54 protein-coding genes and 1 pseudogene (2 of these 55 only partly in view) are annotated in these 56987 nt (G+C 59.0%); 37 read left to right on the top strand and 18 right to left on the bottom strand.

Annotated features, from left to right (window positions below):
* The 12 genes from ACA065_RS01470 to ACA065_RS01415 form a co-directional block, all read left to right on the top strand.
* Window positions 1–882, top strand: the 3' portion of a protein-coding gene (locus tag ACA065_RS01470; RefSeq protein WP_078731131.1) for a ThiF family adenylyltransferase. The gene continues 792 nt to the left of window position 1, outside the view; 882 of the gene's 1674 nt are visible here — the last part of the coding sequence; the start codon falls outside the window, past its left edge; the stop codon is at window positions 880–882.
* Window positions 861–1325 (top strand): Mov34/MPN/PAD-1 family protein, encoded by a 465-nt coding sequence (locus tag ACA065_RS01465; protein WP_497695280.1) that lies wholly within the window; start codon window positions 861–863, stop codon window positions 1323–1325. Before ACA065_RS01470 ends, ACA065_RS01465 begins: the two co-directional genes overlap by 22 nt.
* 517 nt (window positions 1326–1842) lie before the next feature.
* A complete protein-coding gene (locus ACA065_RS01460; protein ID WP_244653321.1) occupies window positions 1843–2292 on the top strand; it encodes a mCpol domain-containing protein in 450 nt (149 codons plus the stop codon).
* A gap of 2 nt (window positions 2293–2294) precedes the next feature.
* Window positions 2295–2906, top strand: a complete 612-nt coding sequence (locus ACA065_RS01455) for a Cap15 family cyclic dinucleotide receptor domain-containing protein (protein WP_191950399.1) — start codon at window positions 2295–2297, stop codon at window positions 2904–2906.
* 523 nt (window positions 2907–3429) lie between these two features.
* The gene (gene tnpB / locus ACA065_RS01450) at window positions 3430–3789 is read left to right on the top strand and encodes an IS66 family insertion sequence element accessory protein TnpB (protein ID WP_024647222.1); all 360 of its coding nucleotides are present in this window, start codon (window positions 3430–3432) and stop codon (window positions 3787–3789) included.
* 18 nt (window positions 3790–3807) lie between these two features.
* Window positions 3808–5319 (top strand): IS66 family transposase, encoded by a 1512-nt coding sequence (gene tnpC, locus ACA065_RS01445; RefSeq protein WP_497693019.1) that lies wholly within the window; start codon window positions 3808–3810, stop codon window positions 5317–5319.
* Window positions 5320–5462: 143 nt separating this feature from the next.
* A complete protein-coding gene (locus ACA065_RS01440; protein ID WP_497693018.1) occupies window positions 5463–5729 on the top strand; it encodes a CopG family ribbon-helix-helix protein in 267 nt (88 codons plus the stop codon).
* Window positions 5692–5982 carry a type II toxin-antitoxin system RelE/ParE family toxin gene (locus ACA065_RS01435; protein WP_497693017.1) on the top strand — a complete coding sequence of 97 codons (291 nt, stop codon included), beginning with the start codon at window positions 5692–5694 and terminating at the stop codon, window positions 5980–5982. Before ACA065_RS01440 ends, ACA065_RS01435 begins: the two co-directional genes overlap by 38 nt.
* A gap of 495 nt (window positions 5983–6477) precedes the next feature.
* Window positions 6478–6762 carry a DUF3077 domain-containing protein gene (locus ACA065_RS01430; protein ID WP_497693016.1) on the top strand — a complete coding sequence of 95 codons (285 nt, stop codon included), beginning with the start codon at window positions 6478–6480 and terminating at the stop codon, window positions 6760–6762.
* 241 nt (window positions 6763–7003) lie between these two features.
* A complete protein-coding gene (locus ACA065_RS01425; RefSeq protein WP_497693015.1) occupies window positions 7004–8344 on the top strand; it encodes a CHASE2 domain-containing protein in 1341 nt (446 codons plus the stop codon).
* Window positions 8345–8381: 37 nt separating this feature from the next.
* The gene (locus ACA065_RS01420) at window positions 8382–8747 is read left to right on the top strand and encodes a hypothetical protein (protein ID WP_497693014.1); all 366 of its coding nucleotides are present in this window, start codon (window positions 8382–8384) and stop codon (window positions 8745–8747) included.
* 16 nt (window positions 8748–8763) lie between these two features.
* On the top strand, window positions 8764–10341 hold the full coding sequence (locus tag ACA065_RS01415; RefSeq protein WP_497693013.1) for a M48 family metallopeptidase: 1578 nt from the start codon (window positions 8764–8766) through the stop codon (window positions 10339–10341).
* Window positions 10342–10344: 3 nt separating this feature from the next.
* On the opposite strand, the gene ACA065_RS01410 is transcribed toward ACA065_RS01415, so the two are convergent.
* From ACA065_RS01410 to ACA065_RS01390, 5 genes and pseudogenes are all read right to left on the bottom strand, one after another.
* Window positions 10345–11055, bottom strand: a complete 711-nt coding sequence (locus ACA065_RS01410; protein ID WP_497693012.1) for an SDR family NAD(P)-dependent oxidoreductase — start codon at window positions 11053–11055, stop codon at window positions 10345–10347.
* A gap of 31 nt (window positions 11056–11086) precedes the next feature.
* On the bottom strand, window positions 11087–11737 hold the full coding sequence (locus tag ACA065_RS01405; protein WP_497693011.1) for a DsbA family oxidoreductase: 651 nt from the start codon (window positions 11735–11737) through the stop codon (window positions 11087–11089).
* Window positions 11734–11949 carry a tautomerase family protein gene (locus tag ACA065_RS01400; RefSeq protein ID WP_497693010.1) on the bottom strand — a complete coding sequence of 72 codons (216 nt, stop codon included), beginning with the start codon at window positions 11947–11949 and terminating at the stop codon, window positions 11734–11736. The genes ACA065_RS01405 and ACA065_RS01400 overlap by 4 nt, the downstream gene beginning before the upstream one ends.
* Before the next feature lie 212 nt (window positions 11950–12161).
* Window positions 12162–13584 (bottom strand): annotated as a pseudogene (gene ltrA, locus ACA065_RS01395) (group II intron reverse transcriptase/maturase).
* Between the two features lie 492 nt (window positions 13585–14076).
* A complete protein-coding gene (locus ACA065_RS01390) occupies window positions 14077–15393 on the bottom strand; it encodes an OprD family porin (protein ID WP_497693009.1) in 1317 nt (438 codons plus the stop codon).
* Window positions 15394–15803: 410 nt separating this feature from the next.
* On the opposite strand from ACA065_RS01390, the gene ACA065_RS01385 reads away from it, so the two are divergent.
* On the top strand, window positions 15804–17891 hold the full coding sequence (locus tag ACA065_RS01385) for a TonB-dependent receptor (protein WP_497693008.1): 2088 nt from the start codon (window positions 15804–15806) through the stop codon (window positions 17889–17891).
* Window positions 17892–18011: 120 nt separating this feature from the next.
* On the opposite strand, the gene ACA065_RS01380 is transcribed toward ACA065_RS01385, so the two are convergent.
* The 3 genes from ACA065_RS01380 to ACA065_RS01370 form a co-directional block, all read right to left on the bottom strand.
* Window positions 18012–18227, bottom strand: coding sequence for a hypothetical protein (locus ACA065_RS01380; RefSeq protein WP_497693007.1), 216 nt, complete (start codon window positions 18225–18227; stop codon window positions 18012–18014).
* Window positions 18228–18461: 234 nt separating this feature from the next.
* Window positions 18462–19568 (bottom strand): agmatine deiminase, encoded by a 1107-nt coding sequence (gene aguA, locus ACA065_RS01375; protein WP_497693006.1) that lies wholly within the window; start codon window positions 19566–19568, stop codon window positions 18462–18464.
* Window positions 19569–19690: 122 nt separating this feature from the next.
* Entirely contained in the window at window positions 19691–22594 is a 2904-nt protein-coding gene (locus ACA065_RS01370; RefSeq protein ID WP_497693005.1) for an aminotransferase, read from the bottom strand.
* A 152-nt stretch (window positions 22595–22746) separates the two neighbouring features.
* Between ACA065_RS01370 and rfbB the strand changes: the two genes are divergently transcribed.
* The 4 genes from rfbB to ACA065_RS01350 are packed head-to-tail and all read left to right on the top strand — an operon-like array spanning window position 22747 to window position 27540.
* On the top strand, window positions 22747–23829 hold the full coding sequence (gene rfbB, locus ACA065_RS01365) for a dTDP-glucose 4,6-dehydratase (protein WP_497693004.1): 1083 nt from the start codon (window positions 22747–22749) through the stop codon (window positions 23827–23829).
* 38 nt (window positions 23830–23867) lie between these two features.
* Entirely contained in the window at window positions 23868–25676 is a 1809-nt protein-coding gene (locus tag ACA065_RS01360) for a sensor histidine kinase (protein ID WP_497693003.1), read from the top strand.
* Window positions 25673–27058, top strand: coding sequence for a sigma-54-dependent transcriptional regulator (locus tag ACA065_RS01355; protein ID WP_497693002.1), 1386 nt, complete (start codon window positions 25673–25675; stop codon window positions 27056–27058). The genes ACA065_RS01360 and ACA065_RS01355 overlap by 4 nt, the downstream gene beginning before the upstream one ends.
* Window positions 27059–27084: 26 nt before the next feature.
* Window positions 27085–27540, top strand: coding sequence for a YiiD C-terminal domain-containing protein (locus tag ACA065_RS01350; protein ID WP_497693001.1), 456 nt, complete (start codon window positions 27085–27087; stop codon window positions 27538–27540).
* A 140-nt stretch (window positions 27541–27680) separates the two neighbouring features.
* On the opposite strand, the gene cysQ is transcribed toward ACA065_RS01350, so the two are convergent.
* Window positions 27681–28517 (bottom strand): 3'(2'),5'-bisphosphate nucleotidase CysQ, encoded by an 837-nt coding sequence (gene cysQ, locus ACA065_RS01345; RefSeq protein WP_497693000.1) that lies wholly within the window; start codon window positions 28515–28517, stop codon window positions 27681–27683.
* On the bottom strand, window positions 28514–29080 hold the full coding sequence (gene nudE / locus ACA065_RS01340; protein ID WP_497692999.1) for an ADP compounds hydrolase NudE: 567 nt from the start codon (window positions 29078–29080) through the stop codon (window positions 28514–28516). Before nudE ends, cysQ begins: the two co-directional genes overlap by 4 nt.
* A gap of 87 nt (window positions 29081–29167) precedes the next feature.
* Here nudE and yrfG point away from each other — a divergent pair, with 87 nt between their 5' ends.
* Window positions 29168–29830 (top strand): GMP/IMP nucleotidase, encoded by a 663-nt coding sequence (gene yrfG / locus ACA065_RS01335; RefSeq protein WP_497692998.1) that lies wholly within the window; start codon window positions 29168–29170, stop codon window positions 29828–29830.
* A gap of 123 nt (window positions 29831–29953) precedes the next feature.
* Here the strand turns inward: yrfG and lysM are convergent, their stop codons facing one another.
* Window positions 29954–30394 (bottom strand): peptidoglycan-binding protein LysM, encoded by a 441-nt coding sequence (gene lysM / locus ACA065_RS01330; protein ID WP_159953677.1) that lies wholly within the window; start codon window positions 30392–30394, stop codon window positions 29954–29956.
* Window positions 30395–30524: 130 nt separating this feature from the next.
* On the opposite strand from lysM, the gene ACA065_RS01325 reads away from it, so the two are divergent.
* The 4 genes from ACA065_RS01325 (at window position 30525) to ACA065_RS01310 (ending at window position 35499) form a co-directional block, all read left to right on the top strand.
* Window positions 30525–31412 carry a LysR family transcriptional regulator gene (locus tag ACA065_RS01325; protein WP_497692997.1) on the top strand — a complete coding sequence of 296 codons (888 nt, stop codon included), beginning with the start codon at window positions 30525–30527 and terminating at the stop codon, window positions 31410–31412.
* A 97-nt stretch (window positions 31413–31509) separates the two neighbouring features.
* Window positions 31510–32349 (top strand): formate dehydrogenase accessory sulfurtransferase FdhD, encoded by an 840-nt coding sequence (gene fdhD, locus ACA065_RS01320; protein ID WP_497692996.1) that lies wholly within the window; start codon window positions 31510–31512, stop codon window positions 32347–32349.
* A complete protein-coding gene (locus ACA065_RS01315) occupies window positions 32346–34694 on the top strand; it encodes an FdhF/YdeP family oxidoreductase (protein ID WP_497692995.1) in 2349 nt (782 codons plus the stop codon). Before fdhD ends, ACA065_RS01315 begins: the two co-directional genes overlap by 4 nt.
* A 325-nt stretch (window positions 34695–35019) precedes the next feature.
* Window positions 35020–35499 (top strand): glycine zipper domain-containing protein, encoded by a 480-nt coding sequence (locus ACA065_RS01310; protein ID WP_012721700.1) that lies wholly within the window; start codon window positions 35020–35022, stop codon window positions 35497–35499.
* A 144-nt stretch (window positions 35500–35643) separates the two neighbouring features.
* On the opposite strand, the gene ACA065_RS01305 is transcribed toward ACA065_RS01310, so the two are convergent.
* Together ACA065_RS01305 and ACA065_RS01300 are read right to left on the bottom strand one after the other, a co-directional pair.
* On the bottom strand, window positions 35644–36075 hold the full coding sequence (locus ACA065_RS01305) for an acyl-CoA thioesterase (protein WP_497692994.1): 432 nt from the start codon (window positions 36073–36075) through the stop codon (window positions 35644–35646).
* Between the two features lie 23 nt (window positions 36076–36098).
* Window positions 36099–38036 carry a RecQ family ATP-dependent DNA helicase gene (locus tag ACA065_RS01300; RefSeq protein ID WP_497692993.1) on the bottom strand — a complete coding sequence of 646 codons (1938 nt, stop codon included), beginning with the start codon at window positions 38034–38036 and terminating at the stop codon, window positions 36099–36101.
* 294 nt (window positions 38037–38330) lie between these two features.
* Here ACA065_RS01300 and ACA065_RS01295 point away from each other — a divergent pair, with 294 nt between their 5' ends.
* The 7 genes from ACA065_RS01295 (at window position 38331) to ACA065_RS01265 (ending at window position 42775) form a co-directional block, all read left to right on the top strand.
* Window positions 38331–38501, top strand: a complete 171-nt coding sequence (locus ACA065_RS01295) for a YhfG family protein (protein ID WP_438870073.1) — start codon at window positions 38331–38333, stop codon at window positions 38499–38501.
* The gene (locus ACA065_RS01290) at window positions 38501–39094 is read left to right on the top strand and encodes a putative adenosine monophosphate-protein transferase Fic (RefSeq protein ID WP_497692992.1); all 594 of its coding nucleotides are present in this window, start codon (window positions 38501–38503) and stop codon (window positions 39092–39094) included. The genes ACA065_RS01295 and ACA065_RS01290 overlap by 1 nt, the downstream gene beginning before the upstream one ends.
* 281 nt (window positions 39095–39375) lie before the next feature.
* On the top strand, window positions 39376–39699 hold the full coding sequence (locus tag ACA065_RS01285; RefSeq protein WP_497692991.1) for a hypothetical protein: 324 nt from the start codon (window positions 39376–39378) through the stop codon (window positions 39697–39699).
* A gap of 302 nt (window positions 39700–40001) precedes the next feature.
* Window positions 40002–40493: a hypothetical protein gene (locus tag ACA065_RS01280; protein ID WP_497692990.1), complete on the top strand. Its 492-nt coding sequence runs from the start codon at window positions 40002–40004 to the stop codon at window positions 40491–40493.
* Window positions 40490–41125, top strand: coding sequence for a DUF1493 family protein (locus ACA065_RS01275; protein ID WP_497692989.1), 636 nt, complete (start codon window positions 40490–40492; stop codon window positions 41123–41125). Before ACA065_RS01280 ends, ACA065_RS01275 begins: the two co-directional genes overlap by 4 nt.
* Window positions 41126–41394: 269 nt before the next feature.
* Window positions 41395–41751 carry a DUF1493 family protein gene (locus ACA065_RS01270; RefSeq protein WP_106577415.1) on the top strand — a complete coding sequence of 119 codons (357 nt, stop codon included), beginning with the start codon at window positions 41395–41397 and terminating at the stop codon, window positions 41749–41751.
* A 160-nt stretch (window positions 41752–41911) separates the two neighbouring features.
* Complete coding sequence (locus ACA065_RS01265; protein ID WP_497692988.1) at window positions 41912–42775, top strand: EamA family transporter; 864 nt, start codon at window positions 41912–41914, stop codon at window positions 42773–42775.
* 57 nt (window positions 42776–42832) lie between these two features.
* Here ACA065_RS01265 and ACA065_RS01260 read toward each other — a convergent pair whose 3' ends face one another.
* Both ACA065_RS01260 and hslO read right to left on the bottom strand, forming a co-directional pair.
* On the bottom strand, window positions 42833–44374 hold the full coding sequence (locus ACA065_RS01260) for a phosphoenolpyruvate carboxykinase (RefSeq protein WP_497692987.1): 1542 nt from the start codon (window positions 44372–44374) through the stop codon (window positions 42833–42835).
* A gap of 179 nt (window positions 44375–44553) precedes the next feature.
* Complete coding sequence (gene hslO, locus ACA065_RS01255) at window positions 44554–45456, bottom strand: Hsp33 family molecular chaperone HslO (protein ID WP_497692986.1); 903 nt, start codon at window positions 45454–45456, stop codon at window positions 44554–44556.
* 125 nt (window positions 45457–45581) lie between these two features.
* On the opposite strand from hslO, the gene ACA065_RS01250 reads away from it, so the two are divergent.
* Window positions 45582–46385 (top strand): phosphatase PAP2 family protein, encoded by an 804-nt coding sequence (locus ACA065_RS01250; RefSeq protein WP_497692985.1) that lies wholly within the window; start codon window positions 45582–45584, stop codon window positions 46383–46385.
* A 136-nt stretch (window positions 46386–46521) separates the two neighbouring features.
* Here ACA065_RS01250 and ACA065_RS01245 read toward each other — a convergent pair whose 3' ends face one another.
* Entirely contained in the window at window positions 46522–46929 is a 408-nt protein-coding gene (locus ACA065_RS01245) for an RNA-binding S4 domain-containing protein (RefSeq protein WP_497692984.1), read from the bottom strand.
* A 116-nt stretch (window positions 46930–47045) separates the two neighbouring features.
* Between ACA065_RS01245 and rimA the strand changes: the two genes are divergently transcribed.
* From rimA to rimK, 3 genes are read left to right on the top strand one after another with little or no spacing between them, the layout of a single operon-like run.
* Window positions 47046–47825: a S6 modification regulatory phosphodiesterase RimA gene (gene rimA / locus ACA065_RS01240; protein ID WP_497692983.1), complete on the top strand. Its 780-nt coding sequence runs from the start codon at window positions 47046–47048 to the stop codon at window positions 47823–47825.
* Between the two features lie 13 nt (window positions 47826–47838).
* On the top strand, window positions 47839–48321 hold the full coding sequence (gene rimB, locus ACA065_RS01235) for a retropepsin-like aspartic endopeptidase RimB (RefSeq protein WP_497692982.1): 483 nt from the start codon (window positions 47839–47841) through the stop codon (window positions 48319–48321).
* Complete coding sequence (gene rimK, locus ACA065_RS01230) at window positions 48318–49223, top strand: 30S ribosomal protein S6--L-glutamate ligase (RefSeq protein ID WP_025855543.1); 906 nt, start codon at window positions 48318–48320, stop codon at window positions 49221–49223. The genes rimB and rimK overlap by 4 nt, the downstream gene beginning before the upstream one ends.
* A 140-nt stretch (window positions 49224–49363) precedes the next feature.
* On the opposite strand, the gene ACA065_RS01225 is transcribed toward rimK, so the two are convergent.
* A complete protein-coding gene (locus ACA065_RS01225; protein ID WP_497692981.1) occupies window positions 49364–50677 on the bottom strand; it encodes an ATP-binding protein in 1314 nt (437 codons plus the stop codon).
* Between the two features lie 117 nt (window positions 50678–50794).
* Window positions 50795–51535, bottom strand: coding sequence for an osmolarity response regulator transcription factor OmpR (gene ompR / locus ACA065_RS01220; RefSeq protein WP_053255745.1), 741 nt, complete (start codon window positions 51533–51535; stop codon window positions 50795–50797).
* A 357-nt stretch (window positions 51536–51892) separates the two neighbouring features.
* On the opposite strand from ompR, the gene ACA065_RS01215 reads away from it, so the two are divergent.
* From ACA065_RS01215 to tauA, 4 genes are all read left to right on the top strand, one after another.
* Window positions 51893–54217, top strand: a complete 2325-nt coding sequence (locus ACA065_RS01215) for a Tex family protein (protein ID WP_497692980.1) — start codon at window positions 51893–51895, stop codon at window positions 54215–54217.
* Window positions 54217–54600, top strand: a complete 384-nt coding sequence (locus tag ACA065_RS01210) for a PaaI family thioesterase (protein ID WP_497692979.1) — start codon at window positions 54217–54219, stop codon at window positions 54598–54600. The genes ACA065_RS01215 and ACA065_RS01210 overlap by 1 nt, the downstream gene beginning before the upstream one ends.
* A gap of 214 nt (window positions 54601–54814) precedes the next feature.
* Window positions 54815–56398 carry a glutamate--cysteine ligase gene (gene gshA / locus ACA065_RS01205; RefSeq protein ID WP_497692978.1) on the top strand — a complete coding sequence of 528 codons (1584 nt, stop codon included), beginning with the start codon at window positions 54815–54817 and terminating at the stop codon, window positions 56396–56398.
* 245 nt (window positions 56399–56643) lie between these two features.
* Window positions 56644–56987, top strand: partial view of a taurine ABC transporter substrate-binding protein gene (gene tauA, locus ACA065_RS01200; protein ID WP_497692977.1) — the start only. The gene runs 634 nt beyond the window's last position; only the first 344 of its 978 coding nucleotides appear in the window; it begins with the start codon at window positions 56644–56646; the stop codon falls past the right edge of the window.

Here is a 56987-nt window from a genome sequence, read left to right as displayed (position 1 = left end):
CGAAATATTGTAAAAACCAGCTCTCCCGAAAGATTCATGCGAACAGTAATAAAACGATACGCAAAAAACGTTGAAGTTAAACGGTTCACGCCAATACCGACAGACCCGGAATCATGGATCTCTCGTAATGTCACAGAAGATGTAATTGGCTTGGCCAGCAAGAACATTGTATTGGTTGGTTGTGGTGCGATTGGAGGTTTTCTTGCAGACTTGTTAGCCAAACAAGGAGCCGGCTTTCTGGGCGGCCGTCTATTATTGGTAGATAATGACTATCTTTCCGTGGGAAATATTGGCAGACATTATTTGGGTTTTGGCCAAATCGGAGAAGTCAAATCTCACTCACTAAAACGAGATCTAATTAAAAAGTACCCAGCAATAAATCTAGCTTCTTCTAGTACACGGGTGAAAGACCTCGTTATTCTAAAGCAGGCTGACTTGATTATTGATGCGACAGGCAGTCCAGGTTTTTCGCAGTTTCTAAGCGAATCAAAAGTCTCTCATGAGCTCCCACCCATAATTTTTTCCTGGGTTGTAGGCACAGGATGCGGCGCTCAAGCCTACCTTATGGACGATGAAGCTCAAGCATGTTTGCATTGTTTGGATTTTGCACAGCCAGGGGCATCGCTCTCGGTAATGCGCGCTGGTTATGAGTTAAAATTCAAACATCTGGGATCTTGCGGAGAGTGGCTTGTCCCATTTTCTGTACCGGCTGCAACTCATGCAGCGGCTCTAGCTGCTGACTTAGCTTTGGCCTGGGCACGAGGCAAGCCGAACCCTACATTCAGAAGTATAACCATTGATCATGAGCAGGGTAAACTCGTCAAACCCAATTCCCCAAAAAGAAGAGCACATTGCCCAATATGCAGCCGAAATCATTCATAGCGGTAGAGTGGGGAAATCTTGTTCTTATCCCCAACCGACTTATCATCGAGATGGAAAAACATAAACAACTAAAATCTCATGACACCGAAGCCGGCGGCATAATCATCGGAAAGCGAAGATCTCACAACCTAGAGGCCGTAAGTCTTACTGCACCTCAATGTTCTGATTCCAGGTCTCGATTTAGATTTGATCGTCGGGAAGGCGGCCATGAAGCAGTCCTCGAAGAGCAATGGGTGCTTAGCAAAGGTGAAGACAATTATTTAGGCGAATGGCACACTCATCCTGAAGACCACCCCATACCTTCCGGGACCGATTTACGCACCTGGAAAACAATGATCCGAGAACACGGCATTACACTGCTGCTTATAATAATTGGTCGAAAATCAAACTACTACGCGCTAGCTTCTAAATTTGGAATTTGTCAGCTGACAGAAATTCAATAGCCTGTCGATACCACCTACATTTCATTTGTAAATAGCATCAAATAAATTTCCAACCTGTACGACAGGGCAACCCTCAATTGCGCAGGGGTTGAATCGCTTTTACTTTCGTAGAAACATCGACTGGTTTATTTTAGCTAATTACTGCCTATCGCGCAGGTCAGAAGTTAACGCATTGTTACTGTTAGCCACTACACGCCAACCCGCCAAATTGGAGGATCAATCAACAAAAACTACGCCATCACCAACGTTATCAGGTCTCTCACCTACCAGTGCAAGGCGGGCTCTTCACCAACTCCAAAACCAAGCTTGGGATTAATGGCGAGAAAGTTTAATATATAGTCGACATGCGCTCTGACTTGTGGGTCCAGCGTCATGAAGCCGAGCCGGTATGCACTAATTGACGTCCTCACGGCAGTGGCGCCTGTGGCAATGAGCCACTTACTGATAGTTGCGGTTCTACACCAGGCCTCAAGGGAAGCCTCAACGCTGGCCAGCCCTGCACCTGCCTGACCTATTGATGGCGGATCCGCTACCTCAGCTACAGCCAAGAGGCCCCATCATCATGCTACTATGCCATCCAGACTCAGCGCAGCGCGTGGTGAATATGAAGTTCGTTACTATTGATGGCGATGATATTGGGCAGAAAATCACATCGGCATATTTGACTAATAATGCGAAAGAACTCGTTCGAGTTAACGATCTCGTTCAAGAAAAAACACAATCTATCGCATATTTTCTAAAATCCCAAGGCTTCGAAATACTTTTCTGTGCTGCGGACGGCGTCGCAGGATCTATCTGCTCAGAGTTTGATAAAAATATAATATTTTCCCAGATCAAGAAAATTGCAGAGCAAGAAATTTCTTTTTCCGTCGGCGTTGGAACGACACTGAGAGAGGCCTACATCGCTTTACTTTCTGCTAAGAGTAGTGGCAAAGGACGATTACATGACTTCAGCGACATGGAATAAAAATGTTTAGAATAATAAACTTCAACATAATTATTAAAATTCTTGTAATTGGCACTGCGTTAATAAGCATTGCTGCCTATCTGGTCTGGAAACGATGGGATTCTGAACTGCCGCTGCTTAGTTTAGCCAAAATTGCTCCATGGGCTGCGTTTGCTGTTATTTTTTTGCTTACAAAGAATTTTTTCGCCCGCCGTATTTGGAAAGTCGCGAAGATGTTCTACAGGGATCTCTTTCCAGATTTAAACGGAATTTGGGACGGAGAAATAATTATTTCAGAAACGCAATCAATACCTGCTCGCGCGATCATTCGACAATCTTTTATACGAATGCAGATCGACATTCATACCGAAACTTCGAAATCCGTCACGCTAGAAACGACGCCGACCATTGAATTTGATCAGTGCAAAATCTACTACCACTACCGGGCGATCCCTAAAAACCCTATGTGGGACGAATACAGAGGTTTTACAACTTTCGATATTCGCACCGTTACCACAGGTTCTCACGATTCTCTCGAAATTTCAGGAGCGTATTTTACGAGTCGACAGTCCGTTGGACGAGTTAGGTTCCGCCAGATCAGTCGCGATGCCTCAGGCGACGTCTCGTATTATTAGTGAATCGCCCAAAGTTTCCTTTACAAATTTGAATGGAAATTTTTTAGCGGAAGGCGAGCCTGGATTGAATATTCACAAGCCGATTTCTACCTATCTGTACGCGGCGGGCATCGACAACGCTCGCACTCAGGAGGTTTACCATTTCGTATCCGGTACTGAGTAATTTGCCTACAAGGCGACAACGTCGCTGACATCTCGAAAATCCCGAGTTCGATTCCACTGGACGCCATAACTAGCTGATTTTTTTATAGTTACTAGTTGGGGTACGTCAAATTTTCCACCAAATTCCAGACCCGCAGAAAACCTAGCCCCGCCGATAGCTACCGTTCGTCTGGTGCCGGCACCATATAAGACGAAGCCCTCACAGCAATGTGAGGGCTTTGTTGTTTCTGGGTATCTGTAATTCCCGCACAATCCCTCGATACGCCCCCGCTCTTCCGTAAGCGCTCCATAAACCCCACATTTAAAGCGCTTGGTTGATCCCGGATGCTGTGCTCCCGATTCTCTCAGGAGCCAGCTCGCCATGATGCGACCCGATGCCAAAGTCGAAAAAGTGTATCTGTACCCCAAGCCGGTCGACTTCCGAAAATCGATCGACGGCTTGGCTGCGCTAGTCGAGCTGGATATTAAAGTCGCAGTATTCGACCCCGTGCTTTTCGTCTTCCTCAACAAGCCCCGCAACCGAGTGAAAATTTTATATTGGGAGCGCAACGGCTTCTGTCTTTGGCTCAAACGTCTCGAGTCCGAACGATTCAAAACATCCCCTGACGCCACCGACGAGGCGATAGTTCTGACCGTCCAGGAACTCAACTGGATGCTCGATGGCTTCGACCTCTGGCGCAATCGTCCTCATCAAGTTTTGACACCGCGATTCGTAGCCTGATTCGGTATAATCCAGGGCATGAATTCCATGCCCGAAGACCTCCCGGATGATCCTGAATTGCTCAAGCAGATGCTTGCGAAGATGCAATCCAGAGTGGGTGTGCTCGAAGAGCAAGTAGCGCTGCTAAGGCAACGGCTGTTCGCCCGAAAGTCTGAGCAAACGGTCGATCCAGCGACTCCGCAGATGGCGCTTTTCAACGAAGCTGAACATGAAGTTGAGCCTGCCACAGAGACTTCAGAAGAAGAGGTCGTCGCTCCGACCAAGCAGCGCGGCAAGCGCAAAAAGCTGCCGGCCGACTTGCCGCGTATCGAAGTCATCCATGAGCTTCCAGAGCATGAACTGATTTGCGTCTGCGGCTGCCGTAAACACGCCATTGGCGAAGAAGTCAGCGAGCAGCTTGAAATCGTGCCGATGCAGATCCGTGTGATCAAGCACGTTCGTAAAGTCTATGGTTGCCGCGACTGCGAAACGGCGCCAGTCACGGCGGACAAACCCGCTCAGTTGATTGAAAAAAGCATGGCCAGCCCCAGTGTTCTGGCGATGCTGCTGACCACCAAGTACGTGGACGGTTTACCGCTTCATCGCTTTGAGAAAGTGCTGGGTCGTCACGGCATCGATATCCCCCGTCAGACCTTGGCACGCTGGGTTATCCAGTGCGGCGAACATTTCCAGCCACTATTGAATTTAATGCGCGATAGCCTGCTAGCCAGCCGCGTCATCCATTGCGATGAAACGCGGGTGCAGGTGTTGAAAGAGCCTGACCGAGACCCAGCCAGCCAGTCCTGGATGTGGGTGCAAACCGGCGGCCCGCCAGATAAACCCGTAATCCTTTTTGACTACTCCACCAGCCGCGCGCAGGAGGTACCGTCACGCCTGCTCGAAGGTTATCGCGGCTATCTGATGACGGATGATTACGCCGGTTACAACTCGCTGGGCGCGCAAGCTGGGGTCGAGCGCCTAGGGTGCTGGGCGCATGCTCGTCGCAAGTTCGTGGAAGCACAAAAAGTGCAACCCAAAGGCAAGACGGGGCGTGCAGATATAGCGTTGAAACTGATCAGCAAGTTGTACGGTATCGAGATCGCTTACAAAGAGAAGAGCGACGAGGTACGAAAAAAAGCTCGTCAGGACTTGAGCTGCCACGTAATGGGGCAACTCAGAGAGTGGTTGCGCAAAACACTGCCCTATGTGACTACACAGAATGCACTTGGCAAAGCAGTTACCTACTTGGCAAACAACTGGGAAAAGCTTGAACGGTACGTCGAGGAAGGTTACTTGCCGATTGACAACAACGCCGCTGAACGAGCCATCCGCCCCTTCGTGATCGGAAGAAAGAACTGGCTGTTCAGCGACACGCCCAGAGGTGCCAAGGCAAGCGCCCAACTTTATAGCTTGGTTGAGACGGCCAAAGCCAACGGCCAAGAGCCCTATGCGTGGCTGCGCCACGTACTGGAGCACCTGCCAATGGCGACCTCTGTCGAAGATTACGAAGCCCTGTTGCCGTGGAACTGCTCGCCGGCATCGCCTAGCTAAGCCCCCCCATTTTGAAGTCGGTGGGGTTTATGGAGCGCTTACGCTCTTCCAACCGACAAACCGCTATTGACCGACCTCCGTCCGGAGCCTAACGTCTGCATACCGTGTACACAGCGTATACAGAAAATGTATGGAGCAACGTTATGGCCGCTTCTCCCGTTCTGTCTTTCCGAGTAAAGCCTGAACTTGCCAGCGAGTTGGATCAGTTGGCACACGCGACCGACCGCGACCGTCAATACCACCTGCAGCGGGCGTTGAGCCGCTATATGGCTGATGAGTCCTGGCATTTCAAAGCCGTGCAAGAAGGCATCAAGGATGCTGAGGCCGGTAACGTCACTGATCTGGATGCCGTAAAGGCCAAGTGGGTAAAGCGTGCCGAAGATCGCGTTAAGCAGCAAAGCGGAAAGTGACCTGGATGGAATTTACGAGCATTACGAAGGTTTAGTCGGGCCGGAATTGGGAGAAGCAGCCGTCTTCCATATCCTTAACAGTTTGGAGGTGCTGGAGCGCTTTCCTAATGCTGGGAAAGCGTCTCCCGTGCCCGATTGCCGGGAGCTGATTATCACCACGTATCCGTATCGAGCGACTTATAGCCTGAAAGGCGATCGAGTGATGGTGTTCCGTATTCTGCATCAGCATTCGGAGCGTCGTGAGGATTGGTGATCATAGGTATGCAGAAGCGCTCAGCTAATTGAGCAACTGATTACAAGTCAGTAGGTCCGGTTTTTTATCCACGGCACCAAGCTCCGAAGGGATAGGTTCAGACCACGTACTAAGAATGATCTGTTCACCTGCCCCCCGATTTTCATATCCGAGGTTCGGATTCATCTCTTGCTGATCGGATGGGCTACAGCCCCTATCTAGCCCCTTTCGCTAGCATCTGCGCTTTTATGCGAAATTATGGCTGGCCAATAATTATGGCGTATCCATAAAACCAATAATTGCATCAGCAGGGCATCTCCCCCTTCTGGATCGGCTGAAAACCGACACATCCATATTCCTGATTGCTCCCCTCTCCCCACCACGCTAACCTCCCAAAGTCGCTGCAAACTCAGCGACCGGGCCTGAGAACCCGATTTTGATGCAGGCGCCAAAAGCGCCACGCATTCGTTGAAACATCGAACGTGGTAGCTCTCACTCGATATGGGAGTTCTACCAATGACCGCTACAAATCCGCCCGCACTAACCACCCTCGGCGTCACCCCTTTCTCCTTTCACTCCAACCAGCCTCTATTCCGCGTTAACAGCGGCGTCACCCTGCACGAAGCCTTGCACCACGTTTCCGATTTGCTCCACGTCGCCAAGCTGCTCGCAGAAGATGCGGCGGTGACGAAGGAGACGGACCGTTATGCCTGGGCGTCGCATTATTTGCAGGAGATGGTCAAAGCGGTGATTGATGATGTGGTGAAGGTGTTGGAGTCGCCCTGTAACACCGGGCAGTAAGAGAAACGCCCCGACGTGCAAACGTCGGGGCGTTTTTTGGTGCTTCCAGGCAAACCGCGTGACGCGATATCTCAGAGGCGAACAGAAGGTGTGTGCCCGGCCGGGAGATTGCGGTTTTATTGACGACCCATGGCCATCTCCCTCAGACAAGTTATGGCACTTTGCCATTTTTGCAATTGACACCCCCTCCTCGCTCCGTTAAAACCCTGCCTCGCTTGGCCTATTTATCGAGACACGGACGTTGTCGAACCTTCCTCTTTTTAACCGTCGCCGTTATTGGCTGGCGGCGCTTATCGTGCTGCTGGCGATCCTTGATCCTTTCGGTCTGGCCAGTTCCAGCGATAAGGCGTCGGCGCAGTGGCTCAACCGCATGTTCGCCAGTCACTACCCCAATGCGGGTCAGCGGCAGGTGGCGGTGGTGGTGATCGATGACGCGTACCTGATGCGCAATGACACGTCGTGGCCGATGCCCTATGGCGAGCAGAGCAAGTTGTTCAAGCGCTTGCTGGCCTATAAGCCCAAGGCTGTATTTGTGGATTTGCTGTACAGCCACGACCACTCGTTGGGCGACCCGGCGCGGGGCAGTCAATTACTGGCGAATGTGTTTGAGCGCTTTCAGCGCCAGGGCATCCCGTTGTGGCTGGCCAATACCGGCGTGGCGCGCGGTGAGGCCGGCCAGGCCAACACGCTGGCACCATTTGTCGAAGTCAGCCGCCCGGCCCTGGTGTCCTGGGAAGGGGTTGACGACAAGTACCCGCTGGCAGTGCACACGCCGCTGGGTTTGATGGAAACACCGGCCCTGGCGCTGTTTCGCGCGTACTGTGCCACGCAGCCCTGCGAGCAGCTGCCGGCGGACGCTCAAACCGCTGCGCAGCGACAACCGATCACCGTGCAATGGGGCTTGAAGCTCGCGCCGGAGCAAGCGCAGGTCGCCGGTTTGCCCGATGCGGCGCCGCCACGGCATTTTTTTCTGGATGGCGTGGCGCAGTTCTTCCAAGCGGTGTTCTGGAAGCTCGATGACTCGGCACAGCAGCGCTACCCGTACACGCTGACGTTGACGGCCACCGACCTGGAGGTGACCAACCCGGCCGATCAGGCCCTGATCGCCGAGTTACTGCGTGATCGCCTGGTGCTGGTCGGCGCCCGTATCACCTCTACCGGGGACTTGGTGGAGTCGCCCGTCCACGGCCAGCTTCCCGGCGTTTATCTGCACGCCATGGCCTTGGACAACCTGATCAACGCGGGCATGGACTACGAGCATGAACCCGCCAACTTTCCCGGCCTGCCCTTCAATTGGCTGGACCTGCTGGCCCTCGGCCTGCTGGCGCTGATCGCAGTGTTCAAGGCATTGCACGCACGGCGGCTGGCAAACCAGCCCACTTGGAGCCGTTGGCCAACGCTGGAAACCCGGTTGTTTACTTCGCCCTACCCGTCGTGGCTGGCGGTGATGCTGGTGCTCTTCGCCGTGAGTGTGCTGCTGAGCATGAGCCACATCACCCCAGTCAACGTACTGGGCATCGTTTTACTGTCGTTGGTGCTGTTCAGCGAACGGATCGAAGCCTTCTTCGACCGGGGTCGCTGAGTGCGCCACTTTGTCGTTTGACTCAAGGAACCCAAGGATGAACAGAAGCTTCCTCGTATTGCTCGCCGCCCTCTTCGCACAGGGCGCCTGGGCGGAAACTCACAGCATCAAGGCATTTTTGGCCGACCCGGTGGCGGTGCTGGATGAGCAGGGCAAACAACAGCGTGAGCTGCTGAAAAAGGACGCGCCCACCCAGCCGCTGACGGTGCTGCAGTACAACAAGGCGCTGGACCTGGTGCAGGTTGAGCTGGCCGGTCAGAAAGTCTGGCTGGACACCATGGACCTGCGCATCGAGCCACCGCTAAACGTGGTGGAACTGCCCTGCCAGGGTCTGACCAAGAGCCAGACCAAAGACAGCCGCAACAACTCCACCATCGGTTTTGGTGCGGGCTGCAATCAATAACAAAAGGAGCGTTGCGGTGAAGGGATCTCTATTCGCAGCCGGCCTTCTGGCCAGCACCGTACTCAGTGGTTGCGCGACATTGAAGGGCGCCGACCAGGCGTTCCTGAACCTGGTGGGCCCCTCGACCCAATCGCGGGTCCAGGGCCACTACGTGGACAACACCGATGTGCGCCAGTACTACAAACTCGACCCGCAACGCCAGAGCCAACAGCGCCTGAGCTATGACGGGCGCGCCGTGCCGGCAGTAGAGGCACGCCAGCAGAACCTGGTGGATATCCCAATGCTGCAGGTGTACTTGCAGGGGATTGTCACGCGCTTGTCCAAAGGCTGGCCGGGGGAGCTGCCGACCCTGCAGGTGAAGATCACTGACAGTTACACCTTCGGGCCTTCGGCGGACCCTTATGGCAACCTGTTCGTGCCGTTGGGCATGCTGGATAACGTGGGCAGTGAAGACGAAATTGCCGCGATGCTCGGGCACGAGATGAGCCACGTCCTGCTGCATCACCACGACCGCATGGCCGCCTTCCAGCAGCAGAAAGAAATGTTCACCACGGTGGCCTCCACCGTCGCCCTGGCCACCATGGCCGCCGACACCGGTGTAGACCGCAGTTCCGGCACCATGAAGTTGTTCAGCAAAGACCCGGCCGGCACTCAGAAAACCATCGGCAACACCGTGCTGTATACCGCGTTGGCCAACACGTTTTCCGACCATGTCTGGAGCACGGCCTGGGGCCGCACCCAGGAAGACCAGGCCGACCTGCTCGGCACCGACCTGATGATCCGCGCCGGCTATGCGCCCCGTGCTGCAAGCCATAGCCTGGAGCGCCTGAATGACTTCCAGGGTAAACAGAAACCTTTGCTCACGGGCTTCCTGACCGCGCGCAAAACCGCCATGCAGGACTCGTTGCAACAGTTCAATCTGAACCAATTTACCAAGGAGCTCGACGTGCTGGTCAAGGACGGCCTGACCACAGGCATCACCGCGACCGCCCAATACTTCAACCGCTCGCATATGTCGGCGATGGATCGCGACACCGAGTTGCGCCAGTACCTGCAGCGCGAATATCGCCAGGAACGCCGCGCCCGCATCAACACCGAGCGCTGGGCAAAAATGAAGAGTACGCCGAACGTCGCCAAGGCGATGCAGGGCTACAAAGATGCGTACTTCGCCAACGACGCCCTGGAAAAAAACAAGCTGTCCGAGGCCGATGGTTTTGTGCGTAAAGCCTTGGCGTCACCGGTCAAGGACCAGCCCGGTATTCGTCGCACCGCCTACACCGTGCGCCTCGCCCAAGGTAAAAACAGCGAGGCGCTGAAAGAGTTGCAAGCGATCAAGGACTGGAGCCTGGCCGGGCCCTCCACCTACGACCTGATGATCAGCTACCACCTCAAACGCGGCGACGGGCAAGCGGCCCTGGCGATGATCGACAAGGCCGAGCGCAACCTGGGCTCGGAAGAACTGTTCATCACCGAAAAGCTGTTGGCCAACCAGCAAATGCAAAATGCGCAGCAGGTGCAAACCGTGCTGCGCAAGTGCGAGCAATACCCAACCCGCAAGGAAAACTGCAAGAAGCTCGCGCCGGTCAAAGCCTGACGTTTAGTGCCCGGCGCTTTGCCCGCCGTCTACATGGAGAATCTCGCCGGTGACAAACCCGGCGTTCTCCAGGTAGATAATCGCCTGGGCGATATCACTCGCTTCACCCATGTGCCCGACTGGGTGCAGGCTACCCAACGCTGCATGGGTTTCTTCGCCATGCATCGGCGTCTTGATAATTCCGGGGCTCACCGCGTTCACGCGAATGCCGCGTTTGGCATATTCAATCGCCAGGGATTTGGTGGCTGAGTTCAGCCCGCCTTTGGTCAGCGAAGCCAGCACCGACGGCACGCCATCAATCGCGTGGTCCACCAGGCTGGTGGTGATGTTGACGATGTGCCCGGCGCCCTGTTTGAGCATCTCGGTAATCGCCAATTGGGTGATGTAGAAGAACCCGTTGAGGTTCACGGCCAGCACGTTTGCGTAGTCTTCGTGGGTGTAGCTGGTGAAGGGTTTGGCGACGAAGATGCCGGCGTTGTTGATCAGGCTGTCGATGCGGCCAAAACGCGCCACACCTTCGCGGATCACGCGCTCGGCGGTGGCGGGGTCGGCGATGTCGCCGGCCACGGTAAGAATGTCCGGATCCGTCGACGGCTTGATCGACCGCGAAGTGGCAACCACGCGGTAACCCAGCTCACGGTAAGCCTGCACCGCAGCGGCGCCGAGGCCTTGGGATGCGCCGGTAATCACAACGACTTTTTTCGAATGGCTCATGATGAAACCTCTGTATGGAAAGTGGGATGGTTCAAGCAGCAGCGGCGGACATTTCCCGCAGCATCTGTTCGTAGTCACTGACTGATTGCGAGCCGGAAACCAACTGGCGGCCGTTGAGGACCATGGCCGGCACGGAGTTGATGCCGCGCGCGCGGTAGAACGCCTCTAGCTCGCGCACTTCATTGGCGTAGTCGGCAGAGCTCAGCACCTGGCGGGCGCCTTCAATGTCCAGCCCGGCCTCGGCGGCTAAACGGGCCAGGGTTTCGTGCTCGCTGACGTTCTGGCCATCGGTGAAATACCCGCGCAGCAGCGCTTTTTTCAGCGCGATCTGCCGCCCTTGTTGCAACGCCCAAAACAACAGCCGATGCGCATCGAAGGTGTTGTAGAAGTGGCTGCGTTTTTCCAGGTCGAAGCTGAAGCCGATGGCTTCGCCGCGCGCCATCAGCATCCTTTTGCCGCTGGCGACTTCTTCAGCACTGCGCCCGTACTTGCGCATCATGTGGGCGACGGCGTTTTCGCCCTCGGCCGGCATGTCGGGGTTGAGCTCGAAGGGTTTAAAGGTCAGCTCAACCTTGACTTCGCCCGCCAGGTTGTCGATGGCTTGTTCCAGCGCGGTGGCGCCCAGGGCGCACCAAGGGCAAACCACGTCGGAGATAAAGTCGATAGTGACGGGGGTGCTCATGACGGATTCTCCGCGAGCTGTTTGCGGTATTGAGTGGTGGTGATTCCGGCATAGCCCCAGTTGTCGGTGTCGACTTCTTCGATGACGATGTGGGTCAAATCCGGGCGTTTGTTGAGGACGCGTTCGAGGGTTTCGGTGAACTCGGCAATGACCTGGGCTTTTTGCTCAGAGGTAACGCCGTCACGGGTGATGCGCAGGCTGACAAAAGGCATGGCGGTGGCTCCAGTGGCCGGCCATCAGGGTGATGGGCTGGCAGGTGGAGCTAATTTAGGCGTGCGCCCGGAGGGGATAAAGGTGGCGCGGAGTACTTCATTAGTACTGCGATGTAACAAGTTTGAGGCCAGCAGGCGCGCATAGAGTAGGAGGCGGATTCACATCCGCCGTCCTCTCACACCACCGTACGTACGGTTCCGTATACGGCGGTTCAGGTTATGCGGTTAAGCCGGTTTATCGTGTCCAGTATTGAGACCAGCCCGAGTCTGTCCCACAGTTTCTTCGGCAACGCCTGATTCATGTGTGACGCTCCCGAGTTCCACCATGGGCCTCGACCGTTAAAGGCAGATTTACAGGCGCGATCTTCAGTGAGCCCCAAGCGTATTAGGTTACGCGCCCTCGTGGAGGGCCGTTTCCATTGGCGCCACAAGACACACCGAAGTTTATGCCGCACCCAGCCGTCCAACTTTTCGAGGGCCTTTTTGCCCTGACTCAGCTTGAAGTAGCCCGCCCAACCGCGCAAAACAGGGTTTATTCGCTCGATAGTCCTGACCATCTTGCAACCCCGCGCTCCGCGCAGAAGAACTCTGAGTCGATCACGCAAGCGGCCCAGGCTCATCGTTGCCACTCTTAGCCTCGGCTGTTGATGCCAGCTCATCCCGTAACCCAGGTAATCGCAAACCCATGGCCGTGCCACGTGGCTCTTTTCCCGATTCAGCGTCAGTTTCAGACGCTGATTCAGGAAACGCTCAACTCCGGCCAGCACTCGTTCGCCTGCACGGAGACTACGTACATAAATGTTCGCATCGTCGGCATAACGAACGAAGCGATGGCCCCGCCGCTCCAACTCCCGGTCGAGTTCGTTGAGCAGGATGTTCGACAGCAACGGCGAGAGCGGGCCGCCTTGCGGCGTCCCTTCCTGCCGTCGGCTGGCGATCCCGCCCGACATAACTCCCGCTTCAAGGTAACGGCGGATCAGTCTGAGTACGCGTTTGTCTTCGACATGACGCTCAACTTTGGCCATCAACACGTCGTGATTCACTCGATCAAAGAACTTCTCAAGATCAAGTTCCACGCACCAGCGGTAACCCGCTGCAACATGGTCACGGGCTGTTTCGATGGCTTGATGGGCGCTTCTGCCCGGACGAAAACCGTAGCTGTAGTCCGAGAACAGAGGGTCGAAGATCGGCGTGAGCTGTTGCAGCAAAGCCTGTTGGATCAGGCGATCCACGACATTGGGGATACCCAGTTGGCGTGTTCCACCCTTGGGTTTGGGGATTTCGACAGCGCGTACACCTTGCGGGTGATACTCGCCGACCAGCAACCGAGCCTTGAGGATCGGCCAATACTGTTTCACATAGCCCGCCAACTGGTCGACCGTCATGCCATCGGCACCCGGTGCGCCCTTGTTGCTGACCACGCGTTGATACGCACGCTTGAGGTTGGCGGGTGCAAGCACCCGCGCCATCAGCGTGTCCGGCTCCGCGTTCGTCCACGTCACAGACGCCGCCGATGTCTGCGCACTGCCAGCCGCAAACCCCGGATTCCGTCCGGGACTTGGGGTTACAGCCCTCTTATGGAGAGATTCCTGCTTTATCGACATTCAGCGAGACTCTGACGCCTACTGGCGGCATAACCTGTTCGGCCCTTGGTGGCGTGGTTTTTTTTTCGCCACTTACTACGGCCTCGGCTGACTTCTGCAGGCTCATCCCGTCGCCTCTCGACGCCGGTAGCACAGTGGCAAACCTACAGATCTCCCAGGGTAATTCGCGCGACCTTCCTGCTTATGCCTGTCGGATATACGTCGTAGCGTTCCGTGCAAGTATTGGGCTTTAACGATTTATGCCGTCTTACCCCGCTACGCCGCCTCTATCCGCTTCCTGTTCGTCAGGCCAGCATTTTGCCTCGGGCTTCCTTCAGATTCGCAGTCACCCGCGACACCCTTGCCTCTGGCTAACACTTCCCCTTGCCGGGTGTGTAGAGGACTTGCACCTCCAAGTCACCAGCGAGGCCACCACAGCCAAGCTGGTTGCGCTTCGCGCAACGCGCCATGCCTGGCGCACATAAAAAAACCCCGAACCAGTCGGGGTTTTTATCGCCTCGAATCAGGCGCGACGCCGAATCAATTAGAAAACGTTGATTGGGTAGTCGGCGAACAGACGGATTTCGTTACCGCCTACGTTGTACTCGCTGGCGTTGTTGGAGACGCGCAACCAGGACGCGCGAGCGCGCAGGCTCAGGTCTTTGGCTGGGCCGCTCTGAACGACGTATTTGAACTGGTTGAAGATTTCACGCTCGGTGCCACGGCCGCGGTTGGTACCGTCGTCAATGTTGGTGCCGCGCACGTAAGCGATGTTGTAGGTCAGGCCAGGCACGCCGAAGGCGCTGAAGTCCAGGCCGTAGCCTGCTTGCCAGGAGCGCTCATCTTTACCGTTGAAGTCGGACCAGTAGGAGTTGGCCAGCAAGATGGTATTGCCGCCGTCGCCAATGCCGCCAGCGTTGCGGTAGCCGCCGTACAGGTAGCCGGTGTCGCCGGTGCTGCGCTGGTGAGCGACGGTGAAGCTGTGCGGGCCAACAGCCCAAGTAGCGCCCAGGCTCCAGATTTTGTTGTCGCGGGCGTCTTCGTCTTTCTGGTTTTGCAGAGCGAAGCTCTTGTCCAGCTTGGTTTTATAGCCGTTGAAGTCAAAGGTCAGCGACTGCTTTTCTGGCAGGGCCAGCACGTAGTTGACGTTGACGTATTGCTTCTTCAGCACGTCCTGCATGTCGGAGGCGTACAGCGCGGCCGACAGGCTTTCGGTGAATTTGTAGCTACCACCGAGGTAGTTGATGCTTTTCAGGCCGCCGCTGTCGGTGCCTTCCATGCTCTTGCGGGCTTCTTTGGTGAAGTGACCTGCGTCCAGTTGCAGACCGGCGATCTCTTTGGAAACGATCGAAGTGCCGGTGTAGGTTTCGGACAACAGACGGGAGTTGTCGTACTGCAACACAGGCACGGCCGGGAACTGGTCGCCGTACTTGAGCACGGTGTTGGAAACGCGGAACTTCACGGCAGCGCCGCCTTTAGCCAAGTCGTGCGGTGCCGAGCCTGGGTTGTTCGTGCCATCAGGGTTAGTGGTGCCATTGCCCTGCTTGAAGAAGTCGATACCGCCTGCGCCGGCGCGACCTTTACCACCGTCCAGACGGATAGCGTATTGGCCGATCACGTCCACACCCACACCGACGGTGCCTTGGGTGAAGCCGGATTCGAACTTGCCGATGAAGCCTTGGCCCCATTCGGCTTTGTCTTGCTTGCCGTTTTTATAGTCACGGCTGATGTAGGCATTACGTGCTGCAATATTCAGGTGGCTGTCTTCAACAAAACCCTTGGATTGCTCCTGGTCGTTTGCCATTGCCTGCGTAGCGCTCAAAATCCCCAGAGCGATCAGACCCATCCGTTGCTTCAACATTTCTTATATTCCTTATTACTGGTTGAGTACGCGCTGTGACACCAGGCTCCGTTTTGCTTTTCTGGTGTCAACTTTCTCCAGGAAAAAGAAGGCCCGCGGACGACTGAACTGCCGCAGGCCTTTTTTTATTGGATGAGTCATGGCGGTTAGCCACAGGCGTTGGGCGCAATCCTATGCGCGCGTTGAACTATGTGTCAATTTCGTGAATCGTCTGTATTTAGGCGGAAAAAGTCTAAGCGGTGCATTCCAGGGCCTTCACGCAAGCCTGAAAAACCGTCCGAGTCGTCAATAAAACACATCATGTAACATTTTCAACATCCTACATGTTTGGGAATCCATAACGCACGTAAATGCAAAGCATTACCATTAGCGCGTTTTTTCCCTCCCAAACTTTTTGGATACATTCCCCCATGCCTGCCCCTCGCCTGACGCCCATCACCCTTGGGCTTTCTGTTCTGCTGTCTGCTGGATTTGCCTGCGCCGCCACCGTCTTACCCGCGACGTCGATCAGCACCGAAGTTGACGAAGACGACCCGCGCGTCAAAGAGACCAACACCGCCACCCGCACCGCCACTTCGGTGCGTTATGTGCCCCAGGCAATCGACTCGGTGAAAACCGAAAGCCTGCGCTCCTACGGCACCAACGACCTGGGCCAGGCATTAAGCGGGATTCCCAACGTCAGCAGCGGCGCGGACACGCGCTTCGACAGCCTGCGCATTCGTGGTTTCGACGCCAGCAACGACTTCTACCTGGACGGCATTCGCGACGACAGCCAGTACGTGCGCGACCTGCATAACATCGAGCGCATCGAGGTGCTCAAAGGCCCGGCAGCCGTGCTGTACGGGCGAGGCGGCCAAGGCGGCATCGTTAACCGCGTGAGTAAATTGCCCACTGCCGGCCATAAATCCAGCATCGAAGCCCAAGGCGGCAGCAATGACCTGCGCAGCCTGTATGCCGACCTCAGCACCGACCCCACCGACACCATCAGCCTGCGCCTGAACATGGGCAACGAAGACAGCAACAGCTTTCGCGATGGCGTCAGCGGCAACCGCCAACTGTTTGCACCGTCGATGAGCTGGCAGCTGACGCCCGACCTGAATTGGTTGGTGCAATACGAATACAGCCGCTACAACCGCACGCCAGACCGCGGCATCCCCGGGGTCAACGGGCGCCCGGCGGACGTGAGCCGCAGCGCCACCTATTTTGACAGCCGCGACTACATCGACGACAAATCCCAGTCGCTGCGCTCCAAGCTCGCCTACGAGCTCAACGACAACTGGCAACTGCGCCACACCCTGGGCGTGTTCAAGCTCGACAGCGATTTCGATAACACTTACCAGACCGGCTATGACCCCAAAACAAACAAGGTCACGCGCCAGCGCTGGCAACAAGACCTGACCACCCGCAACGTCTTCAACAACCTGGAGCTGGAAGGTGGTTTCGACACCTTCGGCCTGGAACACCGCCTGCTCACCGGCCTTGAGCTGGGCAGCCAGCGCCGCGACCCGAAGCTGTACACCGCCACCGCCGTCAACCGTGGCGGCCAGGCCGTACCGAGCCTGGACCTCAACCAACCCAACCGTCACCTGAGCCACACCGGGCGGATGAGCCTTTCCAGTTACAACCACACTGAAGTCGAAAGTCGCGCCGTGTACGTGCAGGACCAATTGCGCCTCAACGATCAATGGCAACTGTTGGCTGGCCTGCGTTATGACCACTTCGAAGTGGACACCACCAGCAAGGTGCTCAACACCCAGCAAGACGTCGTAAGCCGCAGCACCAGCCCGCGCGTCGGCCTGGTATGGACGCCACTGGAGCATCACTCGTTTTATGCCTCGTGGAGCAAAACCTTCTCCCCGGCAGGCGGCGGCCTGATCGGCATCACCCCGAACGCCGCGGGCAGCGTCAACGACCTGAGCCCCGAGCTGACCAAGCAGAAAGAAATCGGCGTAAAAAGCGACTGGCTCGATGACCGCCTGAGCACCACCCTCGCCGTGTACGAGCTTGAGCTTTATAACCGCCGCACCAGCGACCCGCTGGACCGCACCATTACCCTGCTTACCGGCGTGCAACGCTCGCGCGGTGTGGAGCTGACAGCTACCGGCAAGATCGTCGGCAATTGGTACGTGCGCGGCGGCATTGGCCTGCAGGATGCCAAGGTCGAGAAGGACAACAACGGCTTTGAAGGCAAGCGCGTCAGCGATGTGGCCAAGCGCAATGGCAGCCTGTTTATCACCTGGAAACCGGAGATGGGCTGGTACGCGGAAACCGGCTTGACGCTGGTGGGCGACCGTTATGCCGACAACCTCAACACCGTAGTGCTGCCGGGTTATGGCCGTTGGGACGCGCTGGCCGGGTTCCGCCAGAAGGAATGGGATGTACGCGCGGCGCTGAACAATATCGCCGACAAAAACTACTATGAGTCGGCGACCAGTGCGGCGCAGATCCAGCCGGGCGAGCCGCGTAGTTTGGTGGTGACAGGCACCTACAGTTTCTAAGTTTCACGCGGTCAGTGTGGGAGCTGGCTTGCCTGCGATGCGGGCACCGCGGTGTGCCAGTCATATCGCGGCGAAGCCATCGCAGGCAAGCCAGCTCCCACATTTAAATCTCAGTGTGCTTCAGCTTTGCATCAGCTCACACAACGCGCGCACTTCATCCTCACTGAACAACCCCACCGGGTAACGTTCACTCATCACACTGCGCAAGTCAGGCGGTTGCCTCACCTGTCGCGAGCCGTTTGCCTTCAACCAGAGCGCCAGCGCATGGATCGCATCACCGTTAACCCGCGTGGGGTGGAGCGGGCGCGTGTAGATCAGGTTGATATCGGCATTCATTTCAGCGCTCTCTCCTACTGCGTGAGCGGCTAACTTACTCAAGGTTTGTGACAGAACTGTGCAGTCATCACCCTGAGTGGCTGTGACAACACCGATACAAGAGCTATGCCAATCTCCCCTGTTTATAGGCATATGGACACAAAAAAGCCCGCGACCGTGCTGGGCCGCGGGCTTGCTGTGGGCGCTACGAACAGGTAGCACGCAGGTATCGCTCAGACGCTGTTACAACTGCACTCAGTTTTTGTGCGGGGCCGGCTGCTGTTGAGTCAGGCAATGGATATTGCCGCCGCCCAGTAACAGTTCCCGCCCTGGCACCATCACCACTTCGTGCTGCGGGAACAGGTTCTGCAGGATTGCCTTGGCCTGGCTGTCCAGCGGGTCGCCGAAGCTCGGTGCAATGATGCCGCCGTTGACGATCAGGAAATTAACGTAGGAACCGGCCAGACGCACGGTCGGGTTACGTTCCTGGCTGCCGTCCACCGGGTCGACACCGGCGCACTCTTCCTCGGTAGCGTACAGCGGCCCCGGGATCGGCATTTTATGCACCGTAAACGCGCGGCCCTGGGCGTCGGTGCTGCTTTGCAGCACGTCCATGGCAGCATGGCAGCGCGCAAAGTTGGGGTCTTGCGGGTCATCGGTCCAGGCCAGCAACACTTCACCTGGGCGCACGTAGCAGCAGAAGTTATCCACATGGCCGTCGGTTTCATCGTTGAACAGGCCGTCCGGCAGCCAGATGATCTTATCCACAGCCAGGTTGGCGCTGAGCACCGCTTCGATGGCCGCGCGATCCAGGTGCGGGTTGCGATTGCGGTTCAACAGGCATTCTTCGGTGGTGATCAGCGTGCCTTCGCCGTCGACATGGATCGAACCGCCTTCGAGCACAAAACCTTCGGTGCGGTAACGCGGGGCGCGCTCGATTTCGAGGATCTTGCCGCCCACCTGCGAGTCGCGGTTCCACGGCGCGTACAGCCCACCGTCAAAACCGCCCCAGGCGTTGAAATCCCAGTTCACGCCGCGCACTTCACCGCTGTTGTTGATCACGAAGGTTGGGCCGGTGTCGCGCACCCAGGCGTCGTCGTTGGACATTTCCACCACACGGATATTGGGCACGTCCAAACGCGCACGCGCGTTTTCGTACTGCCCGGCGGACACACCGACCGTCACCGGCTCAAACCGCGCAATGGCCTTGGCCACCGCCACGTGGGCGGCCTGCGCCGGCTTACCACCCAGGCGCCAGTTGTCTGGACGCTCGGGCCAGATCATCCAGGTTTGCGTTTGTGGCGCCCATTCGGCGGGCATGTAGAAGCCATCGGCGCGAGGTGTGCTGTGCAGGGTGGTCATGGCGTGCAGGACTCCGAATGGGGGTGAAGGCCGACTTTATAACGGATAAAAATCGGCTTTAAAAGCGCTAAAAGATCATGAATTACAAACATTACAGTTAATAGCCGATAACAATCGACTACTCACAGGTGCTCATCCAGCACCTTCGACAGCATGTCGACAAAGAAATCCACACTGCGTCTGGAGGTAACCATCGGCGGCTTGATCTTCAGGATGTTGAGGTAATCGCCAGTCGGCTGCATGAAAATCCCCAGCTCCCGCAGGCGATCACACAACAGCGCGGTTTCTTCTGTGGCGGGCTCCAAGGTCTGCCGGTCACGTACCAACTCCAGGCCCAAATAAAACCCGGAACCATGCACAGCGCCGACCAACGGGTGACGATCAATCAGCGCTTCCAGGCGCGCCTTGAAATGCCCGCCCACTACTTGAGCGTTTTCCCACAGTTTTTCTTCCGCCATCACATCCAGCACGGCCATGCCAATGCGGCAACTGACCGGGCTGCCGCCTGAAGACGAGAAGAAATACCCCTCGGCCTCCAGCGCCTCGGCGATTTCGCGCCGAGTAATCACCGCGCCGAGCGGCTGGCCGTTACCCATGCCTTTGGCCATGGTGATGATGTCCGGCACCACACCTTGCTCTTCAAAACCCCAGAAAAAATGCCCCATACGGCCATAACCCACCTGCACTTCATCGGCGATGCACACGCCGCCCTGGGCGCGCACCAACCCGTAAACCTGCTGCAAATAGCCCGGTGGCAGGGAGATCCCTCCGGCGTTGCCATACACCGGCTCGCAAATGAAACCCGCCAACTGGCGTTTACTCGCGGCAATTTTCGCCAAGTTGTGTTCCACACTTCGCACGTAGTCCGGCGCACTGTCCTGCCCACGAAACTCGCCGCGGTAGGTATTCGGCGCGGTGACCGGGTGCACCCACTCCGGGCGGCTGCTCAGTGCCTGCGGGTTATCGGCAATCGAGGTGGACACCGCATCCGCCGCCACCGACCACCCGTGGTAGGCCTCCAGCACGCTGAGCATGTCGCGCCCGCCGCTATAGGCCCAGGCCAGACGGATCGCCAGGTCATTGGCCTCGGTGCCGCTGTTGACCAGGAACACCCGGTCCATGCCGTCCGGCGCCAGCGCCAGCAAACGCTCGGAGAACTCGGCAATCGCCGCGTAGTGAAAGCGCGAATTGGTGTTGAGCAGCGACCATTGCCGCGCCGCCACCGCCGCCATGCGCGGGTGGCCGTGGCCCAGCACCGCGACGTTATTGAGCATGTCCAGGTAGGAACGGCCCTGCATGTCGATCAGGTGGTTGCGCCAGCCGCGCTCGATGCGCGGCGGGTCAACGTAATAGTGCTTCTGTGAGCGGGCGAAACTGGCATCGCGTCGAGCCAGCAGGGCCTCGGGGTCCATCTCGGGCTCCGCATCACAGGCCAGCCCCAGCAAGGTAGCGGGCGATGGGCAGAGCGCCTGCCATGCCTGCGCTCTGGTCGGTGTGCAGAACAGCGGCGGCTCAAGGTCGGCGCGGCACAGCTGCACGGTGAGTGGCGCATGCACCTCGCCGAGGATTTGCCCCTTCACCAGCATTGCGCCCGGCTTCAACGCCGTGGTTACACCCCATAAACGCAGGCTCAACTGGGCGTCGTGCACGCACAGCACACCGTCGGCGCCCTGGCGCAATGTGCCCCCAAAGGGCGCTTCCAACACGGTGCCGTGGGGCAAATGCAACGCCACGTGCAGGGGGAATGTGTCGGGCTCCACGGCACTGTCGGCACAGGTACGTGACAGCCGATATTGACCATACCGGCTGGCCGCCAACCCATGCACCGCCGCTGCTTCATCCAGCAGGCGCCGGTCTATGCCAGGCTGCTGCCAATTGCCGGCCTCGAAATGCGGGCTGAGCACGCCCAAGTCGATCAGCGCAAACTCACGCCCCACCAGGCCTGGCAATAAAGGCGCGAAATCCTCACTGGCAATCGGCGACAGGCTCTCACCGACGCAGCGCAGAATCGCCGCGTCCATCAACTCAAACGGCACCGAGGTCGCCACATGGAAGATTTCCCACTCGTGCTCGGCGTTTTTCAATAAGTAGCTGTTATCCGGGTCCAGCCGTTGTTGTTGCTCGCTGCTGAGCACCAACACCGCCGCGCGGGCGACGATCAGCGGCCACAGCGCTTGCAGTTCGTTGCGTTGCAACGGTGTTACCGCGTGAAAGGCCTGGATCGCCGGCAATATGGCAAAGGGGTCGCCGTCAGCATGGTGCAACAGCGCCGCGCAGGTCACCGACAGGTCGGCAATGCGCCAGGTGTGCACCAGATCGCCGAAATCAATCACCCCCTGAACCTGCCAATGCCGCTGGGCATCGCGCTGCCAAACCACATTGTCATCGGTGATGTCCATGTGCACGGCTTGCCACGGCAGGTGCTCGGCCAAAGGCCGAATGCGCGCGTCGACGTGCTTGGCCACGCGCTCGATGGCGTCGCGATGGGGCAGGTTCTCCAGGGTGGCCAGCAAGTGCGTGATCAGTTCGTGAGCGTGGCGCGCGTCCCATTGCAGCGTGCGGTCAAGGCCCGGGTGCTCAAAACGCGCGAGTGCGTGGCTGACTTGCCCGCACAGCTCACCAAAGCCTGCGATTACCTCGCGCCCCAGGTGAGGCAGCTGGGTGAGGGGATGGCCGTCGATGTAGTCCAGCACCCGCAGGTGTAACACTTGATGGTCGACGGTGACCGTCAGCAGCTCTTCCCCGTTAAGTGCGCGGATCACCTTGGGCACGCGCACGTGTGTCTGCAGGTCATTAAGGGCCGCGTGCTGGGCCTGCAACTCAACGGCTGCGTAGTCACCCCGGCAGATTTTCAGCACAAACCGGCCGCGCTCGCTGTCGACTCGGTAGTTGAGGTCCTGCTGGCTGCCCAGCGACAGCAGTGCGCCCGTCAGACCGTAATGTTGCTCGAGTAGTTGCGCAGCTTGAGCCGCACTCACCTGTGGGCAAGGCAAACTGGCACGATGTATCAACGTGGCGAGCAACATGGTGGCGACCTCTGCTTTTTCAGGCGTCTATATCGCCATTGTTCAGGGGCGTTAATCAACCCCTCACGCATCCCACGCTTGCACCGGCCCACTTCACAACTCAAGCTATGCTTCATTCGCCCAGTGTCCGTCTAAGGAAAAGGCCCCTCGACATGCGCATTCTCATCACCGGTGGTGCCGGGTTTATCGGCTCTGCCCTGATCCGCCACCTGATCCAACACACCGAGCACGAAGTGCTCAACCTGGACAAACTCACCTACGCCGGCAACTTGGAGTCGCTGACCAGCATCGCGTCCAACAGCCGCTATGAGTTCGTGCAGGCCGATATCATCGACCAGGCCACCGTCAGCGCCGTGCTCGCGCGCTTTGAGCCGCAGGCGATCATGCACCTGGCCGCCGAGTCGCATGTCGACCGCTCCATTGACGGCCCGTCGGATTTTATCCAGACCAACATCGTCGGCACCTACAGCCTGCTGGAAGCCGCCCGCGCTTATTGGCAGAAGCTCGACGAGCCGGCCAAGAGCGCATTCCGCTTCCACCACATCTCTACCGATGAGGTCTACGGCGACCTCCACGGCGTGGACGACCTGTTCACCGAAACCACACCCTACGCGCCCAGCTCGCCGTATTCGGCCAGCAAGGCAGCGTCCGACCACCTGGTGCGCGCCTGGCAGCGCACCTATGGCCTGCCAGTGCTGTTGACCAACTGCTCGAACAACTACGGGCCGTTCCACTTCCCCGAAAAACTGATCCCGCTGGTCATCCTCAACGCCCTCGCGGGCAAGCCCCTGCCGGTCTACGGTGATGGTTTGCAGGTACGCGACTGGCTGTTCGTCGAAGACCACGCCCGCGCGCTGTTGAAAGTAGTCACCGAGGGTGTGGTGGGCGAGACCTACAACATCGGCGGCCACAACGAGCAGAAGAACATCGACGTGGTGCGCGGCATTTGTGGCCTGCTGGAAGAACTGGCGCCACAACGCCCGGCCAGCGTTGCAAAATTCACCGACCTGATCACCTTCGTCAAGGACCGCCCGGGCCACGACCAGCGCTACGCGATCGATGCGAGCAAGATCGAGCGCGAACTCGGCTGGGTGCCGGAAGAAACCTTCGAAACCGGCCTGCGCAAAACCGTGCAGTGGTATCTCGATAACCTCGACTGGTGCCGCAGGGTCCAGGACGGCAGCTATCAAGGTGAACGCTTGGGCAACACCGAGCCCAAGGACCTGATCGCCTAATCAGGCATAATGCGCCTGTCCCCACAGGCGCATCCCCCATGACTCCACCCCTTCCGCGAAGACCCCGCTGGCGCAGCCTCGCCCTGTTGGCGTTGTGCCTGGCACCGCTGCTGTGGCCGCTGGAGCACCTGGCCGAGCGCTATTACCGCAGCGAACTGGCCGGGCAAAACCGCCAGACCCTCGACCTGTACGTCGCCAACCTGCTCGGCACATTGCACCGCTATGAAGTGCTGCCGCAGATTCTCGGTGACTTGCCGGCCCTGCGTACCGCGCTGGATGCGCCCCATGTCAGCACTAACCTGACCAACGCCAACCTGCTGCTCAAGGACGTCGCCGCCCAGGCCGGGGTGGAAGTGATGTACCTGATGGACACCACCGGCAAGACCCTCGCCGCGTCCAACTGGGACAAACAAGACAGCTTTGTCGGGCGCAATTTCTCCTTCCGCCCCTACTTCAGCGAAGCCATGGCCGGCCGCCTGGGGCGGTTTTTCGGCCTGGGCACCACCTCAGCCAAGCGCGGCTACTTCTTCGCGGCTGCTGTGCGTGACGGTGACAAAATCATTGGCGTGCTAGTGGTCAAGGTCGACCTGGACCACACCGAAAGCCTGTGGGGTAACACGCCGGAACAACTGCTGGTGACCGACCACAACGGCGTGGTGATCCTCACCTCGCGCCCACAATGGCGATTCCGCGCCACCCGGCCGCTGACTGCTGAAGAACGCCAGGCGATCATCGCCATCCAGCCCTACCCGACGCGCGATCCACAGCCGCTGGCACTTAGCACCACGGCCTGGCTGCGCCAATCCACGGCCATCGCCGAAACCGGCTGGAACGTAGAAATTCTCGCGCCACGCTCGCTGATCAACCGCCCGGTACGCACCGTGGTAGCCGTGGGCGGCGCCACGTTGCTGGTGCTGATGTTGCTGCTGGGCTTGATGATGCAGCGCCGTCGACATTACCTGGAGCGCATCGCCTTCGAAGCCAAGGCGCGCCGTGAACTGGAAGCGCGCGTGGTCGAGCGCACCAGTGACTTGGAAGGCCTTAACCGGCGCCTGAAACAGGAAGTATTGGAGCGCGAGCACGCCCAGCAGGAGTTGGTCCGCGCCCAGGATGACCTGGTGCAGGCCGGCAAACTGTCCGCGTTAGGCACCATGTCGGCGAGTATCAGCCACGAACTCAACCAGCCCCTTGCGGCGATTCGCAGCTACGCCGAGAACGCCGAGATTCTGCTCGACCATGAGCGCACCAACGACGCGCGCGGTAACCTCAAGTTGATCAGCGAGTTGACTGGGCGCATGGCCTCGATCATCGCGCACTTGCGCGCGTTCGCCCGACGCGACCGTCACGCCCCGGAAAGCGTGGCCCTGCAACCGGCGCTGGATGATGCGCTGGCGTTGCTGGCCAAGCGGCGCCGATCAATGGAAGTCGAGCTGATCCGTGACCTGCCGGAAGCCACCCTGTGGGTGCAAGCCGGCGAAACCCGCTTGCGCCAGGTACTCGGCAACCTGCTGGCCAACGCCCTCGACGCCCTCACCGAAAAAGGCCCGCCGCGCAAACTGTGGCTGAGTGCCCAAACCACCGAACAAGGCGTCAACCTGTACATTCGCGACAACGGCCCAGGCTTTTGCATGGAAGCCCTGGGCCGCGCCAGCGAGCCGTTCTACACCACCAAGACGCGCACCCAAGGCCTTGGGTTAGGGCTGGCGATTTGTGACACGTTGATGCGTGCCTTTGGCGGCGAACTGCTGTACGCCAACCACAAGGAAGGTGGCGCGCTGTTAACCTTGAAATTGCGTGCCGGCTCGCCGGGCGTCAGTCTGCAACCGTCCGAGGACCGCAGTGTATGAGTATCGATAACGGGATTCAGGTGGTGTTGATCGACGACGATCCACACCTGCGTCAGGCCCTGTGCCAGACCCTGGACCTGGCCGGGCTGAAGGTCCTGACCCTGGGCGAAGCCACCGGCCTCACTGCTCGCCTGTCCCGCGATTGGCCGGGCGTGGTGGTCAGCGACATCCGCATGCCCGGCATGGACGGCCTGGAGCTGCTCGCCGAACTGCACGGCCAGGACCCGGAGCTGCCGGTGTTGTTGATCACCGGCCACGGCGATGTACCGCTGGCGGTGCAAGCGATGCGCGCCGGCGCCTATGACTTCCTCGAAAAACCCTTCGCCAGCGACGCCCTGCTCGACAGCGTGCGCCGCGCCCTGGCCCTGCGCCGGCTGGTGCTGGACAACCGCAGCCTGCGCCTGGCCCTCAGCGACCGCCAGCAATTGAGCACGCGCCTGGTCGGGCACTCGCCGCAAATGCTGCGCCTGCGCGAGCAGATCGGCGCTCTGGCTGCGACCCGTGCCGACGTGCTGATCCTCGGCGAAACCGGTGCCGGCAAAGAAGTGGTGGCCCGCGCGCTGCACGACCTGTCGAGCCGGCGCAGCGGTCCGTTTGTGGCGATCAACGCCGGCGCACTGGCTGAATCGGTGGTCGAAAGCGAGCTGTTCGGCCATGAACCCGGCGCCTTTACCGGCGCGCAGAAACGCCGTATCGGCAAGTTCGAATTCGCCAACGGTGGCACGCTGTTCCTCGATGAAATCGAAAGCATGAGCCTGGATGTGCAGGTCAAGCTGCTGCGCCTGTTGCAGGAGCGCGTGGTGGAACGCCTGGGCGGCAATCAGCTGATCCCGCTGGATATCCGCATCATCGCCGCCACCAAGGAAGACCTGCGTCAGGCTGCCGACCAGGGCCGTTTCCGTGCCGACTTGTATTACCGCCTCAATGTCGCGCCGCTGCGTATTCCGCCGCTGCGCGAGCGCGGTGAAGATGCGCTGATGCTGTTCCAGCACTTTGCCGACGAAGCCAGCAGCCGCCACGGCCTGCCGCTGCACGAGCTGCAACCGGGCCAGCGTGCGTTGCTGTTGCGCCACAGCTGGCCGGGCAATGTGCGCGAACTGCAAAATGCGGCGGAGCGCTTTGCCCTTGGGCTGGAATTGGCCCTGGATGCCACGGCGGACAATCCCGCTGCCGGCGTGCTGACCTCCACCCCCGGCGGCTTGAGCGAACAAGTCGAGCAATTCGAAAAAAGCCTGATTGCCGCCGAACTGACCCGCCCCCACAGCTCGGTGCGCAGCCTCGCCGAAGCCCTGGGTATACCGCGCAAAACCCTGCACGACAAACTGCGCAAGCACGGCCTGAACTTCGCCGACAACGCCAGCCACAGCACTGACGACGAATGACCCCGCCCACCTGCCAAGAGGCCATCATGAGCCGCGACAGCCGTTACCTGGAATCCATCCTTCACCACGACATCCCCCTCACCCGGGAAATGGGCCTTAAGGTGCTCGACTGGCAAAACGGCCAATTGCAGTTGCACCTGCCCTTGCAGGCCAATATCAACCACAAGAGCACCATGTTTGGCGGCAGCCTGTATTGCGGCGCCGTGCTGGCGGGCTGGGGTTGGCTGCATCTGCAATTGCGTGAAGAAGGCATTGAAGATGGGCATATCGTGATTCAGGAAGGGCAGATCAGTTATCCGCTGCCGGTCACGCGGGATGCGACGGTGGTGTGCCAGGCGCCGGAGGAGAAAGTGTGGAAGCGTTTTGTGGCGACGTATAAGCGTTATGGCCGGGCGCGATTGACGCTGGAGACGTGGATTGTGAATGACGGCAGTGAAGAGCGAGCGGTGGCCTTTACGGGCCAGTACGTACTGCACCGCTAGAAACTAACGTCTGTGGGACAGGCTTTTGTGGCGAGGGAGCTTGCTCCCGCTCGGGTGCGTAGCGCCCGTAAGATTTTTGGGGCCGCTGCGCAGCCCAGCGGGAGCAAGCTCCCTCGCCACAAAAAAGCTCGTTCAATGGCTCAAGAACGAGCCAGGGTCAGCAATCGCTCACGCCACGCGGCCTTCGCCGGCAGTGCCAAAAAGAACGGGTTCAATAGTGATGCCCGCGCCGGGTAGCTGAAAGGCTCGCCACTCAACTCCAACACCGCGCCTCCTGCCCCTTCCAATACACCTTGGGCCGCAGCGGTGTCCCACTGCGAAGTCGGTGCCAAACGCGGGTAGCAATCGGCACTGCCCTCGGCCAACAGGCAGAATTTCAGCGAGCTGCCGATATTCGCCAGTTTCAGTTCCCCCAACCCTTCGCTCAGACCGTCGAGCAGGCGCTCCTGCTCCGGGCTGGTATGACGACGGCTGGCCACCACGGTAAAGGCCTCGCCCGCTGCCGGAGTTTGACGCACCTGAATCTGCTTGGGCGCCTCGCTCACATCCGAGCGCCACGCGCCCAGACCCGCGCCACCGAAGTAGCAGCGGCCACTGGTCGGCATCGACACCACACCAAACACCACGCGGCCTTGCTCGATCAGGGCAATATTGACGGTGAACTCTTCACTGCCGCAGATGAATTCCTTGGTGCCATCCAACGGGTCGACCAGCCACCAGCGCTGCCAGCTTGCGCGCACACTCTGGTCGATATCCGCGTCTTCCTCGGACAGCACTGGAATGCTCGGATCGAGCGCGGTAAGGCCCGCCAAAATCAGATGGTGAGCGGCCAGGTCCGCCGCCGTCACCGGCGAATCATCAGCCTTGGAGGTGACCGCCACATTGGCACGCCAATACGGCAGGATCACTTCGCCGGCCTGACGCGCCAGCTCAATCACAGGGGCGATAAACGGGTGGCCTAAAAACAGTTCGCTCATGCGGTAAACGCTCCACGCTGGGTCAACAGATCTCGTACCAAATACAGTGCGGCCAGGGCGCGGCCTTCGCTGAATTGCTCGTTTTGCGCCAATTGCGACAACTCGCGAAGGTTGACCCGCTCCACACGCATCGGTTCAGGCTCGTCCCCTTCCAGGCGCTCTTCGTACAAGTCGGTGGCCAGCACCACCTGGATCTTCTGGCTCATGTAGCCGGGCGACAACGAGAGTTCGGTGATGTGTTCCAACTGCCGCGCGCCATAGCCGGCTTCTTCCTTGAGTTCGCGGTCAGCGGCCGCCAGCACGTCTTCGCCGGGCTCGATCAGCCCCTTGGGCAGCGACAATTCATATTCATCGGTGCCGCCGCAGTACTCTTCCACCAGCAACGCATGCTCTTCATCGATCATCGCCACGATCATCACCGCGCCGTAGCCGGCACCGCGGCCCACCAGGCGCTCGTAGGTGCGTTCAACGCCATTGGAAAAGCGCAATTGCACTTCCTCCACGCGGAACAAACGGCTACTGGCGACTATTTCGCGGGCGAGTACGGTGGGTTTCTGGCGCATAAGCGGCTCCTTGGCGTGATCGGGTTACTATACCGTGGCTTTTCCGATTGTCTGTGTCGGATATCTTTACTTACATGAGAACGCCCCATGCCCTCTTTGAACTGGCACGCCATCGACACCGTCTTGCTGGACATGGACGGCACCCTGCTCGACCTGCATTTCGACAACCACTTCTGGATGGAGCACTTGCCCCAACGCTACGCCGAGTTGCACGGCGTGAGCCGGGCCATGGCCGAGATGGAATTGCAGCCGCTGTTCGAGCGTAACGCCGGGCAGTTGCAATGGTATTGCCTGGACTTCTGGAGCACGGAGCTGAACATTCCGGTGCGTGAACTCAAGCTGGAGACCGCCCACTTGATCGCCCTGCGCCCGGACGCGGATACGTTTCTGGCGGCGATCAAACAGGCCGGCAAGCGCGTGATCCTCATCACCAACGCTCATCGCGACTCGCTGTCTTTGAAGTTGGAACGCATTGAACTGGCGCCGTATTTCGAACGATTGATCAGCTCCCACGACTACGGCTTTCCCAAAGAGAACCCGCAATTCTGGGCAGCCCTGCAAGCCGACATCCACTTCGACCCAGCCCGCAGCCTGTTTATCGATGACACCTTGCCGATCTTGCGCAGTGCTCGGGATTTTGGCGTGGGGCACTTGCTGGCGGTGAAAGAACCGGACAGCAAGAAGGGGCCAAAGGACACGGCGGAGTTTGCAGCGGTTGGAGATTACCGGGATCTTATTGCCGAGCTCTAAAGCCCGTGTGGGAGCCGGGCTTGCCCGCGATGCTGGCGCCTCGATTTATCATTAAACCGAGGTGATGCTATCGCAGGCAAGCCAGCTCCCACACAAGCCCGCTCCCACAGTTGGGCCTGCGTGTTACTCAGGAATACGCAGTGTTTGCCCTGGGTAAATTTTGTTCACATCTTTAAGCAGCGGCTTGTTGGCCTCGAAGATTTTGTTGTACTGATTGGCGTTGCCGTACACCGCCAGGGAAATCGCGCTGAGGGTATCGCCCTTTTTCACCACTACAAAACGGGCGGCAGCCACGGCTGGACCAGTCACGGTGATCTGGTCTTCTACACTGCCAACACCGGCAATATTGCCCGCAGCCAGGATGATTTTCTCTTTCTCTTCCTGGGTGGCAACTTCACCTTTGACGGTGACCTTGTCGCCATCAACGGTGGCGGTGATATTCGGGTTACCAAGCCCGACAGCGCTGATGTGTTTCTTCAGCTCATCACTTGCGTTGGCATTACCCGGCGTCAACAGGTCAATCAGCTTCTCGCCTGCTTCCTTAACAAAGCTAAAAATACTCATGGTGCACTCTCCTTGGGATTTAAGTTCCAGATGCCCAAGACTAGACCAGTCCTGCGGACTCGGGTTCCAGGCCGACCAAAGACCCAAACGCGCTAGAATCCCTCGCCATTGGAATAAGCCCGGAGCGAAGATGGACATCAAACAGCTGAAATTCCTCATCGCCCTCGACGAGACCCGTCACTTCGGCCAGGCGGCAGCGCGTTGCCACATCACCCAGCCGACCCTGTCGATGCGCCTGCGCAACCTGGAAGAAGAGTTGGACTTGCCGCTGGTCAATCGCGGCCAGCGCTTCGAAGGCTTTACCGCACCGGGCGAACGTGTGTTGGCGTGGGCCCGCACCGTGCTGGCAGCCTATGACGGCTTGCTCGCCGAAGCGGCGGCGTGTCGCGGCAATTTGGTCGGTACGCTGCGCCTGGGCGTGGTGCCGCTGTCGAGCTTCGATCCTTTGGCGCTGATGCAGCAGTTGCATAAAGAACACCCGAGCCTGCGCTTTGAACTCTCGGCATTGAGCTCCGAGCAAATCCTCGAACAGCTGGCGAGCAATCGCCTGGACCTGGGCGTGTCCTACCTGGAGCGTCTGGACAACGACCGCTTCGACTCGCTGGCGCTGAGCGAAACGCGCATGGGCCTGCTCTACGACCAGCGGTTTTTCAGCTTCGGCGACCAACCGTTGAGCTGGGAAGCGCTGATCGAATTGCCCTTGGGCATGCTTACCAGCGGCATGCACTTTCGCCAGTCCATCGACCACAACTTTCACAGCCGTGGGCTCAACCCGCAGCCATTGCTGCAAACCGATGCAGTGCATCAATTGTTACAGGCCGTGCACGGCGGCCTGTGCTGCGCCGTGATGCCACTGGACGGCGGCCTTGATGCCCTGACCGAGCACCTGCGCCTGCAACCCATTGAAGACGCTCACACCCTGGCGCGCCTGGGGTTGATCATGCGCCGCAGTGCCCCGCGCTCGGCGCTGGCGGAAGCCTGTTTCGCGCTGTTTCAGAAATCGCAGCAAGAGTCTTGATCGACGTCATCTATCGGTAGATCAGTACTGGCAATTAGACGCGACGCTTTGTCGCGCCTAGTCTAACCACTGATCAGTCCGCCGGTGGTATTGCCCCATGAACGCCAAGCGCCCAGCCTGCGCGGCGCCCGCCCTCGAAACGCCCGCGCCCGCCGCCAGCCAGAGCTACCAGTTTTGCAATCTTGAGCAAACAGAAGTGGCCAGCACTGCGTTGGCAGAAGAAGTGGCCTTGGCGATTGCCTATAACGACATCAGCCAGGCGGTGATGCTGGTGACGCCGACGGACCTCGAAGACTTCATTGTCGGCTTCAGCATCGGCAGCGGGATTATCGACGACGTTAGCGACATTTATGACCTCAAACTCAGCGGTTCTGGCTCAACTCAGTACGCTCAGGTGCAGATATCAAGCCGCGCTTTCTGGAACCTCAAGCAGCAACGACGCCAGTTGGCAGGCACCAGCGGTTGCGGGTTATGCGGTGTTGAAGCCGTCGAACAAGCCCTACCGAACTTAGAAGTACTCCCCGGCGCGCCTTTGCCGCCCGCCGAATGGCTGAACGGCCTGCGCCAACGCATCAGTGCTTTCCAACCCTTGGGCCAGTACAGCGGCGCGGTGCACGCGGCCGTTTTTATGAACAACCAGGGCGAATTGCTGATGGGCCGCGAAGACATCGGCCGGCATAACGCCCTGGATAAATTGATCGGTGCGCTGATCCGCCAAAAGATTCCGACCGACGGCGGCCTGGCGATTGTTACCAGCCGCTGCAGCCTCGAATTGATCCAGAAAGTCTTGCGCGCGGGCATCCAGACCTTGGTCAGCCTGTCGTCGCCCACCGGCCTGGCCCTGCAATGGGCGCGCCGGCACAACCTCAATCTCATCCACCTGCCGCAGAAAAGTGCGCCGCGGGTCTACAGCCCTGCGATGGAGAACCCGTCATGAGCCAGCACCACCAAGCCGACCAAACCCCGACCCCGCGCTACAAGCCCTACAAAGGCCCGGCTGGCGGCTGGGGCGCGCTGATCAGCGTGGCGCAGGCCTGGCTGACCAGCGACAACGCGCTGAAAAACCTGCGCATGATGCTCAAGACCAACCAGAACGGCGGCTTCGACTGCCCTGGCTGCGCGTGGGGCGACTCGCCGGAAAGCGGCATGGTCAAGTTCTGCGAAAACGGCGCCAAGGCGGTCAACTGGGAAGCCACCAAACGCCGTGTGGATGCGGCATTCTTTGCCAAGCACAGCGTCACCGCGCTGCTGGAGCAAAGCGACTATTGGCTGGAATACCAGGGTCGCCTGACCGAGCCGATGCGCTACGACGCCGAAACCGACCGCTACACGCCCATCAGCTGGGAAGCGGCGTTCGACCTGGTCGGCAAGCACCTCAATGCATTGCCAAGCCCGGACATGGCCGAGTTCTACACCTCGGGCCGGGCCAGCAACGAAGCGGCGTACCTCTATCAGCTGTTTGTGCGCGCCTACGGCACCAACAACTTCCCGGACTGTTCAAACATGTGCCACGAGGCCAGCGGCGTCGCCCTGGCGCAAAGCGTGGGCGTCGGCAAAGGCACCGTGACCTTTGATGATTTTGAACACGCCGATGCAATCTTCGTGTGGGGCCAGAACCCCGGCACCAACCACCCGCGCATGCTCGAACCGCTGCGTGAGGCGGTTAAACGCGGCGCCCAGGTGGTGTGCATCAACCCGTTGAAAGAGCGTGGTTTGGAACGCTTCCAGCACCCGCAACACCCGCTGGAAATGCTCACCAACGGCGACAAGCCAACCAACACCGCCTACTTCCGCCCGGCGCTGGGTGGCGACATGGCCATCCTGCGCGGCATGGCCAAGTTCCTGCTGCTGTGGGAACGCCAGGCCCAGGCCGAAGGCAAAGAAGCCGTGTTCGACCACGACTTCCTCAACGAACACACGGCCAATGTGCTGGATTACCTCGGCCAGATCGACGACACCTCGTGGGATGAAATCGTCTCGCAGTCCGGCCTGCCCCTGGTAGAGATCGAGCAAGCGGCGCGTATGTACGCCAAAGGCAAGAACGTGATCATGTGCTGGGCGATGGGCATCACCCAGCACCGCCACTCGGTGCCGACCATCCAGGAAATCGCCAACCTGATGCTGCTGCGCGGCAATATCGGCCGCCCAGGCGCCGGCTTGTGCCCGGTGCGTGGCCACAGCAACGTGCAGGGCGACCGCACCATGGGCATCAATGAACGCCCACCGGTGGCGTTCCTCGATTCCCTGGAACGGCGTTTTCAGTTCCAGGTGCCGCGCCACAACGGCCACAACGTGGTTGAAGCGATCCACGCCATGCTCGAAGGCCGCTCCAAAGTGTTTATCGGCCTGGGCGGCAACTTCGCCCAAGCCACGCCAGACAGCCCACGCACCTTTGAAGCGCTGCGCAGCTGTGACCTGACCGTGCAGATCAGCACCAAGCTCAACCGCAGCCACCTGATGCACGGCAAAGACGCGCTGATCCTGCCGTGCCTGGGCCGTACCGACATCGACATCCAGGCCGACGGCCCGCAAGCCGTAACCGTGGAAGACTCGTTCAGCATGGTGCACGGCTCCAATGGCCAGCTGCAGCCGCTGTCGAAGCTGATGAAATCCGAGCCTGCGATTCTCGCCGGTATTGCCGCCGCAACCTTGGGCAGTAAACCAGTGGATTGGAACTGGCTGGTGGCCGACTACGCGCGCATTCGCGACCTGATCGCCGACACCATCCCTGGCTTCAAGGACTTCAACGAACGCATCAAACACCCAGGCGGTTTCTACCTGGGCAACTCCGCCGGCGCACGTCGTTGGAACACGCCTTCGGGCCGGGCCAACTTCCGCCCGAACGTGCTGCCCAAAGACTTGATTCATGAACGCACCCACGCCACAGGCCGCGTGCCGGACCTGATCATGCAATCGATGCGTTCCCACGATCAGTACAACACCACTATTTACGGCCTGGACGACCGCTACCGTGGCGTGAAAGGCCAGCGTGATGTGCTGTTCGTCAACGAAGCCGACATCATCCGCCTGGGCTTCAAGCCGGGGCAGAAGGCCGACATCGTGTCGCTGTGGGAGGATGGTCGTGAGCGCCGCGTCAAAGGCTTTACTTTGCTGGCGTTTGATATTCCAGCGGGGCAGGCAGCGGCTTATTACCCGGAAGTGAACCCGCTGGTGCCACTGGAAAGCACCGGGGATGGCAGCCATACGCCGACGTCGAAGTTTGTAGCGATTCGTTTGGAAGCGGCGGGCGACAGTGGCTTGATCATGGCCCGCTCAGCCTGACTTAATCCGGGCTCTTCTTTGCTTGAGCTACCGCTGTCGCGAGCAAGCCCGCTCCCACACTTGAAATGCATTTCAAATGTGGGAGCGGGCTTGCTCGCGAAGAGGCCGGCACAGTCGCCCTCTATTTTTCAGACGCAAAAAAAGGCCGCTTTTGCATAAAAGCGGCCGTTCCGAAGTAGTTAAAGACTCGCAAAAACGACTTAAGTTCCCTATACAAAACAGTAACTTAGAGAGTTGTATACAACTCATACCACTGGTCGGTTTTCGATTGTGACTTTCTCGATACAACCTCAGGATCGCGCCGTCATCCTCTTGAGGTCTCTCTATGAAGTTCTCCTCGATTCTCTTGTTGTCCCTTGGCCTGGTCAGTGGCGCAGCCATGGCCGGTGGCACCACCGAAGCCGGTGTGGGCGGCGCATTGGGCGGGGTTCTAGGTTCAGTTGTAGGCCAGCAGATCGGCGGTAACACCGGTTCGGCCATCGGCGCAGCCTTGGGCGGCGCGGGCGGCAGTGCAGTCGGCGCCGACAAGCGCAGCCGTGGCGAAGCCGCTATTGGCGGCGCACTCGGCGCGGCCGGTGGCAACGTAGTGGGCCGCAGCATGGGCGGCAATACCGGCAGCCTGATCGGCGCAGCCGCCGGCGGTGGCGCGGGCGGTGCGCTGGGCAACTACATGGGCAACAAGAGTGATGACGATGACCGCCGTTATCGCGGGCGGGATAACCGTCGTTATGACCGTGATGATCATCGTGGCCGCGGCCATGCGTATGGGCACCGCAAGAACAAGCACCACTACCGTCATCGGTAAGGTCTAGAGAACACTGCTGGACCCATGTGGGAGCGGGCTTGCTCGCGAATGGGGACTGTCAGCCGACACATAGGTGGCTGACACACCGCATTCGCGAGCAAGCCCGCTCCCACATTTAGTTCTGCAGTGTTTGCAAAGGCGGGGTCACACCACCAACCGCTGCAACGCCTCGCGCAACCTCCCCGGAATCGTCACCGGCTGGTTCGACGCCCGGTCCACAAATACATGCACAAAACGCCCCGCCGCACAGGCTTCCTCCTCGCCTGACTTGAACACCGCCAACTCATACTGCACCGAGCTGTTACCCAACTTGCCCACCCGCAGGCCAATCTCTATGCGATCAGGAAACGCAATCGACGCGAAATAATCGCACGCCGAACTCACCACAAAGCCCACCACCTCACCGTCATGAATATCCAACCCGCCCTCTTCAATCAGGTAGGTATTCACCGCCGTGTCGAAGAAGCTGTAGTAGGTGACGTTATTCACATGGCCATACACATCGTTGTCGTGCCAACGCGTGATGATCGGCTGGAAGTGACGGTAGTCGGCGCGCAACGGCATTGAGTCAGGCATGTGCAGGTCTCGTGAAAGTGGCTTTACAGGTCATTCAAATGGGCTTCGGCCCACTCACGCACGTCGGCGTAGGGGTAGGCTTCCAGCGCAGCGAAACCCGCAATACCCCGCGCCTTCAACTTGGTAAACAACGGCACGCCAATACCACCGAGGAACCGCGTCAGCCGATCCGCGCCAGGCAAACTCCCGGTGTGCTCATGATGCCTGTGGATAAAATCACCGCACAGCCCCATGAAGTTTTTATCCACAAGCGGTGGCAGACTCGGCGGCGGCGGCAAATGTGCAACATGGCCGTGGCATACCGAGCAATGCCCGCAACGCAACGGCGCGTTTTCATCGCCAAAGTAGTGAGCCAAACGCTGCCCCAGGCAATGCTCGGTGGCAAATAGATCGAGCATGGCATGTATACGCGCCACCTCGGTCACCTCGTGCTGCTTGAAGCCTGTGTATAACTGCGCGCTCAACACCTGTGGATCAAAGTCGGTGTTCAGCAGGCTGTAGACCTCGGTCATCTGCTTGCTTTCCAGTTCGATCAGGCCCTGTTCCTGGAAGTAATCCAGCGCTTTCACCACTCGGCTGCGCTCGGCATTGTGCTGCTGGTAAAGCGCGTCGAAATCCACAGTCGCCCAGGCCCTGGCGCGATTGCACACTTGGATAATCGCTGCGACAAACTGCTGTCTCTCGCCGGAAAAACGCGCCAGCAAGGCCTCTGGCTCAATCAAGTATTTGAAGCGGTATTCGGCGTAAAACGCATAACGCGGCGCGATCACGCCCTTGAGCTCCAACTGCACCAACAACGTCTTGAGCGGCAGCTCGCGGATGTTGCTGTGGTCCGACAGCGACCTCAGCAGAAACTCCCACTGCCCCTCACCCCGCGCCGCCTGCAACTCGTTGAGTACACGAAGAATGCCCTCTTGCTCCGGCGTATCGCCGTACACAAAATTTTCCAGCACATTAAGGCTGTCGCGGTTGGCCAATACCAAGCAGTCGGACGGCTGCCCATCACGCCCTGCGCGGCCGATCTCCTGGCTGTAGTTCTCGATGGATTTAGGCAGGTCGAAGTGCACCACATTGCGGATGTCACTCTTATCGATGCCCATGCCGAACGCGATGGTGGCGACGATGCAATTGGAGCGCCCGCCCATAAAGCGTTGCTGGATACCCTCGCGTTTGTCGTGAGGCAAACCGGCGTGATAAGCCTCGGCCTGTATGCCGTTGCGGTTCAGGTGTTCGGCAATCTGTTCGGCGGTTTTCTGCAGGGTGACGTAGACGATGCTCGGCTGATTGGCCCGCTCGCTCATCCATTCGACCAAGCGCCGCCGTTTGTCGTAACCGCTTACCGGCTCCACCAGCAAGTTGAGGTTGGGCCGGTAGAAGCCCGTGGTGATGACATCGTCCGGTGCAATGGCGAACTTCGCCTGCATGTCGGCAATCACCTTGGGCGTGGCTGTAGCCGTCAGCAGCAGCGCTTGTGGGATATTGAACTGGCGCTGGTAGTCCGGCAGCTTCAAATAGTCCGGCCGGAAGTTGTGGCCCCACTCCGAAATACAGTGCGCCTCGTCCACCACCAGCAGCGAAATCTGCACGCTTTGCAGGAAGTTACGAAAGCGCTCGTTCTTCAAACGCTCCACGGAAATCATCAGGATTTTCAGCTCGCCCGAGCGTGCACGGGCCATCACATCATTGGCGTCCTCGCGGCTCTGTGCCGAATCGATACTGCCGGCTGAAATGCCATGGCGCTGCAGGAAACCCAACTGGTCCTGCATCAACGCCAACAGCGGCGACACCACCAGCGTCAAGTGCGGCAGCAGCACCGCCGACAGCTGATAACACAAAGACTTGCCCGAGCCTGTGGGGAAAATAGCCGCGGCCGAACGACCGGCCAGCACGGCGCTGACCGCGGCTTCCTGGCCCAAACGAAACTGTGGATAACCAAAGACCTGTTGGAGGGTGTTGTGCATAAGCTGTCACTCCATTGACCGCTGAGGGAGCCCAAAACATAGACCAGCACGCTCAGCGAATCGAGAAAGGTCGCAAGGAAAAAAGAGACAGGATGATACACGGGGTAGAGGATGGCCCAGGGCCGACGTGGGATGTTTCGCGCGGATTTGTCGGAGTACTAAGAACCCGATGTAGGAGCTGCATTTTAGATCCGCTCTACCCGCTGACTTAGCAGTTCTGCGTTTGATTTTATCCCGCCTGCGAACTGAAGCATTGCGCTACAATCAAGCCTTGCGACCCAGGAGTGCGCTGCAATGAGCGAACCGACGTTTGAGCAAAAACAGGATCACTACCACAAGATCCGCCGTTCCAACTACCTGGCCAGCCTGCGTCTGGAGGGCTTCGACACCCAACCAACCGATGTCGACAAACCCTTGCCGACCCGCGAAGCCGTTCTTGCCAAGTACCGTAAAACCCCGCACTGATGCTCGACAAATACGGGATGGGCCAGGATCCGTACTGCTATCCCGGTAGCGGCGTCCTGCGCAACCGCCTCGATTTGCGCGACGAAATACTTCTACATCAAGCCGAGCGCGAACTATCCGAAATCGCTGTAGGCAGCCTCCCACTCTATCCGCCGCCCTACGACTTCACACGACTGCAACACATCCACCGCACCCTGTTCGGCGACATCTACGACTGGGCCGGGGAGCTGCGCAGCGTCAACATCCAGAAAGGCGACACCCTGTTCTGCACACCGGAACGTATCCCGCCGGAAGCGGCGAAAATCATCCGGCACATGGAACAGGCGAACTGGTATGTCGGTGCAACCCAGGCTGAGCTAGTGCCCCTGATTGCCGAGGCTTATGGCGACCTCAACGTCATACACCCCTTTCGCGAAGGCAACGGCCGGGCGCAGCGGATTTTATTCGAGCAGATAATCGTGAATGCCGGTTTTTCGGTGAATTGGTGGCTGGTTAAGCACGCGGCATGGATACCGGCGAACATTGATGCGGTGGCGTGTGATTATCGGGGGCTTGAGGCGATTTTTGAGCGGTGTATCAGCGTACCTCGCTAAACAGCCTTTTGCCTGTATTGCATCATCCGACCCCACCCACCTATAGTTCGCCCCTCGCTGCAAAATCAGCGATCGGGTTTGGTCACCCGATACAGAGTTCACATACGCACCTTCAGATGTCGTAGGCACTCCTGTGCCCACACGCTTCATGGCGGCTGTGTTTGGGACGCTTTCGGGCGTGCCGGGTGAATCTCTGCCGGTTGACCAACCTGGACACAGTCCGCCACCCATCGCTTGGTCACGATGATGGCGGTCCTCTAAATACACAGAGATTCAAATCAATGAACGCTATAAATCCGTCTGAAAATCGCTATCGTCAGCTACGCACTAACTTCACCGACACCCACCCTCTCATCATCGACACCGAAGCCAGCGCCGAAGACATCCAGTCCGCCGCCCACCAGCGCATCCGCGCCGCCACCGACCTACTGGAAACTTTCACCTGCCTGACCTTCGAACACGCCGACCTTAAAGACATCTCCCACATCGTTAATGCCTTGTACCTGCTTGTTCAGGATGGCTGTGATTTGTTGGAAGCGGTGCAGCACGTAAAGCTGCAACCGACAGTCGATAAGCAAACACAACCAAGCCAGCCGCTGAGTTAAAACTGTGGGAGCTGGCTTGTCGAATCGTCGCGCCGCTGCGATAGCAGAATATCAGGCTACATTTCTGTACTTGAAACACCGCCATCGCTCGGTGCGACGATTCGACAAACCGGCTCCCACATTTGATGGGCGCTGCTCAAAAAATCACTGTCAAACCGCAAATACCGGAAAGCACCGTGAGAAACCGCAAAACACAGCGTAGTCCCCTTCCTAAACTGCTTAAAACACCTGCCCAACCCTCTACATAACTCCCCGTTGTATGACGGAAACTAGCGCTCTCACAATTGCGCTGGCAAAGATCTGTGAACATCGAAAGGACTCAATACATCGGCCATTATGGCGTCACCTTCACGGTGATTCGTTTTACCGTTTTACCTGCCCACAAACACGCTCTAACAAACCTCTGCTTGTTAGAAGCCGGTGCTTCGGCAAACGAGGTACGTTATCGACTGGCAGATCTCTACGAGAAGATGCTCGCCCGTGATTTGCCTTGCAAGATGACAGTCGCGATCTCCAAGCCACTGACCCGACAGCAAGCTGATCTGCTTAACGAGCGCGGGACCATCGTCACCCTACTATTGGCTGGAGCCTTCAGCGTACCCATTCACCCGCTTTCGAAACCTGTAGCACGCACTATCGGCGCCACAGTGGGCCTAATCACCAAAAGCATCATTCGCAGTTATCACGCAGGTGATGTGATCGTCGGAATTGAAGCTGAGGTCAACGGGGGAATAGGCCCTCAGCGCTCTATGTCTGCAATGGTCATTCAATTTCAGGGAGGAGGGCCACGATGATGGACTACCTCCAATGGATCATTTTTATCCTGCTGAGCGTTGTCCTAGACAACAAAATGAGGTCCCGAAACCTTAGAAAATATGTCGGTTTGTTACTGTTGGCTGGAGGCCTGGTCTGCGCAATATGGCTCCCTTACTGGGCACATGAAGTCCGACTCCCAAGCCTGCCTATTGGTGCGATGCTGTTAGGCTCTGGCCTATATCTAGATCGGCATCGCTATAGCCGAATCAGGCCCTCTCACCCATTGCTCGTCGCCCCCACACTTAACCTGGCAGCCGACTTTCCCGACGACCCCGTCATGCTTCATCTGCTGCAGCTCGTGCATGAAGATGTGGGCTTGCCCAAACATCAAGCTCTCAGCCTCAGTACTTCAATAAATCATGATCTCGGATGTAGCAGCTCTGAGGCCAGAAAATTGATGGCAGCACTGAAGCAAGATTTCGGCATGAGGCTCGGAGACTACAGGAGCAATCGCTATTTCAAGCGTCGAGGCTTTGACGTGTATTTGCGACATGTGGACAGAGGCAGCAAAGGTAAAATTCCGCTCACCATCGACATGCTCTACCAAGCCGTCAAAGCCAAACGCTGGAACACACAGGCACTCGAAGCAGGGAGATTTGAAGAGTCATGAATATCGTCCTGCAAATAGCCTGTTTCTTCGGTTTTTACCTTGTACTACATTACCAAATCACTGACCCTATTCTCAGAAAACGCCTTGCAATCACATTCCTCGCAATCGGCCTAACACTGACGTTCTTACTACCCTACGTGGCGATAATCCTTAGAATGCCCTTTCTCCCTGCCTTCGTATTCTTGATAGGCTTGGCACTCTTCATCACCCGCAACAAATACCGGCTAAAACGCAACCATCCCCCTCACCCACTCCTGCGTGCCCCCACCATGAACCTCGCCCCCAACTTCCCCGAAGACCCCGTCATGCAGCAGCTCCTGCAATTGCTGCACGAAGAAATCGGCCTGCCAAAACACAAGACCCTTCGCCTTGAAACCTCGCTCAACTTTGACCTGGGCTGCGACCGCGCCGAGGCCAAGCAATTCATGGAAGCGCTGGAGCAGGATTTTGCCGTCGACCTGGGCGACTACGACGCTTATCGTTACTTCCAGCCGCCGGTGTTCGATGTTTTCCTCAAGCGTCGGGCCAAAGGCCGGGGCGACAAGATCCCGCTGACCATCGGCATGCTCTACCTGGCTATCAAGACCCATAGCTGGGACACGCAAACCCTGGAAAACCTCAGCTGATCCCAAGAATACTGAGGATCAAATGTGGGAGCGGGCTTGCTCGCGAAGGCGGTGTGTCAGGCAGAGTATTTCTCACTGATCCATCGCATTCGCGAGCAAGCCCGCTCCCACATGGGTTCTGCGTTAATCTGGCCAATTGCATACATACCAAGGACCGTACATGGACGTAATAATGGGCCTGCTGGCCGCCCTGCTTTGGGGCGGCACGGACTTCCTCGTGGGCCTCAACGCCCGGGCCGTCGGCGTTAAACGCGCGGTCTACTTCGGCCAAGCCCTCGGCTTTTTGATCATGACCTTGCTGCTGATCATCTTCCCGACGTTCCTGTTCAAGTCCCTAAATGCCCCGTTGAGCGTCTGGCTCCTGGGCATCACGGCCGCCCTGCTCACCGTTTCCGGCGCCCTCGCGCTGTCCAAGGCCTTCGCCTTGGGCAAAGCCGCTATCGTCGCGCCACTGGTTACCTCCTACGGTGTGGTCACCACGCTGCTGTCCTGGGCCAGCGGTGAGCACATCAGCCTGACCCAACTCGGCTGCATCGGCCTGTGCGTCGTCGGCGTAATCCTCTCCAGCATCCACAAGGACAACGGCGCGCCCCATAACAACCCGCGCCTGTCCATCGCCTACGCCCTGCTCGCCGCCTTGCTCTACGGCACCAGCTTTTGGCTGCAAGGCCGCTACACGTTGCCCGCCCTGGGGCCGATCACCATGTTGTGGCTGGGTTACCTGGTGGGCCTGTGCGTACTGGTGGTGATGGTGCTGAAGATCAAGGACGGCCTGAAAATCCCGCCGCTGAAAAACTGCGCGACGTTGACCGGTGCGAGTTTGATGAACCTGGGCGGGTTCTCGGCGTTTTCGTGGGGGGTAATGGCGGGGTCGGTTTCAGTGGTGACGGTGATCAGTACGTTGTCAGGCGGGATTGCGGCGATTTTGGGGTTCGTATTTTTCAAGGAGCGGTTGTCGGCGGTGCAGGTGCTGGGCGTTGCGTTGGTGTTGGTCGGTGCCGTGGTTTTGCACATCGTCGATTAACCCTTCGCGCACAAAAAAGCCGCCCACAAGAGGCGGCTTTTTCACAACAACCGAACCTTACACCTCAGGCCCAGCTGCCTTGATCGCATCGCTCACGTCAAACTTCTTGAAGTTCTCGGTGAACAGACCCGCCAGCGCTTTCGCCGCTTCGTCGTAAGCAGCTTTGTCAGCCCAGGTGTTACGTGGGTTCAACAGGCCGGTGTCAACGCCCGGCACAGCCAATGGCACGTCGAGGTTGATGGTGTCGAGGTGTTCAGTTTCAGCACCGATCAACGCGCCGCTCTGGATCGCTGCGATCACGCCGCGAGTGGTCGGGATGTTGAAGCGTTTGCCGACGCCGTAGCCGCCGCCGGTCCAGCCGGTGTTGACCAGGTAGACCTTGGAGCCGAAGCCGCGCACGCGCTTGATCAGCAGTTCTGCGTATTCACCGGCCGGGCGTGGGAAGAACGGCGCGCCGAAGCAGGTGGAGAAGGTCGACTTGATGCCGCTGCCCGAACCCATTTCGGTCGAGCCCACCAGTGCGGTGTAGCCGGACAGGAAGTGGTAGGCCGCTTGCTCTTCGCTGAGGATCGACACGGGCGGCAGTACGCCGGTCAGGTCGCAGGTCAGGAAGATCACCGCGTTTGGCTCACCGCCCAGGTTGTGCTCGGAGCGCTTGGCAACGTGCTCCAGCGGGTAGGCGGCGCGGCTGTTCTGGGTCAGGCTGACGTTGGTGTAGTCGGCGTGCTTGGCATCGTCGATCACCACGTTTTCGAGCACGGTGCCGTGCTTGATGGCTTTCCAGATAACCGGCTCGTTCTTCTCGGACAGGTCGATGCACTTGGCATAGCAACCGCCTTCGATGTTGAACACCACGCCTTCGCCCCAGCCGTGTTCGTCGTCACCGATCAGGTAACGGCTTTCATCGGCCGAAAGGGTGGTTTTGCCGGTGCCCGACAGGCCGAAGAACAGGGTCACGTCGCCAGCTTCGCCGATGTTGGCGGCGCAGTGCATTGGCAGCACGTCGGCGGCCGGCAGCAGGAAGTTCTGCACCGAGAACATGGCTTTTTTCATTTCACCGGCGTAACGCATACCGGCGATCAGGACTTTTTTCTGGGCGAAATTGAGGATCACGCAGCCGTCGGAGTTGGTGCCGTCACGCTCTGGCACGCACTCGAAGTTGGCGACGTTGAGCACTTGCCACTCATCACGGCCGGCCGGGTTGTACTGGGCCGGGTTGATGAACAGGCAACGACCGAACAGGTTCTGCCAGGCAGTCTGGGTGGTCATTTTCACGGCCAGGTAGTGGTCTTGCGCAGCCCCTACGTGAACGTGGGAAACGAAATGCTCTTGCGCGTTGTTGAAGGCTTCGACGCGAGCCCACAAGGCGTCGAACTTGTCGGCCGGGAACTTGCGGTTGATCGGGCCCCAGGCAATGGCGTCCTGGGTGGAAGGCTCTTCAACGATGAAGCGGTCGACCGGCGAACGACCGGTACGATGACCGGTTTCTACGACCAGCGCGCCAGTATCGGCAAGCACGCCTTCACCGCGCTGCAGGGCTTCTTTAACCAGATCGTCAACACTCAGATCGGTGTATACGGCGTTATTGGCTTGCGTCATGAGGTTCCCCGTCGGCCTATGGCCGAGTGCTCCAAACGTTTTGTAGTAGAAAGTTGCGCACTACTACCGCGAAAAAAGTGGGCCGGATTATGCCAGAAAAGCCCAAAAAGAGTAGGGCCCTCCCGTCAGAACTGCGCTAATCCGGCGTTTGTCAGGTGATTTACCTGTGCTTAAACGTTTTAGTGGCGGGTGTCGGAAGGGGTGTCGATGCCTGCGCCGGCGAATAATTGGGCTACATCGGCGGCATCGAACAGGTAACGCTGGTTGCAGAACTGGCAGTCGATCTCGATATTGCCGCCGTGTTCCACCACCAGGTTCTGCGCATCTTCCAGGCCCAGGCTGACCAAGGCATTCGCCGAACGCTCGCGCGAGCAGCTGCAACGGAAGCGCAGGCCCTGTGCGTCAAACAGGCGTACGGCCTCTTCGTGGTACAGGCGATGCAGGATGGTTTCGTTGTCCAGGCCCAGCAGCTCTTCAGCGGTCAGGGTGCCGGCCAGGGCGGTCAGTTTGCGCCAGCTGTCGGTGCGCTCATCGTCGTCCTTGATGCGGTCGGCCGGCAGTTGCTGCAGCAACAGGCCACGGGCGCGCTTGCCATCGGCATTCAGCCAGAACTTGGTGCCGACTTGCTGGGACATCACGAAGTAATTGGTGAAGCAGTCCGACAAGGTCTCGCCGTCGAGGTCGACGATGCCTTGGTAGCGCTGGCCTTCAGTCGGGTCGACGGTGATCGCCAGCACGCCGTTGGCCATCAGGTCGGACAGGGTCGCGTCCGGCGCGATGCGCTCGGCGTCATAACGGGCCAGGCCACGGATTTCGCGCTCGCTGGAGCACTCGATCATCAGCATCGGCACGGGGCCTTCGGAACGCGCCTGCAAAATCAGCAAACCGTCGAACTTCATGGTGCCCACCAGCAGCGAAGCCGCCGCCATCAGCTCACCCAGCAGCTGCGCGACCGGCTCCGGATAGGGGTGCTTGGCGAGGACTTCGGCATAGCTGCGCTCCAGCGAGACCAGTTCGCCGCGGGCGTCGTTCTCATCGAAGATGAAGCGTTGGGTGAAGTCGGTATCCGGTAGATCAGTCATAGGTCTGGGTATCTGAATTGATGACAAATTGATTACAAGGTTTATAAAATTAAACGCTTTAGCACCCTATTGGTGCGGCTTTCTCCTGGAAACGGAGAGCTAAACAGAGCGAAGAGGGACAGTTTATGAACAATCCGGGTTTGTTCCAAGCCAAGTGGAACCTCCGGCGATGGGCTCTGTGCAATCTACTCGCTATCGGACTGCTGTGTTTTTGGCTGTGGCCCACGGGCCAGAGGCTGTGTGTGATTTTCGACGAATGGCTGTTTCACCTGCTCAATGACCCGTTGGCGAGTAACTCGACATGGCTGCACGTGTGGGCCGTCGCCAGTTTGCGGCCATTTGATGCGGTGGTCGGGGTGATTTTGCTGACGCTGTTGATTCGGGGTAATTGGGTGTTCAAGGCGGTGCAGGTGCGCCAGGCGTTCTTTGGCTTTTTCGGCATTCTGCTGTTGCTGCTGTTCATCCGCATGCTGTTTTCCAAACTCGCGGCGCAGATGGGCTGGCAGCACAGCAGCCCGTCGATGATGATCAGCGGCGCGATTCATATGAGTGACTACTTCCCGGGGCTGGAGAAAACCTGGGAGCTGAAGGACCGTTCAAGCCAGAGTTTCCCGGGTGATCATGCATCGGTACTGCTGATCTGGGGCATGTTCATGACGGTATTTGCCAAGCGAATCGGCCAGGTGTTGGTGATCTGGGGCCTGGCGCTGTTGTTCATGATGCCGCGCTTGGTGGCAGGCGCGCATTGGGGGCAGGACGATTACATCGGCGGCGTGTTGCTGGCGTTGTTGGCGCTGGGGTGGGGTTACTACACGCCGTTTGCGGCGAAGGTGTCGGGCGCATTGTTGCGGCTGACGGCGCCGATCTTCGGGTTGCTCGGCAAGCTGCCGGTGATCGGGCGATTGAGCGTGATGCGCACTACCGCGTAACAGCGCAGGCTTAATGTGGGAGCGGGCTTGCTCGCGAAGGCGGTGTGTCAGGTTAAGAATTTTTCACTGACCCACCGCTTTCGCGAGCAAGCCCGCTGCCACATTTGGATCTCCATGTTGCTGGAGATTTGCACAATCAATCGTCATTGCCGCTGCCGCGAAACCTGAACAAATCGCGGCGCTGCTTCTTGCTCGGCTTGCCATCAGTGGTCATGCCGGTAGCACCGGCCTTGCGCATGGCCGCTGCGTTTTCGCGCTTGGCGATGCTGGCTTCGGTTTCGGTGTACAGCGCCTGCGCTTCGGGGGCCCCACGGCGCACGACGGACAGCGCCTGCACCACGACAGTCTTTTCATCGAACCCCACACGAATCTGCAGCTCATCACCGACGCGCGGTTCCTTGCCCGGCTTGCAGCGCTCGCCGCGATGGTGCACCTTGCCGCTCTCAATCGCGGCCTTGGCCAGGGCACGGGTTTTAAAGAAACGCGCCGCCCACAGCCACTTGTCCAAACGGACCTTTTCTTCCTCTTCCTGCTTTTGAGCCACTTGAATTCCTCGCTCTGAAAAATGTCGCAACTTTACCGTTGAAGCCCGTCGACGCATAAACCCCAACGCTCACCTAAGATACGCCAGGCACCACCCTGTTTTCGCGAGGATACGCTGTGACCGACTTCCCCACTTCACTCACCTCGCCCGACCAGCGTTGCGTGGGTTGCAAGCAAAGCGAGCCCCTGGGTTTCGATTTTGCGTTTGCCTACCAGCCTATCGTAGATCTTCGGGATCATTCGATCTTCGCCCACGAGGCATTGGTGCGTGGCATCCATGGCGAAGGGGCGCTGTCTGTGCTGGACCAGGTCAATGAGAGCAACCGCTACCGCTTCGACCAACGTTGCCGCACCCAGGCGATTGCCGGGGCTGCCGCCTTGGGGATGCAAACCCACCTTTCGATCAACTTCATGCCCAATGCCGTGTATCGGCCGGAGCTGTGCATCCGCAGCACCCTGGAGGCGGCTCGTGCGCATAACTTTCCGCTGGACCAACTGATTTTCGAGACACTGGAAAGCGAGCACGTAGATAACTATCGCCATTTGACCCATATTCTGCGTGAATACCGCGAATTCGGCTTCAAGACCGCCATCGACGATTTCGGCGCGGGCTATTCGGGGCTGAACCTGCTGGCCGATTTCCAACCTGACCTGATCAAACTCGACATGGCGCTGATTCGCGATGTCGACCAGGATCGTGTCCGACAGGTAATCGTCCAGGGGATTGTCACAATCTGTGAGCAGTTGGGCGTTACTGTCATCGCCGAAGGCATCGAAAGTGCCGGCGAGCGCGACTTTCTGTCCGACTGCGGAATATTTCTGATGCAAGGTTATTGGTTCGCCAAGCCTGCATTCAAAGCCCTGGCCGAGGTTTCACCTCACGCCTGGGCGAACTGATCGGTTACCCATATTGAAGACATTTGACCATTTGACCGTTGTGGGTCTGCGTGAGTGGGTGGCACTTCCCGACTTGGGAGTGGCGGGCCTGCGCGCAAAGATCGACACCGGCGCCAGCACGTCCAGCCTGCACGCCACTGATATCGAGCCATTTGAGCGCGACGGTGAGAAGTGGGTGCGCTTTACCGCGCACTTGGGCAGCGTGGTGCAACTGCGTCACCGCCGTTGCGAAGCGCCGCTGGTGACGATGAAAACCATCAAGAGCTCCAACGGCCATGCGCAGGTGCGCTATGTGATCAGCACCACCCTGGCGTTGGGTGATCGGGTGTGGCGGGTGGAGTTCACCCTCGCCTGCCGCAAGGCCATGCGTTACCGCCTGCTGCTGGGCTCCAAGGCGTTGATTGACGGCCATTTGGTGGTCAGTCCCGGCGTCAAGTACGTTCAAGACAAGCCGGTGTTCCCGGTCTCTACTCTTTCTGTCCCAGGTGCTGCATGAAGATTGCTGTGCTGTCGCGAAACCCGCGTCTGTATTCCACCCGCCGCCTGGTCGAGGCCGGCACCGAACGAGGCCATGAAATGGTGGTGATCGACACGTTGCGGGCCTATATGAACATTGCCAGCCACAAGCCGCAGATCCATTACCGGGGCAAGCCGCTGGAAGGCTTCGATGCGGTGATCCCGCGTATCGGCGCCTCGGTGACGTTTTATGGCTGCGCGGTGTTGCGCCAGTTTGAAATGATGGGGGTATTTCCCCTCAATGAATCGGTCGCTATCGCTCGCTCGCGGGACAAGCTGCGTTCACTGCAGCTGCTGTCGCGTCGCGGGATCGGCTTGCCGGTAACCGGCTTTGCCCACTCCCCCGATGACATTCCCGACCTCATCGATATGGTCAACGGCGCGCCGCTGGTGATCAAGGTACTGGAAGGCACCCAGGGCATCGGCGTGGTGCTGTGTGAAACCGCGACCGCTGCGGAGTCGGTGATCGAGGCATTCATGGGCCTCAAGCAAAACATCATGGTGCAGGAATACATCAAGGAGGCCGGCGGTGCGGATATCCGCTGCTTCGTGGTGGGTGACAAGGTAATCGCGGCGATGAAACGCCAGGCCAAGCCTGGGGAGTTCCGTTCCAACCTGCACCGTGGCGGCAGCGCCAGCCTGATCAAGATCACCCCGGAGGAACGCATGACCGCGCTGCGGGCGGCAAAGGTGATGGGTTTGGCGGTAGCGGGTGTGGATATCTTGCGCTCCAACCACGGCCCCTTGGTGATGGAAGTGAACTCTTCGCCCGGCCTGGAAGGCATTGAAACCACCACCGGGAAGGATGTGGCGGGGATCATCATTCAGCATCTGGAAAAGAATGGTGGGCCGAATATGACCCGGACCAAGGGCAAGGGCTGATACACGGCAAGCTTTGACACCCTGCAAAACCAGTGTGGGAGCGGGCTTGCTCGCGAATGCGGTGGGTCAGTCTTGAATTAGATGACTGATCCATTGCATTCGCGAGCAAGCCCGCTCCCACATTTGATTTCTGTTGTTTGTCAGACCGCGTCTCTTGGCAGCATAAGGCCAAGTGGCAACCGCACCCGCGCTTCCAGGCCGCCCTCTTCGCGGTTGCGCAATTCGACATTGCCGCCATGCATCGAGGCAATCCGCCGCACAATCGCCAAGCCCAAGCCTGTGCCCTTGCCACCGCGGGCCCGATCGCCACGGGTGAACGGGTTAAAAATCCCTTCCAATTCCGCCGGGTCGATGCCCGTGCCACGGTCCATCACACTGAGCACCACATAAGGCGCTGCGCTGTCGCCGGACACATACGCCGCCACTTCCACATCGGAACCGGCATGGTGCAAGGCATTGCCGATCAGGTTGTTCAGCAGGCGCTTCATCGACACCCGACGCAACGCAAACGGCCGGATCGGCTCAAGGCGCATGCGCACCTGTTCGCCGTTCTGGTTGTAGGGCGCCACGACCTCACGTACCAGGTCCGTCAGGTCGACTTCCTCCACCACCTCATCGCGGCCATCACGAATAAACGCCAGGAACTGGTCGAGAATCGCATCCATGTCCTCGATGTCACGCACCATGTCATCCGTCAGGTCGGTATGGTTGCCCATCAGCTCCAGGGACAGCCGCAACCGTGTCAGCGGCGTGCGCAGATCATGGGACACGCCCGCCAGCATCAGCTCGCGCTCGCGGCCGGCCTGTTCGACGTCTTCCGCCATCTGGTTGAAGGCGCCGTACACTTCGGTCATCTCGCTGGGCGTATCGCTGACCGGCAGGCGCACGCTGCGGCCCTGCCCCAGTTGGCGAGCCGCGAATACCAGGCGTTTGAGCGGTTGGTTGAGCTGGCGCACGAAAATCCACGCGGACGCCGTTGAAAGCAACCCGATGGCCAGGAACCAACCCAGCACGTTCCAGATCTTCTGCCCCCGCAACGGGTGCGGGTACAGCGGCACTTTCAGCCAATCCTGCCCCAGGCTCGGTGCCCGCACCCACAACGCCGGCGACACATGCATACGCAGCCGCACCTCGGTGTCTTCACCCAGTTCGGCCTGCATCTGGCGCTGGTAAATCTCACTGTACGGCCAATGCTGCTCGCCTTCCGGCACACCTGCGCCAGCGACACGCACCAGGGTAGCGGCCTTGGCGATCTTTTCGCGGTTCTCAGGGTCGGCCGCCCAATAGGCGCGCAGCGTCAGGGCGACACCGTGGCTGTACTGCCTGTCCACCAGCACGTCTTCGTTCATCAACAGATAAACCAGCGTCAGTGCCTTGGAAAACAGAACGACGATCAGCACCAGCCAAAGGGTGCGTGAGAAGAAACTTTGCGGGAACCACAACGGGGTTTTCATAGGAGACTGCCAGACACCTTGCAGAAACGAGCGGCGCTCGCAGAAATGCAGACGCCGGGCAGCCCGTTGACCCTTATGGAGTCAAACGCCGGGCTGCCCGCGCCTGCAAATCATCGATTACTTGGTTGCAGTGCCATCCGGCACAAACACATAACCCACGCCCCACACCGTCTGGATATAACGCGGCTTGGACGGATCCGGCTCGATCATGCGGCGCAGACGGGAAATCTGCACGTCGATGGAGCGCTCCAGGGCATCCCACTCACGACCACGGGCCAAGTTCATCAACTTGTCGCGCGTCAGTGGCTGGCGAGCGTTCATCACAAGGGCCTTGAGCACGGCGAACTCGCCGGTGGTCAACATGTGCACTTCTTCGCCACGCTTGAGCTCGCGGGTCGCCAGCGACAGTTCGTAGTCGCCAAAGGTGACGCTTTCGTCTTCGCTGCCTGGCGCGCCCGGAACCGGTGCTGCCTGGCGACGCAATACAGCTTTGACCCGAGCCATCAGCTCATCCGGGTTAAACGGCTTGGCCAGGTAGTCATCGGCGCCCAGTTCGAGGCCCTTGATGCGGCTCAGCTCATCGCCTTTGGCGGTGAGCATGATGATTGGAATCTGGTTGTTCGCACCGCGCAGGCGTTTGCAGGCGGTAAGGCCGTCTTCGCCGGGCAGCATCAGGTCGAGCACGACCAGATTGAACACTTCACGCCCCAACAGGCGGTCCATCTGCTCGGTGTTCGGCACCGCGCGGGCACGGTAGCCCTTGGAGTTGAAGAAACGCTCCAGCAGGCTGCTAAGCCCCGGATCGTCGTCAACGATGAGAATTTTTTCGCCTTCAGCAGTTTGTGCAGTGCTGCTCATTAGATGCTCCTCTTATCTCGGCGCGCATTATGGCGTAGCTGCCGTTATACGCACCGTGTGCATTGTTAGCAGATTTTTCCTCTACCGCCAGCGAACCCTTGCCCTGCAACCTGCGGCGCATTCCCCACCAGGGGCAGAACGCTGGTTATAATGCGCCGCCTTTGTGCAGGGCAATGTCAGACTTTACTGCTTACTGCCTCATTCGTTTTTTCAGCGACGGGCAGCAGATTTCCGATTTCGAGGGTCATAAGCCCGCCTCTTGACCCAGGCAGCGGCGCCAACAGGGCCGCTCAACCAGCCTCGTAGCGCCTTGTTTTGCGGGCCTGCGAGCTGCTTTTCAGAATTTCAGGTGGTTTTATGGACAGCATCAACAGCCGCATCGCCGAGGAACTCGGTGTACGCCCACAACAGGTCGAAGCGGCCGTCGCTCTACTGGATGAGGGCTCCACGGTGCCTTTCATCGCCCGTTACCGTAAAGAAGTGACCGGCAGCCTCGACGACATCCAATTGCGTCACCTGGAAGAGCGCCTGCGCTACCTGCGAGAACTCGACGAACGGCGCATCAGCATCCTCGCGAGCATCGAGGAACAGGGCAAGCTGACCCCGCAACTGGAACGCGACATCAAACTCGCCGACACCAAGACGCGCCTCGAAGACCTTTACCTGCCCTACAAACAGAAGCGCCGCACCAAGGGCCAGATCGCCCTGGAAGCCGGCCTGGGCGACCTGGCTGACGGCCTGTTCAACGACCCGTCGCTGGCCCCGGAAACCGAAGCTGCACGCTTCATCGACGCCGAAAAAGGCGTCGCCGACGTCAAGGCCGCCCTCGAAGGCGCCAAGTACATCCTGATGGAGCGCTTCGCCGAAAACGCCGGCCTCCTGGAAAAGCTGCGCACTTACCTCAAGCAGGAAGCCACCCTCAGCGCCCGCGTCATCGCCGGCAAAGAGGAAGAAGGCGCCAAGTTCCGCGACTATTTCGAACACGACGAACCGCTCAAGAGCATGCCGTCCCACCGTGCGCTGGCGATTTTCCGTGGCCGCAACGAAGGCATTCTCAGTTCCGCGCTGAAAGTCGGCGACGAGCTGCCGGGCACCATGCACCCGTGCGAAGGCATGATCGGGCAACAATTCGGCATCCAGAATCAAAACCGTCCTGCGGACAAGTGGCTCGGTGAAGTGGTGCGTTGGACCTGGAAGGTCAAGCTCTACACTCACCTGGAAACCGACCTGCTCGGCGAGCTGCGCGACGGCGCCGAGACCGAGGCGATCAACGTCTTCGCCCACAACCTGCACGACCTGCTGCTGGCCGCTCCGGCCGGCCCGCGCGCGACCCTGGGCCTCGACCCGGGCCTGCGCACCGGTTGCAAGGTCGCGGTGGTCGACGCCACCGGCAAAATGTTGGACCACGCCACCGTGTATCCGCATGTGCCGCACAACAAGTGGGATCAGACCCTGGCCATCCTGGCCGCCCTGTGCGCCAAGCATTCGGTGGACCTGATCGCCATCGGCAACGGCACCGCCAGCCGTGAGACCGACAAGTTGGCCGCCGAACTGATCAAAAAATACCCAGCCATGAAGATGACCAAGGTCATGGTTTCCGAGGCCGGCGCGTCGGTGTACTCGGCGTCGGAACTGGCCTCCAAGGAATTCCCGGACCTCGACGTGTCGATCCGTGGCGCCGTCTCCATTGCTCGCCGCCTGCAAGACCCGCTGGCCGAGCTGGTGAAGATCGACCCTAAATCCATCGGCGTCGGCCAGTACCAGCACGACGTGTCGCAGCTGAAACTGGCGCGCGGCCTGGATGCGGTGGTGGAAGACTGCGTGAACAAGGTTGGTGTGGATGTGAACACGGCCTCGGTGGCGCTGCTGGCGCGTATTTCCGGCCTGAATACCACCCTGGCGCAGAACATCGTCACCCACCGCGACGAAAACGGCGCGTTCAAAACCCGTGCCGCGCTGAAAAAAGTCGCACGCCTGGGTGAAAAAACCTTTGAACAGGCCGCCGGCTTCCTACGCGTAATGAATGGCGATAACCCGCTGGATGCCTCGGCAGTTCACCCGGAAGCCTACCCGCTGGTGCAACGCATTGCCGCCGAGACCGACCGCGATATCCGCTCGCTGATCGGCGACGCCGCGTTCCTCAAGCGCCTGGACCCGAAGAAGTACACCGACGAAACCTTCGGCGTACCGACCATCACCGATATCCTGCAAGAGCTGGAAAAACCTGGCCGCGACCCGCGTCCCGAGTTCAAGACCGCCGAGTTCCAGGACGGCGTCGAAGACCTCAAGGACCTGCAGCTGGGCATGATCCTCGAAGGCGTGGTCACCAACGTGACCAACTTCGGCGCCTTTGTGGATATTGGCGTGCATCAAGACGGTTTGGTGCACATCTCTGCACTTTCGGAGAAGTTCATCAAAGACCCACGCGAAGCGGTGAAGGCCGGTGACGTGGTCAAGGTCAAGGTGATGGAAGTCGATATCCCGCGCAAACGTGTAGGCCTGTCGATGCGCATGAGCGACACCCCCGGCGAGAAAATCGACGGTGCCCGTGGCGCACGCCCAGGTTCGGCGCCGCGCCAGTCGCAGAACAGCGCGCCGCGCAAAGAAACCGCTACCGCAGCGCCGAGCAACAACGCCATGGCGTCGCTGTTCGCCAATGCCAAACAGTTGAAGAAGCGCTGATGGAAATGCCGGCCGGTTTGACCCAGAGCGCCTTCAGCGAACTGATCGGCTGCCGCCTGCAACGCCTTGAAGAAGGCGTTGCCGAGGTGGCCCTGACCCTGGAGCCGCACCTGCGCAACCGCGCGGGCAAGCTCCACGGCGGGGCGATTTTCAGTCTGGTGGACATCACCATGGGGCTGGCGTGCTCCAGCGCCCATGGTTTCGACCAGCAGAGCGCGACCATCGAGTGCAAAATCAACTATATCCGCGCCGTAGAAGACGGTGACGTGCTGTGCACCAGCCGCGTAATTCACGCCGGCCGACGCACGTTGGTGGTCGAAGCCGATGTGCATCAAGGCGAAAGACTTGTCGCAAAAGCACAAGGCACCTTCGCTGTCCTCTAGCTCCCCGCCCTCGATTTGAGTTAATTTCGGCGCTGCGACAACAGCGTCGGAATTTTCTTGCTGCGCTATAGCCCAACTCATGGAGTGAAGCAGGCTTTTCCAAAGCGGGTCAAATCGACTCAAAACCAGGCGATAACGCCAGTTTCAACTTCACCCTTGTAGACCGTCCTGCCCACCCCCATATTGGGGCGACTGACGCGTGAAGGAATCCAACTTGAGCGAACTTCTCAACCGCCGCCTGGCCTTGCTCGGCAAGCGCGAACACCTCTCCCTGCTAGAGCAGTGCTTGCACGGCATCGAGCGCGAATGCCTACGCGTCACCGGTGAGGGTCGCCTGGCACAAACGCCGCATCCCGAAGCCTTGGGCGCCGCGTTGACCAACGAATTGATCACCACCGACTACTCGGAATCGCTGCTGGAGTTCATCACCCCAGCCCTGCCCAACCCGGCCGATACCCTGAGCAGCCTGGACAAGATTCATCGCTTTGCCTACAGCAAGCTCGGCAACGAGTACCTGTGGAGCCCTTCGATGCCGTGCCCGTTGCCGGCCGAGGAAGACATTCCGATTGCCTACTACGGCACCTCCAATATCGGCCAGCTCAAGTACGTGTACCGCAAGGGCCTGGCCCTGCGTTACGGCAAGACCATGCAGTGCATCGCCGGCATCCACTACAACTTTTCCCTGCCGGAACAGTTGTGGCCGCTGCTCAAGGAGACTGAAGGTTTCGTCGGCACCGACCGCGACTATCAGTCCACGGCCTATATCGCGCTGATCCGTAATTTCCGCCGCTACAGCTGGCTGCTGATGTACCTGTTTGGTGCCTCGCCGGCCCTGGACGCCGGTTTCCTGCGCGGCCGCTCGCACCAGTTGGACGTGCTCGACGCCGACACGCTCTACCTGCCCTACGCCACCAGCCTGCGCATGAGCGACCTGGGTTACCAGAGCAACGCCCAGGCCGGCTTGACGCCGTGCTACAACGATCTGAGCAGCTACACCGACAGCCTGCGCGAAGCTGTGGCAACGCCCTACGCGCCTTACGTCGAAGTCGGCACCCACAAGGACGGTGAGTGGGTTCAGCTCAACACCAACATCCTGCAGATCGAAAACGAGTACTACTCCAACATCCGCCCCAAGCGCGTGACCTACACCGGCGAACGGCCGATCCAGGCGCTGATGGCGCGTGGCATCCAGTACATCGAAGTGCGCTGCCTGGACATCAACCCGTTCCTGCCGATGGGCATAGACCTGCCAGAGTCGCGCTTCCTCGACGCGTTTCTGCTGTATTGCGCGCTGAACGACAGCCCGCTGTTCGCCAATAACGAATGCGGCAATGCCACCTCCAACTTCCTCAGCGTGGTCAAGGAAGGCCGTCGCCCGGGCCTGCAATTGCAGCGTCAGGGCCAACCTGTGGACATGAAGGAATGGGCCACCGAGTTGCTGGAGCAGATCGCGCCGTTGGCGGCCTTGCTCGATGAGAGCCATGGCATCACCGAGCACAGCCAGGCGCTGGACGCCCAGCTGGCGAAGGTCAAGGACCCTTCCCTGACGCCATCTGCCCAGGTGTTGGCGGCGATGGCCGAGCGTAAAGAAAGCTTTGCGCAGTTCTCGCTGCATCAGAGCGAGGTGCATGCCGAGTATTTCCGTAAAGAGCCGCTGCCGGCGCAAGAGCAGGCGCGCTTTGAAGAACTGGCGCGCAATTCGCTGGCACAGCAGGCAGAGCTTGAACAGAACGAGGTGGGCGACTTTGATGTATTTGTCGGGTCGTACCAGGCAAGCATCCTCGCCATCAGTAACTAAAAGCCTTGCACAAAACCCTGTGGGAGCGGGCTTGCTCGCGAAAGCGGTGGATCAGTCGAAATATTTAGTGACTGACCCTCCGCATTCGCGAGCAAGCCCGCTCCCACATTTGGCCTATGCGGATTCGAGGTTCGCGCTTACTTCCCCTCATAAGCTAATTCGAAAAAGTTATTTATTTTCGGATTCTTAGATCATTTAGTCTCCTCACACGCCGACCCTCGGCCGCCTGATTGAGGAGCTTCCCCTTGAAACGTTTAACCCCTCTGCGCCTCTTGGCCGCATTGTCCCTGGCCGGTGCCAGCCTTTTTGCCCAGGCGGCGGATGTCACCATCGCTTACCAGACCACCGTGGACCCGGCGAAAGTCGCCCAGGCCGACGGCGCGTATGAAAAAGCCACTAACGCCAAGATCGACTGGCGCAAATTCGACAATGGCGCCGACATCATCGCCGCCATCGCTTCCGGCGACGTGCAGATCGGCTACCTCGGTTCCAGCCCGCTGACCGCTGCCGTCACCCGCAAAGTCCCAGTGGAAACCTTCCTCGTCGCCACCCAGATCGGCGGCGCCGAAGCCTTGGTGGCGCGCAACGG

The sequence above is a fragment of the Pseudomonas sp. LBUM1640 genome (assembly GCF_059716225.1).
This window is presented reverse-complemented; position numbering and strand designations above follow the sequence as displayed.

What these genes read in the sequence shown, in the direction of transcription:
- rfbB (WP_497693004.1), top strand. Translation starts at nt 22,747, where the DNA reads ATGCGCATTCTCATCACCGGTGGTGCCGGGTTTATCGGCTCTGCCCTG.
- ACA065_RS01355 (WP_497693002.1), top strand. Translation starts at nt 25,673, where the DNA reads ATGAGTATCGATAACGGGATTCAGGTGGTGTTGATCGACGACGATCCA.
- ACA065_RS01275 (WP_497692989.1), top strand. Translation starts at nt 40,490, where the DNA reads ATGATGGACTACCTCCAATGGATCATTTTTATCCTGCTGAGCGTTGTC.
- ACA065_RS01300 (WP_497692993.1), bottom strand. Translation starts at nt 38,036, where the DNA reads ATGCACAACACCCTCCAACAGGTCTTTGGTTATCCACAGTTTCGTTTG.
- ACA065_RS01285 (WP_497692991.1), top strand. Translation starts at nt 39,376, where the DNA reads ATGAACGCTATAAATCCGTCTGAAAATCGCTATCGTCAGCTACGCACT.
- ACA065_RS01290 (WP_497692992.1), top strand. Translation starts at nt 38,501, where the DNA reads ATGCTCGACAAATACGGGATGGGCCAGGATCCGTACTGCTATCCCGGT.
- ACA065_RS01455 (WP_191950399.1), top strand. Translation starts at nt 2,295, where the DNA reads ATGTTTAGAATAATAAACTTCAACATAATTATTAAAATTCTTGTAATT.
- ACA065_RS01390 (WP_497693009.1), bottom strand. Translation starts at nt 15,393, where the DNA reads ATGTTGAAGCAACGGATGGGTCTGATCGCTCTGGGGATTTTGAGCGCT.
- tnpB (WP_024647222.1), top strand. Translation starts at nt 3,430, where the DNA reads ATGATGCGACCCGATGCCAAAGTCGAAAAAGTGTATCTGTACCCCAAG.
- cysQ (WP_497693000.1), bottom strand. Translation starts at nt 28,517, where the DNA reads ATGAGCGAACTGTTTTTAGGCCACCCGTTTATCGCCCCTGTGATTGAG.
- lysM (WP_159953677.1), bottom strand. Translation starts at nt 30,394, where the DNA reads ATGAGTATTTTTAGCTTTGTTAAGGAAGCAGGCGAGAAGCTGATTGAC.
- ACA065_RS01400 (WP_497693010.1), bottom strand. Translation starts at nt 11,949, where the DNA reads ATGCCTTTTGTCAGCCTGCGCATCACCCGTGACGGCGTTACCTCTGAG.
- ACA065_RS01460 (WP_244653321.1), top strand. Translation starts at nt 1,843, where the DNA reads ATGGCGGATCCGCTACCTCAGCTACAGCCAAGAGGCCCCATCATCATG.
- ompR (WP_053255745.1), bottom strand. Translation starts at nt 51,535, where the DNA reads ATGAGCAGCACTGCACAAACTGCTGAAGGCGAAAAAATTCTCATCGTT.
- ACA065_RS01350 (WP_497693001.1), top strand. Translation starts at nt 27,085, where the DNA reads ATGAGCCGCGACAGCCGTTACCTGGAATCCATCCTTCACCACGACATC.
- ACA065_RS01370 (WP_497693005.1), bottom strand. Translation starts at nt 22,594, where the DNA reads ATGTTGCTCGCCACGTTGATACATCGTGCCAGTTTGCCTTGCCCACAG.
- ACA065_RS01265 (WP_497692988.1), top strand. Translation starts at nt 41,912, where the DNA reads ATGGACGTAATAATGGGCCTGCTGGCCGCCCTGCTTTGGGGCGGCACG.
- ACA065_RS01310 (WP_012721700.1), top strand. Translation starts at nt 35,020, where the DNA reads ATGAAGTTCTCCTCGATTCTCTTGTTGTCCCTTGGCCTGGTCAGTGGC.
- nudE (WP_497692999.1), bottom strand. Translation starts at nt 29,080, where the DNA reads ATGCGCCAGAAACCCACCGTACTCGCCCGCGAAATAGTCGCCAGTAGC.
- ACA065_RS01410 (WP_497693012.1), bottom strand. Translation starts at nt 11,055, where the DNA reads ATGAGCCATTCGAAAAAAGTCGTTGTGATTACCGGCGCATCCCAAGGC.
- ACA065_RS01250 (WP_497692985.1), top strand. Translation starts at nt 45,582, where the DNA reads ATGAACAATCCGGGTTTGTTCCAAGCCAAGTGGAACCTCCGGCGATGG.
- ACA065_RS01420 (WP_497693014.1), top strand. Translation starts at nt 8,382, where the DNA reads ATGAACAGAAGCTTCCTCGTATTGCTCGCCGCCCTCTTCGCACAGGGC.
- ACA065_RS01405 (WP_497693011.1), bottom strand. Translation starts at nt 11,737, where the DNA reads ATGAGCACCCCCGTCACTATCGACTTTATCTCCGACGTGGTTTGCCCT.
- ACA065_RS01215 (WP_497692980.1), top strand. Translation starts at nt 51,893, where the DNA reads ATGGACAGCATCAACAGCCGCATCGCCGAGGAACTCGGTGTACGCCCA.
- ACA065_RS01440 (WP_497693018.1), top strand. Translation starts at nt 5,463, where the DNA reads ATGGCCGCTTCTCCCGTTCTGTCTTTCCGAGTAAAGCCTGAACTTGCC.
- ACA065_RS01225 (WP_497692981.1), bottom strand. Translation starts at nt 50,677, where the DNA reads ATGAAAACCCCGTTGTGGTTCCCGCAAAGTTTCTTCTCACGCACCCTT.
- ACA065_RS01385 (WP_497693008.1), top strand. Translation starts at nt 15,804, where the DNA reads ATGCCTGCCCCTCGCCTGACGCCCATCACCCTTGGGCTTTCTGTTCTG.
- ACA065_RS01305 (WP_497692994.1), bottom strand. Translation starts at nt 36,075, where the DNA reads ATGCCTGACTCAATGCCGTTGCGCGCCGACTACCGTCACTTCCAGCCG.
- ACA065_RS01260 (WP_497692987.1), bottom strand. Translation starts at nt 44,374, where the DNA reads ATGACGCAAGCCAATAACGCCGTATACACCGATCTGAGTGTTGACGAT.
- ACA065_RS01295 (WP_438870073.1), top strand. Translation starts at nt 38,331, where the DNA reads ATGAGCGAACCGACGTTTGAGCAAAAACAGGATCACTACCACAAGATC.
- hslO (WP_497692986.1), bottom strand. Translation starts at nt 45,456, where the DNA reads ATGACTGATCTACCGGATACCGACTTCACCCAACGCTTCATCTTCGAT.
- yrfG (WP_497692998.1), top strand. Translation starts at nt 29,168, where the DNA reads ATGCCCTCTTTGAACTGGCACGCCATCGACACCGTCTTGCTGGACATG.
- ACA065_RS01360 (WP_497693003.1), top strand. Translation starts at nt 23,868, where the DNA reads ATGACTCCACCCCTTCCGCGAAGACCCCGCTGGCGCAGCCTCGCCCTG.
- aguA (WP_497693006.1), bottom strand. Translation starts at nt 19,568, where the DNA reads ATGACCACCCTGCACAGCACACCTCGCGCCGATGGCTTCTACATGCCC.
- ACA065_RS01315 (WP_497692995.1), top strand. Translation starts at nt 32,346, where the DNA reads ATGAGCCAGCACCACCAAGCCGACCAAACCCCGACCCCGCGCTACAAG.
- fdhD (WP_497692996.1), top strand. Translation starts at nt 31,510, where the DNA reads ATGAACGCCAAGCGCCCAGCCTGCGCGGCGCCCGCCCTCGAAACGCCC.
- tnpC (WP_497693019.1), top strand. Translation starts at nt 3,808, where the DNA reads ATGAATTCCATGCCCGAAGACCTCCCGGATGATCCTGAATTGCTCAAG.
- rimK (WP_025855543.1), top strand. Translation starts at nt 48,318, where the DNA reads ATGAAGATTGCTGTGCTGTCGCGAAACCCGCGTCTGTATTCCACCCGC.
- ACA065_RS01210 (WP_497692979.1), top strand. Translation starts at nt 54,217, where the DNA reads ATGGAAATGCCGGCCGGTTTGACCCAGAGCGCCTTCAGCGAACTGATC.
- ACA065_RS01465 (WP_497695280.1), top strand. Translation starts at nt 861, where the DNA reads ATGCAGCCGAAATCATTCATAGCGGTAGAGTGGGGAAATCTTGTTCTT.
- ACA065_RS01430 (WP_497693016.1), top strand. Translation starts at nt 6,478, where the DNA reads ATGACCGCTACAAATCCGCCCGCACTAACCACCCTCGGCGTCACCCCT.
- ACA065_RS01325 (WP_497692997.1), top strand. Translation starts at nt 30,525, where the DNA reads ATGGACATCAAACAGCTGAAATTCCTCATCGCCCTCGACGAGACCCGT.
- ACA065_RS01270 (WP_106577415.1), top strand. Translation starts at nt 41,395, where the DNA reads ATGAACCTCGCCCCCAACTTCCCCGAAGACCCCGTCATGCAGCAGCTC.
- ACA065_RS01380 (WP_497693007.1), bottom strand. Translation starts at nt 18,227, where the DNA reads ATGAATGCCGATATCAACCTGATCTACACGCGCCCGCTCCACCCCACG.